The following is a 57,671-nucleotide window of genomic DNA, read 5'->3' on the forward strand; positions in this document are numbered from 1 at the left end:
AAGCCAGCGTATGGGTTAAATCATATAATTCTGTTGATTTTCATTTCTTCTTTTTTCATGATCATTGCCTTTCCTGAAATTCAATTTTTTCTATTATTATAAATAGATTGTTTACTTTCACTTACTTTGTTCCTGTCCGGATGTAATACTTGTCGTCTCAGAGCTAGTTTCAGCTTTTACTGTTCTTGCAGTCTTCGCAGTTCCCCTACTCTTTACGCTTCTGCTTCGCGACACTTTCTCTGCATTTTGGTAAAACACAGCAACCGCATCAAATGCCGGCCGCAGCCCATACGTATTTCCCATATGAACCGCATTGTAGGTGCGTCCGATAACGAAGCGCTCTAATTTCTGCATATATTCATCCGGTGTGATGCTGCCCTCTGCCACATAGGTCAGACCTTTTTCCCAGCTTGCCGTCAGCTCCGGGTTGAGAAGCTGCTTCATGGAGGTGTGTACGACCTCATAAATCAGTTCTCCCAGATAGGTCGGCGTGATGACCTGCGTTTTTTCGTTGAGCGCCATGTATTTGATGTTGAACAACTTTTTCAAGATCTCCGCGCGGGTTGCACTCGTTCCGATGCCGCTGCCCTTGATCTGGGCGCGCAGCTCTTCGTCTTCGATAAGCTGACCGGCATTTTCCATCGCCAGAATCATCGAACCGGAGGAATAACGCTTCGGCGGAGATGTCTCGCCCTCTTTGATCTGCAAATCATCCAGTGACACTTTCATCCCCTTTTTGAGCTGTTCCAGCATCTGGATAAACTCTGGGTGGGACGCGTCAATTACCTTTGGCTGGCTGCTGTCTGTTCCATCTGCTTCTCTTGCCGGATTTTCCGCATCATTTCCATCTATACCTGGTTCAAGGCGGTTCGTTCTGCCGACACTTTCCCCGGCAGTGTCCTTTTTCTTTTTCGGAATTTCCGCCACCTTGAGATATCCCGCTTCTTTCAATACTTTGAAACCGGCAAAGAAATGTTCACCTTTTACCTCAATCTCAACCGCATATTTCTGGTAAACCGCCGCCGGATAAAAGATGCTTAAGAAACGGCGCACAATCACCTGGTAAATCTTGCGGTTCAACTCCGGGAGACTACGCAGCGCACCGAGTCCCTGTCCGGTCGGTATGATTGCGTAGTGATCGGTAATCTGCTTATCATTGACATAACGCGTTTTTGCTATGTTCTTCCACAGCCCTGCCTGCATCGCCTCCGATGCAAATGCCGCCAGCGGCTCATAATGCGTCAGACCGCCGATATTTTTGCTGATCTCCTTCGCCACCGCCGTTGAAAGCACACGCGCGTCCGTTCGCGGATAGGTAACCAGCTTTCGCTCGTACAGCTCCTGCACCACTTTCAGGGTCTGATCCGGGCTGATTTTAAACATTTTAGAACAATCATTCTGGAGCTCCGCCAGGTTATAGAGAAGAGGTGGATTTTTGGTTTCCTTTTTCTTTTCCACTTTTAAAATGGTTCCCTGCGAAGTATTATATACGCCCATTAAACCCGCGTCCACTTTTTCTGCGTCGCTGACCTCTGACTGCATGACTCCCGAATTTTCGCTTCCATTCTCGCGTTCCCACAGCCATGCAATCAGCGCCTCCGCGTCCTTTCGCTCCTTAAAACCATTTTCCTTATACAGACACGGCGTTCCATAGTAACGGCTTCCTTCCACCGCCCGCCATTCGCCGTCAATCGAGATACCTGCCGGTCCAAATGTACCGATCACGCGGTAAAATGGCGTTTTGACAAATTCCCGTATCTCCCGTTCCCGGCGGACTACCATGCCGAGGACACAGGTCATGACGCGTCCGACTGAGATCACGGTCCGGTCAGAACTTCGCATATAGTTAGAAACAGATGGTCCATATTTCAACGTCAGTGCGCGGGAAAAGTTAATTCCCATCAGATAATCTTCTTTTGCCCGCAGATATGCCGAATCCGCCAGATGATCGTATTCGGACAGATCCTTCGCTTCGCGGATGCCGCGCAGAATCTCTTCCTCCGTCTGTGAATCGATCCAGACGCGCTTCTGTTTCTTGCCCTGCACGCCAGCCATCTGCGCGACGAGGCGGTAGATATATTCTCCCTCCCGTCCCGAGTCGGTACAGACGTAGATTGTATCTACATCCGCCCGGTTTAAGAGACCGCTCACGATTCCAAACTGTTTCTTCACGCTGTCGATAACCTGATATTTCCATTCTTTCGGGAGAAATGGAAGTGTCTCCAGACTCCAGCGCTTATATTTCATATCATATACTTCCGGATAGCTCATCGTGACCAGATGTCCAACACACCAGGTCACAACCGCATTTTCCGATTCAATATAGCCATCCGCCGAGCGCCCATTTACCTTGAGTGCATTTGCGAACTCACGCGCCACGCTCGGTTTCTCGGCTATAAATAACGATTTTGCCACGTTGTTCTGCTCCTATCTTACTAATTTCGTCACTGTTCACGCATACGTGCCCAGTAACCTAATTTCCTCTAATTACTTTTCCGCTTCGGCGTCCACTCCGCCAGAATCGCCGCCGCAAACATCAGCGCACAGCCAATTAGCATCCGCAACGTCAGCTCCTCATGCAGCAGCCAGACAGAGAACAGGAGTCCAAACACCGATTCAAACGACAGTAGAATCGAGGATGTGCTGGCGCTCAGATATTTCTGCCCCACTGTCTGAAGCAGAAAACAGAGCATACTGGATGCGAGTCCCAGATACAGCATCGAAACTGCTACTCCCGGCAGTGTAAATACTTCCGGATGGAACGCTCCTTCCGTGAGAAGCCCCAGCACCCACGAACACGCCGCCGCTGTTCCCATCTGCATGACCGTCAGGCGGATCGGAGTGCAGTATGCCGTGAAGCGATCCAGAAAAATCATATGAACCGCAAAGCAGATGCCACACACCAGCGTCAGGAAATCACCAAAATTGACCGACAGATCGCCTTTCAGCGATAAAAGAGCCAATCCCACAACAGCAAATCCCGCTGCGACCAGGTTATTTGCCTTCGGGCGCACATGATTAACCGCCCATGCCAGAAACGGCACGATCACCACATACAACGTCGTAATAAACGCATTTTTACTCGCGGTCGTGTATTTCAGCCCATACGTCTGAAAATAATAACTGACAAATAGAAACAATCCCGCCAGTGCGCCGCATTTAAACTCCTGCATCGACATTCCCCGGATCTGTTTCCAGAAAAGAGCCGCCATTCCAAGCGCCGCGATCGTAAACCGGTACGCCAAAAGGTATGTAGGTGTGATCGCGTCCATCGAATTTTTCATCACAACGAACGCGCTGCCCCAGATAATTGTTACAAATAAAAGGCTGGCAGATGCCAGCACTTTTACTCCCTTGTTGTTTGTCTCACTCATGTCAATCTCTATCCTATGTCAAAATGATCACAAATCAAATACAAATTTAAACCGTCATAAATTTGTAACTGGTCGTTGTATCGTATTTCTCGCCCTTTTTCACGATCGGGGATGCAAATCCCGGCATGTTGACTGCGTTCGGGTAATACTGCGTCTCAAAGCAGTATCCCTGGCGTCTCGCATACTTCACGCCGCCCTTACCCGGAACCTGTCCGTCCAGGAAATTGCCCGTGTAGAACTGAACTCCCGGCAGATCGGTGTATACCTCCATCTTGCGCCCGCTCTCCTCGTCGATCGCAGCCGCCGCCAGACTGAATACGCCTGACTCATGGTTGAGAATCCAGTTATGATCGTAGCCGCCGCCCAGTTTTAACTGATCGTAATCCGCTTCAATATCACGTCCGATCGGCTTGAAATCCGAGAAATCCATCGGAGTCCCCATTACCTTGCGGATCTCACCGGTCGGGATCAGCACCTTGTCTACCGCCGTGATCGCATCACTGTCAATGTAAACCATCTGTGAAAGCGCCGGACCACTCTCATGGCCTGCCAGATTGAAATACGCGTGGTTTGTCATATTAAAAATGGTATCCTGATCGCAGGTCCCCTCGTAATGAATCTTTACTTCATTTTCATCTGTCAGCGTGTAGGTCACACGGATCGAGGCATTTCCCGGATATCCCTGATCGCCGTCCGGGCTTTCCAGTGTAAACGAAACCTGATTAACGCCCGTCTCATATTCTGCCGCCCAGATACGGTTCCGGTAAAAATCCATGCCGCTGTGCAGGTTGTTCGGACCATCATTCGCCGTCAATTCATATTTTTTATCATTTAACGTAAACACCGCGCCGCCAATCCGGTTTGCATTTCGTCCAACAGCCTCGCCCAGATGCCCATCGCTTACCAGGCAGTCTGCTACTGTTTCATGTCCCAGCAGGACATCCGCCATCTCTCCGTTCCGATCCGGCACCAGCATCGTGGACCAGATTGCACCCAGATCTAAAAAGGATGCAGAAACTCCATTCTGATTCGTCAATGTATAACGGCTGACCTCTCTGCCATCTTCCATTGTTCCAAAGATTGTCTTCTCAACCATGCCAAATCCCCCTTAATTTTTAGAATCCGAAAAATATTTTTCGCATTTTTTATGCTTACTTATGTCAGAATAAATCTATTTAACTTTTCAAGTCGAACGTCCGTGAGACTTGGCGCGTGATTCTGGTCAGCGAAGCTGACATATTCCTATCAGAATCACTGTGCATCCTCGCGGAGCGTTTATCTCAGTCGGAGACAAGGCTTCCACTGAGACAAATTTGCTATTACTCACCACCTGAAGAGGTGGGAGTCTTCTCGACTGAGATAAATAGCTGATTTATTAAGTATACAATACTTTTCCCCTCATGCACACCCATTTTTTCCAAATCCCATTATAAAAATTTAAAGATTCGTTACTGTTCACACATGTGTGCCCAGTAACAGGCTTTTGCCGATGCTTCACATTCCAAATCGGCAAAAGCTGCAGCCAGAACTGTATCTTACGGAATTTTCAGTTCAGAAAATTCCCACCTGTGAACAATTACCAAGATTCCATTTCAGATAAAAAAGAATGTTCCTTGACGCATCACGCGGAGCATTTTTTGTGTCTTAAGACGAAGTTTCCTATGGCACAAACAAAAACTGCCGTTCCGGACAGAGTCAGCCATCGTTTTTTAACAGCCTCTCCGCCACTGGGCGGCAGTTCTTACTTTTATCAGTTTTAATTTTCTATTTCACGGATTCTCTGAACAGATTTCTCTATTTCGCCTGGATATATCCCTGTGCGGTCAGAAGCTCTGCACACAGTACCGCACCGCCGGCTGCGCCGCGCAGTGTGTTGTGGGAGAGGCCTACAAACTTCCAATCGTAAACTTTGTCTTCTCTCAGACGGCCAACAGATACGCCCATGCCCTTCTCATAGTTGACATCCAGCTGTACCTGCGGACGATTATCCTCCTCCAGATACTGAATGAACTGCTTCGGTGCGCTCGGAAGCTCCAGTTCCTGCGGAAGTCCCTTGAAATTAACCAGCTTCTCGATCAGCTGCTCTTTGGTTGGTTTCTTTCTGAACTTTACAAATACGGCTGCTGTATGTCCGTCCAGAACCGGTACACGGATGCACTGGCAGGTAATCACCGGCTCGGATGCCTTCACGATCTCGCCGTCCTTGATCTCTCCCCAGAGACGAAGCGGCTCCTGCTCGCTCTTCTCCTCCTCACCGCCGATGTACGGGATGATGTTGCCTTCCATCTCCGGCCAGTCTTTGAACGTCTTGCCAGCTCCGGAGATTGCCTGATACGTCGTAGCTACTACCTCATATGGCTCAAATTCCTTCCATGCAGTCAGAACCGGTGCATAGCTCTGGATGGAGCAGTTCGGTTTTACCGCTACGAAGCCTCTCTTGGTTCCCAGACGTTTTTTCTGGAACTCAATCACCTTAAAGTGCTCCGGATTGATCTCCGGCACTACCATCGGAACATCCGGTGTCCAGCGGTGTGCGCTGTTGTTGGAAACAACCGGTGTTTCTGTCTTTGCATACGCATCTTCAATCGCACGGATCTCTTCTTTTGTCATATCTACGGCGCTGAACACGAAATCAACTTCGGATGCTACCTTCTCGATCTCGTTTACGTTCATAACGGCCATCTTCTTCACACACTCCGGCATCGGGGTCTGCATTTTCCAGCGTCCGCCGACTGCCTCCTCATATGTTTTTCCTGCAGAACGCGGGCTTGCTGCCAGCGCAGTAATCTCATACCACGGATGATTTGCCAGAAGCGTGATGAAACGCTGACCTACCATACCAGTTGCTCCCAGAATGCCTACACGTAATTTCTTTTCCATGTTCATCGTTTTTCTCCTCTTCTGACAGCGGCTTTTTCAGCTTCTCATGGCAGGATGGAGTTTGGATAGGAAGCTCCTGCTCTGCAACACGTTTTCACTCTGCCGCTGTAATTCTTGTCTATCCTATAACAAAACAAACAAAAAATCAACATTTTTCCGCAAGAAAAATACATTTGTACGTCACTCGCGTACATTTGATAAATTTATAACGTCTGTCACGGATTTAACGATGTTTTAACTCAAAATAGGTTCTTCTAAGCTAAGTATTCCGCTGCAGCCTTCTCAATCCCATCCGGGTACTGCGTCCGGTAGCTCTCAAAATCAAGCCCCCTTGCCGCAATCTCTTTTCCAAGTTTGACTAAGAACGACGGATCTCGCTCTCAAACATCGTGCCAAGCTCACGTCCCATCGTCTCTTTTCCCTGTACCTCATTTCCGCCCAGATAAAATACAAATGCCGGCTGTGCCTTGCCATCTGCCATCCGCACGCCGCCGCGGAATCCCATCGGTCCGGTCTGGTGGGTACCGCAGGAAGACGGACATCCGGAAATATGAATCTGCGGAAGTGCGCCGTCCGGGATCTGTGCCTCCCCGACCGCCTTTACACACGCCTGTAACAGAGCCTGCGAATCGCGTGCACCAACCTGACAGATCGACGCACCGATACAGCTTACCGATGTCTCAAACTTTGTCTGAGCCGTCTCCTTCGTCGCCTCCAGAATCTTCTCTGCTTCTGCTCCGGTCAAATTAATGATGTACGCAGTTTCATCCGGTGCCAGGCGAAGCTCTGTGCCGTCAATCGTCTGCATCAGTTCTCCCAGGGCTGCCAGCGTCTCCGGGCGCGGCTGTCCGCCAATCGGATGCCAGATAACCGTATAAAGTCCCGGCTGTTTCTGCTCCAGCACACGTTCTCCCGACGCGCTGCTTCCATCGCCTGTTTTGCTCTGCTTTTCTTTTATTCCTGCCGCTGCCATCACTTCCTCGCGGGAAAGATCCAGCTGCTCCCCGGATGCCAGTACCTCCTGAAGCTTCTCCTGATACGCCTTCCGGTAATTTTCCGCTCCGCCGAGCGCTTCCTGCATATACCGGGTACGCGCTTTTCCGCGGTTTTCGTAATTGCCATATGCCCGGAATGTCAGCCACATCGCCTTAATGTAATAAAGAATCTTCTCCGGCGCAACGCCCTCGGCAACTTTAACGCCAAACTGCGGATTGTTTCCCAGGCCGCCTGCACTGTACACATCAAACGTTCCGTCCGGACAAGCCGCAAATCCCAGATCGCGGTAGGTCGCGTGCGTCACATTCGCCGGTGAATTAGAGAAACAGACCTTGAGCTTGCGCGGCATCTTTTCCGCATTGATAAAGGTCATCAGATATTCTCCCGCCGCCTTCGCCCACGGCATAACGTCGAAATATTCGCCCTCTTCCACGCCGGAAAGCGGAGAACACATCACATTTCGCGGAAAATCCCCGCCGCCGCCCATCGTCACGATCCCGGCATCGAGTGCCTGCTCCATCAATTCACAGACTGATTTCTCATCCAGATTGTGAAACTGCACACTCTCACAAGTCGTAAAATGTACCATATTTACCTGATATGCACGGATTGCCTTTGCGATAAATGCAAACTTCTCCTTCGACACACATCCTGCCGTCATACGCAGACGCAGCATGCTCGCCGCGCCGCCTTTCTGTGCATAACTGCCATAACGTCCTGAAAAGCCCTTATATGAGCCCTTATCCATCTTTCCTGCATAAAAATCCCTCGTTTTTTCACAAAACTCCGGAAGATCTGTTTTCCACTCCTGTGGAGCAATTCCTATCATTGTTCTCTCCTGTTTTCTCTTCAAATTGTAACTGTTCAGCACCTTCACAGTCACGCGCAAAAATCCATTAAAAATTGCCTACGGCAATGGGATTTTTGCCTGCTGGTCCTTGTTTTCGTACGGTCAGCGCAGTAAATGCGCAGACCTACTGAACAGTTACTTCAAATTCTACTTTTACCAGCTTAACTCTTACACCAAATCCAGCGCCACTTCCATCATATTGGTAAACGTCTTCTCGCGTTCTTCTGCCGTCGTCGCCTCTCCGGTCACTGCCGAATCCGATACGGTCAGGATACAGATCGCATTTGCGCCCGCATAGGCAGCGTTGCTGTAAAGTGCCGCCGACTCCATCTCCACTGCCAGCACGCCCATCTGCGCCCAGCTAGTCCCGGTCGGCTCAAGCGGCGGGTTGTAGAACATATCGGAACACAAAATATTACCGACATGATATTTTAAATTTCTCTTTTTCGCAGACTCAACCGCCTTTTCCAGCAGCTCATAGCTGCACACACAGGAATAATCCCCCGGCAGGCGGAACTGTTTTACATAGTTGGATGTCGTACAGGAGCCCATCGCGAAAATAAGCTCGCGCACCTTTACCTCCGGACGCAGCGCACCGGCAGTTCCGATCCGGATCAGATTCCTGCATCCATAAAAATGAATCAGCTCATACGAATAAATTCCCATCGATGGACAGCCCATGCCGGTTCCCATGACAGACACGCGTTTGCCCTGATAATAGCCGGTATAACCGTACATATTTCTCGTTGTATTGAACTGTTTTGCATCCGTCAGAAAATGTTCTGCGATATACTTTGCCCGCAGCGGATCCCCCGGAAGCAGAATCGTCTCTGCAATCTCGCCCTGCTTTGCCCCGATATGAGGGTCGGTGTGTTCTGAAGTTCAGCCATATGAAATACCTCCTTTTTTTTGTAATTGTTCAGTACCTTCACAGTCACGCGCAGACCTACTGAACAGTTACCTTTTTTTCTTTCTGTTTGATTCTAGCTTCTCGCCCGGCTTCCCTTGCCATCGCGGTGCCCTATTTTCAAACGGCTCAAATGAACCGGTTTTTCTTTATACATAACGATCGGATCGTCCTCAGTGCCGTCCAGCAGATGGATTGTCTCCAGCGACTCGGTACGCCCCAGCTTGATGCCGCGCACACCTTTCGCATTCTTCTTCATCTCCGATATCTCCTCGATCGGGAATCGCAGGAAGATACCGCTGGTCGTCTGGATGACCGCCTCTCTCATGCCGTCCGCCGGCTGTACCGAGAGAAGCATATCATTCTCCTGCAGCTTGGTCGCCGCCACTGTCCGGTTATTTGTCTCAAACTCCCCGCCCGGCACGATCTTGATCATCGCATCCTTCGTTGCAAATAATAGCTTCTGTCCCTTTAACTGCGTCACATTCACCACACAGACCGGACGTTCTTTGGTACCATCAAATTTACTCAGGTTATCGATCGGCACACCCTTATCGCGCAGCTTTCCAAAGGGAATCTCAGTCACCTTCACCTGATGGAATGCACCCAGATCTGTAAACAATCCTATCTTATCCGTCGTATGGCACGGCAGTACATACACATTCTCCGTGTCCACTGTCTCCCGGTTCCGCTCGTAGATCGACGGTTCAAGAATCTTACAGTATCCAAACTTGTCCAGCACGAACACACCCGGTCTGGCGCTCTCCGCCGCCTCGTCATATACTGCCTCGCGTCCATCCTCGATCTTCGTCCGGCGTTCCACCGCAAACTCTTCCTTGATTGACTGCAGATCTTCTTTAATCACCTCGTCCATCGCCTCACGGCTGCCGAGAATCTTCTGATATTCTTTGATCTTTCGGAGTGTCTCTTTGTACTCTTTCTGGAGTGCTAAGATCTCCAGGCCGATCAGCTTGTAAAGACGCATTTCCAGAATCGCAGATGCCTGTTTTTCTGTAAAATGAAGCTTCTTGGCATCTTCCTCAAAGCCCGGTGTGCGGAACTGGATTTTGGAAATATCGCCCTCCATCAGGCAGGCTTTTGCATCCTTCAGGTTCTTCGAACCGCGCAGGATCGCGATAATCAGATCGATGCAGTCGCAGGCTGTGATCAGACCTTCCTTGATCTCCTTCTTCTCCTGCTCCTTTTCCAGAAGCACCTGATACTTGCGGGTATTATTTTCATACTGGAAATCCAGGTAATTCTTTAAGATTCCCTTTAAATTCAGCGTCTCCGGGCGTCCATTCGCGATCGCAGCATATTGACACCGAACGTATCCTCCAGTTTTGTCTTTTTATACAAAATATTCTGGATTTTTTCAATATCCGCGTCTTTCTTGAGTTCCAGAACAATCCGGATTCCTTCTTTATTCGATTGGTTGGAAATATCCACCACATCGGCAAGTTTCTTGAACTCAACCAGATCTGCGATATCCGACAGACATTTATTGATGCCAGCGCCGATCATCGTGTATGGAATCTCCGTGATCACCAACTTGTCCCGGTCAGAACGGCGTTTTCCAAGCTCCACCTCCATCCGGGCACGCAGCTTGATGCGCCCCGTTCCTGTCTCATAGATCGCCGGAAGTTCACTCTTATTCGCAATGATGCCGCCGGTCGGGAAATCCGGTCCCTTTAAGACGCTCAGAAGCGCTTCCGTCTCCATCTCCGGCTGATCGATATACGCCATCACCGTATCGATGACCTCGCCCAGATTGTGCGGCGGAATGCTGGTGCTCATGCCGACCGCAATTCCTTCAGCACCGTTGATCAGCAGATTCGGCACGCGGACCGGCAGAACCTCCGGCTCTTTCTCCGTCTCATCGTAGTTCGGCACAAACCGGACGGTCTTGTCCAGATCCTTTAAATACACTTCCTCCGCAAACTTCTGGAGACGCGCCTCCGTGTAACGCATTGCCGCCGCCCCGTCGCCCTCGATGGAACCAAAGTTCCATGTCCGTCTACCAGCGGCATTCCCTTCTTAAAGCTCTGGGAAAGCACGACCAGCGTCTCATAGATCGAGCTGTCGCCGTGCGGGTGGTATTTACCCATCGTATCACCGACGATACGCGCTGATTTCCGGTGCGGCTTGTCATGCCCCAGATGCAGCTCCCCCATATCGTAAAGAACGCGGCGCTGTACCGGTTTCAAACCATCCCTTGCATCCGGGATGCGCGGCCGTGATGACACTCATCGAGTAGTTCATATAGCTGCGCTGCATTTCCTCTGAATATTCTGTCGTAATGATCGTTTCAGCCATTCTATTTTCTATCTCCTAAATTCCTGTCATATACTTTCATAATCGTAACTGTTCAGTGCCTTCACAGTCACTCATAATCTTTCTATTAAGCATCTATCTCCGCCTCATCCGCGTGATCGTAGATAAACTGCCGTCTCGGCGGGACGTCGCTTCCCATCAGCATCTCCGTGATCTCCGACGCCATCCGGGCATCCTCGATCTCCACACGCTTGAGCACACGGTTCTCCGGGTTTAACGTCGTCTCCCAGAGCTGTTCCGCATCCATCTCGCCCAGACCTTTGTAGCGCTGCAGGGTAAATTCCCCTGTGTGGGTTCTGCGGTAGCGCTCCAATGCTTTCTCATCGTATAGATACTCTTCTTTTCCCTTTTTCGGAATCACCTTAAATAACGGCGGCATCGCAATATATACGTGCCCGTTCTGAATCAATTCCGGCATAAAACGGTATAAGAAAGTCAGAAGCAGCGTATCAATATGGCTTCCGTCCACATCGGCATCCGTCATCAGGACGATCTTGTGGTAACGCAGCTTCGCAATATCGAAATCATTGCCATATCCTTCCGAAAAGCCGCAGCCGAACGCATTGATCATCGTCTTGATCTCGGCATTCGCCAACACCTTGTCCATCGAAGCTTTCTCCACATTTAAAATCTTGCCCCGGATCGGCAGGATCGCCTGATAGCGGCGGTTTCGTCCCATCTTGGCTGAACCGCCCGCGGAATCTCCCTCGACAATGAAAATCTCACACTTCTCCGCCTCGCGGCTCTCACAGTTTGCCAGCTTTCCGTTGCTGTCAAAGGAAAAACGGGATTTCGTCAGCATATTGGTCTTGGCGCGTTCCTCTGCCTTCCGGATCTTTGCAGATTTCTCCGCACAGGCGATGATCGCCTTCAACACCTCTAAATTCCGATCAAAATAAAGCTGCAGCTCGTCCCCTGTCACGCTGAACACCGCTTTTGTCGCATCGGCACTCGCCAGCTTTGTCTTAGTCTGCCCCTCAAAGATCGGATCCGGATGCTTGACCGCCACAACCGCTGTCATGCCGTTTCTCGTATCCGGTCCTGTAAATTTTGTATCTTTTTCCTTCAGGATTCCCAGCTCTTTCGCATAGCTGTTGATCATCTGGGTAAAACGCGTCTTAAAGCCCGCCAGATGCGTGCCGCCCTCCTGTGTGAAAATATTGTTGCAGAAGCCGAGTACATTTTCCTCAAATGCATCGACAAACTGGAACGCCACTTCAACCTCGATCTGGTCGCTGACGCCCTTAAAATAAATCGGATCATGAATCGGCGTCTTCGTGCTGTTCAGCTCGCGCACATACGCCACGATGCCGTCCGGCTCCGAATAAGTCACCTTTTCAGCCTCGCCTGCCCGCTTATTCTCATAAAGAATCGTCAGCTTCGGGTTCAGATATGCCGTCTCATGCAGGCGGCTCTTGAGCCAGTCCGCCTTGAACCGCGTTTTCTCAAAAATCTCCGGATCCGGCAGGAAATTGATCTCCGTTCCGGTCTCTCTTGTCTTTCCAACCACCGGCAGAAGACCATCGATCAGTTCAACCGTCGGGATGCCGCGCTCATACGCATCGTGATGGATCTGTCCATTTTTATATACATTGACCTCCAGATGCGCTGAGAGGGCATTGACAACCGATGAACCGACACCGTGCAGACCGCCGCTCGTCTTGTACGCATTGTTGTCAAACTTGCCGCCCGCGTGCAAGGTCGAGAGCACAATCCGCTCCGCTGCCATACCCTTTTTATGCATCTCCACCGGAATACCGCGTCCATTGTCCCGGACGGTGCAGGAGCCGTCCGCCTCCAGTGTCACGCGGATCTGGGAACAGGCACCCGCCAGGTGCTCATCGACCGAGTTGTCCACGATCTCATAGATCAGGTGATTCAGTCCCTTCGTTCCCACACTTCCTATATACATACCAGGACGCTTACGGACAGCCTCCAGCCCCTCCAGGACCGTTATGCTGTCCGCATCATACTGTGTTTTACCCATAGATTCATTCCTCCTGTGCCCGACCTGGGAATAATATTGGCTGCCATTTACACGTGTGATGCAAACGGCAGCTTTTATTTCACAGGTCAAGCTGATTTCTTCCACTTATAATACGTATTTATTTTATGACTTTGAAATCATGCAAATAGAACATTCTAACTCTCTGGCATCACACCCGCCAGCCATTGTTTTATAGACTTTTCATTAGCGAAAAAGTAGTAAACCGTTCTCATTTACTATAAAATATTAGTAACTGTTCAGTACCTTCACAGTCACGCGCAAAAATCCATTAAAAATTGCCTGCGGCAATGGGATTTTTGCCTGCTAGCCCATGTTTTCGTATGGTCAGCGCAGTAAATGCGCGGACCTACTGAACAGCTACAAATATTATTACATAAATTCAAAAATTTTGCAACGCATTTTTCAGAACAAATGTTCGCTTTTCAAGCAGCCAGATTCCATGCCAGCACTGCCAGCTTTCTTTTATCCCAGCGCCACATCCAGAATCATCATCAGCACAAATCCAACCGCAAATCCGATCGTTCCCATATCGGAATGACTGCCCTGCGCCGACTCTGGAATCAGTTCCTCCACAACCACGTAAATCATCGCCCCTGCTGCAAGCGCCAGGAGAACCGGCAGAACCGGTTCCAGATAGCGGTACGCGGCGATCGTCGCAAGCGCCCCGATCGGCTCGACGATACCGGAGAGTGTTCCCATCGCAAATGCCTTTTTCCGGCTCATCCCTGACTCACTCCGAAGTGGCAGGGAAATGATCGCTCCCTCCGGGAAGTTCTGAATCGCGATTCCAAGCGAAAGCGCCAGCGCCGCTGCAAGCGTGATACCGCTCTTTTCTGCTAAGAATCCGGCAAATACCACTCCGACTGCCATGCCCTCCGGGATATTGTGAAGTGTGACCGCCAGAACCAGCATCGTCGTCTTCTTGAGCCCGCACACATGCCCCTCCGGCTCATCACTTCCCAGATGCAGATGCGGGATCACACGATCCAGCAAAAGCAGCATCAGAATACCCACCATAAAACCAATGGATGCCGGCAGAAATGCCAGATGCCCCATCGCTTCGCACATATTCATCGACGGAATTAAAAGTGACCAGACCGACGCCGCCACCATCACCCCCGATGCGAATCCCAGAAGCGTTTTCTGGATGATCGGCTTTAACTCATTTTTCAAAAAAAAGACGCAGGCTGCTCCCGCCGTCGTACCGACAAACGGAATCAAAACCCCAAGAAGCGTATTTTGATCCATATTCATTCCTTTCTTTTTCTTTTTAAATATCTGAACGGTTCTTTTCCCGGAACCTCGTTTTTTTTCTTCTATTTCTCTTTGATGTACCGGGTCGTTCAAAGAAGTCATCTCAAGTTCCTCTGATTGAATATTCCTATTGTAGCATATGCGCCTTTCTTTTGCACGGTTCCTTTTTATCATTAAGCCAGTTTCATCCACCAATCCCGGCTCAAATCCGATTCAAACAACCCTCTGTTTATACATCGGCATTCTTTCATATATTTCTCGTTTGCAAACGTCTTTCCGCAAACAAAAAAAGAGAACCAAAAATCAGGATGTCCCTAATTTCCAGTTCTCTTTTCATTCTTTGAATACAATGATTTATCACTCTTTAATTTATTTCTGCTCAGAATTCTGTTTAATAAACTCATGAACATCGTTTACGCTTAAATTGCTCTCTTCGATCGCATCCAGTAATTCGCTTAATTCAGCTTTACGAATCTCAGCCGCTAATTCCTTTTTCTCTGCTTTCAGAGCTTTAACGGTTTCTTCTAATTTAGCCAGCTTCTCTTCTACCGCTGCCAGCTTCTCTTTGTTTACTTCTAATGCAGAACGTTTCGGTCCTCTCGGCATAATACATACCCCTTTCGTTTTCTTTGAGAATAGCACAAATCTCTTATTTGTGCAATATCGATTCGTTTAAAAACCAAGTTTTTCATCAATCAGAGTAATCTCCATTTCAATAAAACGCATTTTTTGATAATATACTTCCTTTTTGAATCTCTTTTGAATGACTTTCTCTCTGGACAAATTTCTTTTTCCTTATTATAATATCAGATTGTATCCAAACGCAAGAAAAAAGGAGTTTGTATGAGTGCTTCCAATACACAGAACGATTTTTCCAAAGGAAGTATCGTTAAAAATATCATGAATCTCGCGATCCCGATGACGTTGGCGCAGCTTATCAATGTCCTGTACAACATCGTTGACCGCATCTACATCGGACGCATACCCGATCATGCCACCCTATCTTTGACCGGCATCGGGCTTTCGCTGCCGATCATCACGCTCGTCATCGCATTTGCCAACCTGTTTGGCATGGGCGGCGCGCCGCTCTGCTCAATTGAGCGCGGACGCGGGGATATCAAAGAAGCCGAGGCGATCATGGGAAATTCCTTCTCCATGATGGTTATTTCCGGTATGCTTCTGACCGTACTCTGCCTGATATTCCGCAAACCAATGCTGTATCTGTTCGGAGCCAGCGACGCTACTTATCCATATGCGGACGCCTACATTACAATCTATCTGCTCGGCAGCCTGTTCGTGATGGTCGGACTCGGCATGAACTCGTTCATCAATTCACAGGGATTCGGGCGCATCGGCATGATGACCGTCCTTTTGGGCGCTGCCGCCAATATCCTGCTCGACCCGATTTTTATCTTTATGCTTCACATGGGAATCCGCGGCGCGGCGCTCGCCACCATCCTGTCGCAGCTTCTCTCTGCCATCTGGATTCTGCGGTTTTTAACCAGTGACAAAACAATTCTGAAACTGAGACGTTCTTCGATGCGCCTTTCCGCACGGAGGGTCCGGAAAATCGTCGGACTCGGTCTGTCCGGTTTCACGATGGCGATCACCAACTGCACCGTCCAGATCATGTGCAACGCAACCTTACAGGTATACGGCGGCGATCTCTACGTCGGTGTTATGACCGTTATCAACTCCATCCGTGAAATTGCAACTCTTCCGGTAACCGGCGTTACCCACAGCGCTCAGCCGGTGCTCGGTTTCAATTATGGGGCAAAAGAATACGGCCGCGTTAAAAAGGCAATCGTCTTTACCTCTTTTATTGCAATTTTATATACGACCGGTATCTGGCTGATCGTCGATGGTTTCCCAGCATTCTTTATCCGCATTTTTAATCAGGATGCAGAACTCATTGCGGCAGGTATTCCGGCGATCCGCTTATACTTTTTCGGATTCTTTATGATGTCGCTCCAATTCTCCGGACAGTCGATTTTCGTCGGTCTGGGCGAATCCAAAAAAGCGATCTTTTTCTCTATTTTCCGAAAAGTAATTATCGTTGTTCCGCTGACTCTCCTGCTGCCAGGTATGTTTGGAATGGGAACCAACGGCGTATTCGCCGCCGAACCAATTTCCAACTTTATCGGCGGAATTGCCTGCTTTGGAACGATGCTTTTGACGATTTGGAGAGAATTGACGAGATTGCAGAAAGGGAAGAATTCTTAAAAATAGAGAGGTTATTTATTTAAATGAAAGTGGCTAAAAGTTTGTGGGACGGACTTTTAGCCATTGCTGTATATAACGATAGTTTTTACTATGTCAAAAATATACATTAATTTTTTCCATATGCTTCAATTCGACACGTATGTTCCTTACTTACCTTATCGTAATTAATTCCAACCAATAAAATATTTCCCATATAATTTAAAATCGATTCTGGATAGTTCTTTTCTTTAATTTGCTGCAGCGCAGTCTGTGCATTCTGATTCCATTTAAGTTCAATTACCAGCGCCGGATAATCATTCTTGTACTCTGGTTTTGGTATAAATACAAAATCCGCAAATCCACGTCCTGTCGGTAGTTCCCGAACTGGTTTAAAATAATATTGCATCGAACTCAGATAAGCAATCGCGAGAACACTGCTCAAAGAATTTTCATTATGATATTGAATAACAGATACATATTCATCATGAATCTTCCCGATCTGTGATGCTACTACTTTCTCATCCAAATCCAGTGTTGCATCCAACAACCTCTCCGACTCTTGCTGAAACAGAAGCATCTCATTCCAGCGTTTGCTTTCTACCGCCCTGGTCAACTCCTGCCGAATTTCTTCATTCGGAACAAACGCCATCTTTTTCGTCTGATCATAGCCTAAATACCCCAAATGAATCATATATGTCAGCACATCGTCTTTACTCTGAATATTCGAAATATCATTTCCAAATGTTGACGTATCTACCTTCACTTCAACTCCAGACAGCATTTCGATAATTGCCGTTTTCAGTCCGTCATAATCCATATTAATGAGCGGCACAATCGCCTCATAAGACGCGGTTTCCGACCAATAGCTCTTAAATTCACCATCCAGCATGACACTCACAACTGCTTTGGGATTATAAACCTGACAATTTCTTAGAACATATCCATCATACCACGCCTTTACCTTATCAAATTCCACTTGATAGCGTTCTGAAAGTTCTTTCACCTCCGCCTCCGTAAATCCAATATACGGAGACAAGCGACCCGCGCTCAACATCGTAAATTCATCAAAATTGTTCAGTGCCGACTGGGTTTTCTCTTTTTTAATAGGAAGAATGCCCGTCAAATAAGCAAGCTGAATATACTTGGTCGGTTCCGTTCCCTTAAACAATCCCCTCAGGAAACTTATATATTCATCCTGAATTTTCGAATTCGCCGCCATATCACGAATCAGAACATCCCACTCATCAATAATTACAACAAACTTATTCTTCGTTGCATTACAAATAAACGACAGTGCTTCTGGAAGCGAACACGGGTCACTCGGTATTACTTCTGAATAGTATTTTCTTAATTCCTCAATCGTTTTCTCTGTAATATACGATACAACCCTGTCGGCGCCCCCAGCAGCTCCTATACACCACTGGATATCCCAGTGAATCACATCATATCGGTTTAGATGTTCCTTGAAATCCGGGCTCTGACTAATTTCAAGTCCAGAAAACATATTCCCTGAATCGCAGCCCTTACTGTAATACGCTGTCAGCATATCCGCCGTAATCGACTTTCCGAACCTTCTGGGACGGCTATTGCAAATATATCCCTGCAATGTATTCATCACCTTATTGGTATACGTCAACAAACCTGTTTTATCAATATAGATTTCCGAATTCAACGCAACTTGAAACGCTGAATTATCCGAATTCACAAAAATCCCCATATTGACACACTCCTTTCGAAGCTGTTGCTTTGCCTGTTCATAATATTAATCATATTTATATGATTAATATTAACATTTGATAGTTTGAATGGCAAGATCATCATTCAAAACGTTCCTCTACTTCTCAGCCATCCGAATCAGCAACTCCAATATTTTAATTGCCATCTCTTCTTCCCGCATCCAGCCATTATAAACATCCTTCATGTCCTTCAAAATTATGCTTTCATTCGCCATCTCATAAAAGCGTTCATTTACTTTTTTTATGACAGCCTCATCCGTCACATCCTCTTCCATAAAATACATACTCTCTCCATAAATTTCCTTCCTTTTACCACTCACAACATCCCCTAATACCACACTTCCAAAATTTTCCATTCTGCAAGGCGGCAGTTTGAATTCCTCTAAAACAGAATCAAGAATTCTCTTCACTTCATCCGATGCCCGTTTTCGTTTCGTCAAATAACCATCCAGTGCCCCAAATAGGCGCTCCATTTGCCTCTTCAACTCCGTCGGGGTCTGAAGATAGCGGCTGTCCAATTTTATTTTCTGCCACTCAACATACTGTGGATGCGGTTTCATCGTTTGATGCCCCGTCCTGAATTCAATAAGAGATGGATATGGATTTTCTTTCAATATGTTTTTATGGATGTTTACAAGTTCATCATAAAGCGGTCGATAAATTTCCTGCGCTCTTTTCCTATTCAATTCTTCTTTTCGCTGCTGTGTGTTGACCCATATAGACCCAAGCAATGAAAAAACAGCACCGATAACTGCTCCAAGCAATGTTCCGATTATACCTAATAGTGTTTGAGAATCTGCTCGCGTGAAAAGATTCACTTGTCTTAACAATGTCACAAACGTAAACAGGACAAGAATGACTCCACATATATAGATGCAGATTTTGAATTTACTGAAATAATATTTTAGTTTTAAAAATATCATAAATCCTCACTTCTCTTTGCAAAGTTTTTTCTTGTATTGTAGCATTTCAAAAAAGAATTTGCAAAGATTTACCCAATCTATTTTTCAACTTCTTTTCTTCTTGCATCCTCCCCTTACATATACTATTCTATGAAAATAGCAATTCCAGCAAAGCGGTCACTACCGCTGTAAATGAATGTATAGAAGAAAATATCCTAGCCGAATTTCAAGAAACCACAAAGCGAATGCTACAAGCACTTCAATTACTTCAACAAAAGCACAGTCCCGAAGAAGTCGCACACGAAACCGGATTACCTTCTGAAACAGTGCTTGAAATATTATATAAGGAAGGGGCTGTCGGTAAATAACGTTTTTTAGAGCTGACAGCACTAAACAAAAATATCCTGACAGTTACAAGGCTTTCTGGCTCTGCAACTTGTTCAGGATATTTTTATTTTGGTAAATACTTTCTATTTTGGCCGCAAAAAATCCTTGATTGGATTTTTACGGCCACATTTTTTTCTAGGCAGTTTTTCCCTCAAATTTTTTCAGCTTTTCGTATAAAAAACGATGGTATTTATTTATATTTCTGCCAATGGCATACAGCATGAATTCTTTATATATCTTATCTGACGAGCGGTAATTAAAACGCCGGAAGTTCTCATTTTCCTTGATATCTCCAAAATGTCCTTCCGTCTGAATGGAACGTGTCTGGCGTTTCAGGATTCCCCGTTCGCTCTGGATATTGGCATGGGATCTTTCTTTCAGTTCCTCCCATTGTTCATTGATCTTCATGACTTTGTTCTTTTCGGCATCTTTCTCCGCATCATACTTATACAGACAGCGGGCTTTGTGTTCGCATCTGCTGCAGTCTGCGCAGCCATATATCTCAAAGGTCTGTGTATATCCATCCTGATCTTTGGTCTCTGTCCTGAGATGCCGCAGTTCACGTCCGTCATGGCAGATATAGAACTGTTCATCTTCAAAGATCCCCGTCCTCATGTTGTAATATTTACTGATATCTTCTGAATAAGCGCGTGTTTTTCGCTTCTCATGATCCTGCAGCTTTATATGACTGGATATTTCATTCTGTTTTAAATAAAGCAGATTTTTTTCACTGCAGTACCCGCTGTCTGCAGTTACTTCTTCCAGAATACTCCCGAAAGCATTCTTATGTTTTTCAAGGACCGTGATCAGGGTATTATAATTGGTGCGGTCACTGCTTACATATCCATGTACGATAAAATAATTCTCTACCGCAATCTGCGATCATCATGAGATTGTTCTGGAGTTTCCGTATTTCAAGTGGCGAACAGTTATCAATTTCTATAATATGGTTATTGGAGAGTTTTTTATGTTTTACAAGCTTTCGTTTTCTGTTCTTTTCGATCACTTCCCGGACTTTATCCATTCCTTCGATCACAAACATCTGTGCATTTCCCAGCTCATACTTTGTCCCATAATCATTCTTCTGCAAAAAAGCGTTATATTTTTTAAAAAGCTGGTCGATAGAATCCAGAAGGTTTGCAAGATGGTAATTGATGCTTCCGCGCCATACAAAAGTATAACGGTTGGCATTTGCCTCTATCTTTGTACCATCAATAAAAAGTTCTTTTAATGTGACCAGCCCTTCTTTCTGCAGCCGTCGCATAAACTGGTAATTCAGGTCATCCAGGACATCTGATGTCAGCTTTCTGCTCTTAAAGTCATAAAAAGCATCACGTCTCGGTTTTTGTCCGCGCGTCAGCCAGATAAAAGCAAGGTCTCTTTCACACAGATCAACAATACGGTCAACAGAACGTATTCCCCGCATATTTGCATAGGTAACTACAGCATACATCATGATTGGGTTGTACCCGGTTCTTCCCTTATCTGAACAATTGGCTAACAAGCCAGAAAAATCTAATTCCTCCATCACTTTTTTCAGGGTATAGACTGGATCGTCGTCAGGTAAACTCAATTCGAAGAAACTAAAGTTAATTTTCTGTTGCCCTAATTCAAAAAAATCGTTATAATAATTATTGGTTAGCATAGTTACATTATAACATGTAACGGAGAGAAAGATGGTTGTCATTAGCCATCTTTTTTCTTTTTTCTGATAAATTTCAGGGAGGGTATGACTCGTTGTGAGTCATACCTCCCTGCTTTGGAACTATCTATTTCCCGACAGCCCCAATTTTATTGTTTCTCTCAAATCAAAACAGAACACAAGTACGCGCATTTCAGTGTGATACGAATGTTCACTTTATATATTTATTTATATCCTTAAAGACTCATGCATCTGTGCAGATCCTCCTCCGGTGTGCTGATCGGTGCAATGTTATAATTTTCCACCAGATACTGCAGCACATTCGGAGAGATAAATGCCGGAAGGGACGGTCCGAGGAGAATATTTTTGATCCCCAGATGAAGCAGTGTCAGCAGGATACACACTGCTTTCTGCTCATACCAGGAGAGCACCATGGAAAGCGGCAGATCGTTGACACCGCAGTCAAATGCTTCTGCCAGTGCCACCGCAACCTTAATGGCGCTGTAAGCATCGTTGCACTGTCCCATATCCATTATTCTCGGAAGACCGCCAATCGTACCCAGATCCAGATCATTGAACCGGTATTTGCCGCAGGCAAGGGTCAGAACAATGCTGTCTGCCGGTGTCTGCTTTACAAATTCGGTATAATAATTGCGTCCCGGCTTGGCACCGTCACATCCGCCGACCAGAAAGAAATGTTTGATGGCTCCCGATTTAACGGCATCGATGACCGTATCCGCCACTGAAAGAACCGCATGGTGGGAAAATCCAGTCATGACTGTTTTGCCGCCGTTTATGCCTGTAAAATGCATATCCTCAGGATAACCGCTCAGTGAAAGTGCCTTTTCAATAACCGGCGTAAAATCTCTCTCTTTGCCGATGTGTACCATTTCCGGATAGGACACGACTTCCGTCGTAAACACCCGGTCGGCATAGCTCTTTTTCGGAGGCATCAGGCAGTTCGTCGTAAAGAGAACCGGAGCCGGAATATCTGCAAATTCCTTCTGCTGGTTCTGCCATGCCGTGCCGAAATTGCCCTTCAGGTGAGGATACTTTTTCAGTTCCGGATAAGCGTGCGCCGGAAGCATTTCACCGTGAGTGTAGATGTTGATGCCCTTATCTTTCGTCTGCTCAAGGAGCTGTTTTAAATCGTATAAATCATGGCCGCTGATAACGATAAACGGGCCTTTCTCCACGGTCAGAGGCACCTGCGTCGGAACAGGATTTCCATAAGTTTCGGTGTTGGCCCGATCCAGAAGCGCCATGCACTTGAGGTTGATTTCACCCACTTCCAGGACAATCGGAAGCAGCTCGTCCATGCCCCAGTCATCCATGCCGATCGCAAAAAGTGCCTTAAAAAAGAAGCGATTGATCGTGTCATCGGTATATCCCAGAACGGCCGCGTGGTAAGCATACGCCGCAACGCCGCGGATTCCGAACAAAATCAGCGATTTCAGAGAACGGACATCCTCGTCTGCCTCCCAGAGATTATTCATATCATAATTGTTATTTTTGCCGCAAGAGACCGTGCACACGAAACAATCAGGCACCAGGCGTTCTCTCTCTTTTTCAACCCGCCGGATCAATTCAGTGATGGTGTCATTGTTAAAATTCACATTTGTTACCGTGGTAAACAATCCTTCCAATACAAGTCTGCTGGTATCCCCGGTAATCAGGTATTCATTGCCTTCCGTCGCTCTTGCAAGGCCAATCAGCGCACCCGTCAGCTTATCCTGCAGCCTGGCGGTGTCCGCTCTCTTGCCGCACACACCGGCACTGCCGGTACAGGCCGTACAGCCTGCCGTCTGCTCACACTGGTAACAAAACATTTTCCGCTCCATACTTTATAACTCCTTTTCGTTGTTCTGCAATCAACTGCCATTATTTCTAACCTGCGGCACCCTCACGTTCAAGAACACATTCGCGCACTTCCAGGCTTCCGGCTTTTTGTCTTTCTCAGCTTTACAAGCGTATTATAAAAAAATACCGGCAGAAATTCAGTTGTTTTTACAACGAAACAGAAATTTAAGTTCAAAAGAATATTTAGCCGTAAAAATACCGACCTCCAATCGTTAGATTTTTAGGTCTAACATTTGGAAGTCGGTACATAGATGGAATCTTTTCTTTTATTTTTGTCTCGCCTTAAACGCCCGGTCAATCTCCCGCTTTGCGTCCTTTTTCGCCAGATCGTCTCTCTTATCATACAGCTTCTTACCGCGTGCCAGACCAATCTCTACTTTTACGAGACTTCCCTTAAAATACACCTGCAGCGGCACCAGCGTATATCCTTTTTCTTTGATCTTTGACATCAGGCGGCGGATCTCCAGTTTGTGGAGAAGGAGTTTCCGCACACGCAGCGGATCTTTGTTAAAGATATTTCCCTTCTCATATGGCTGATATGCATGCCGAATACATACACCTGACCGTCGCTCTCGATCTTGATAAATGCTTCCTTGATGCTGCATTTACCCATGCGGATCGATTTAACCTCGGTACCGAATAACTCGATCCCGGCTTCGAATTTATCATCGATAAAATAATCATGGTAGGCTTTCTTATTGTTCGCCACCATCTTGATTCCAGCTCCCATTTTAATTCCTCTTTCCCTCTCTACTTTTTACATCTTATTTTACAATCTTCTACTTCCAGTACACCGCCGGCATAAAATCAATCGTCCTCGCATACCGGTCGCACGCAGTCACGCGAACGCGGATAGTCTGACCGAGCTTGTACGTTTTTCTCGTCATCTCTCCGACCAGCTCATAGTGTGCTTCGTCAAATACGAAATAGTCGCCGCGCAGTTCATTGACATGAACTAATCCTTCAACTGTGTTCGGCAGCTCGACATAGAAACCCCAGTTGGTGACACCGGAAATGACTCCCTCGAATTCTTCTCCGATGTAATGTTCCATGTACTGGACTTTCTTCATCTTATCTGTTTCGCGCTCGGCTTCGTCAGCGCGGCGCTCCAGGGCCGAGGTCTGGACTGCCACTTCCGGCAGGATTTTTTCAAAATGGGCGTTTTTTTCGCGCATCCATATTGCCATGCAGGCACTCTTTGATAATCCGGTGGATCTGCAGATCCGGGTAACGGCGGATCGGGGAGGTGAAATGGGTATAATATTTCGCCGCCAATCCAAAATGACCGGAGTTCAAGGTCGAATATTTCGCCTGTTTCATGGAGCGCAGCGTCAAACGGCTGAGCAATGCCTCCTCCGGCGTGCCCTCGATCTTTTCAAGCAGCTTTTGCAGCTCTTTCGGGTGGACTTCGCCGCCTGGCATCCGCAATGTATATCCAAAGTTGTTGATGAACGTGCCTAGTTTCGCCATCTTCTCCTCATCCGGTTTCTCATGGATTCGGTAGAGGAACGGCATTTCCTGCCAATAATAGTCCTCAGCTACCGTCTCATTTGCCATCAGCATGAAATCCTCGATAAGCTTCGTCGCCGCGTTGCGCTCATACGGCTTGATCTCGATCGGGCGTCCTTTGGCGTCGAGTAAAATCTTGCTCTCTGGAAAGTCGAAGTCAATCGCACCGCGCTCCTGGCGCCTCTTGCGGAGAAGCTGCGAAAGTTCTTTCATTTGCAGGAATAAATCCACAAATTCCTTATATTTCTCCTTCGTCTCTGCATCATCATCCGTGATGATCGCATTGACCGCCGTATACGTCATCCGGCGATCGACGCGGATCAATGTCTCTGCTATCTCATGTCCGATCACGACGCCTTTGTCATTGATCTCCATGATACAGCTCAGCGCCAGACGATCCTCTCCCTGATTCAGGGAACAGATACCGTTTGAGAGTTTATGCGGCAGCATCGGAATGACGCGGTCTGTCAGATACACGCTCGTTCCGCGCTTTAATGCCTCGCGGTCAAGCGGGCTGCCCTCGCGGACATAATGGGTCACATCCGCGATGTGTACACCAAGCCGGTAACCCTGCTCCGTCTTCTCCAGCGTGATCGCATCGTCGAGATCCTTCGCTTCCTCACCATCAATCGTGACTGTCGGCAGATCGCGCAAATCCTTGCGTCCCGCCTTGTCCTCCTCGCGGACGGCATCCGGGATCTCTTCAAGCTGCGCCATGACCTCCGGCGGAAATTCTTCCGGCAGACCGTATGCTTTCACGATCGATAAAATATCGACTCCCGGATCGTTCATATGTCCGAGAATGCTGGTGATCACGCCCTCCGGCTTCTTATCCGGGCTGTTTCCGTAATCCTTGATCTTCACGATGACCTTATGACCGGTCACTGCGCCCGCGTCACACCCCTGCGGGATGAAAATGTCGCGTGAAATCCGTGGATTGTCCGGGATCACAAAGCCGAAACCGCCGTTTTTCTCATACAGACCAACCAGCTCCTGATTGGCGTGCTCCAGGATCCGCACGATACTTCCCTCGGCTCTGCGTCCGCCGTCGCTCTCCTGCTCAATCACAACCAGCACCTTATCGCCGTGCATCGCGCCCTTTGTTTTTTCACGCGGAACGAACACATCCTGCTCACGTCCCTCGATTGTCACAAAACCGAAGCCCTTCGGGTGTCCCGAATAAATACCTGCCTCTGAAAATGTCTCCGGACGTCCCAGCTTGCCCTTGCGGGACATGCTGATTTTTCCCTCCTCCAGCAGATGATCGATAACCCGCTGCAGCTCCCGGCGCTGTTCCTTCGGAATATTTAAAAGAAGTGCCAGCTCCTTCAGCTTCATCGGCACGTATGCCGGTTCATTCATGACATCCTGAATCATCTTGCAGCGGCGGGTAAACTCCTCCTCGGAAGCGCCAATATCCTCACACTTCTTCTCGCCGCGCTTTTCGCGCTTCTTATCCATCTCACGCTCAAACTTCCGATCACGGTCTTTCTTTCCCGCTTTATCCTTTTTCCGGCGCACCGATTCCTCTTTCGGACCTTTCGCACGCTCCGGCTTTTTCTTCTTTTTTCCGTACCTCTCTTCCCACTCGCCGATCAACCCATCCCCGTCAATCTGGCGCTGTACGCTGCTCTCCCGGCTTTCTCCGGACATTTTCTCTTCCCGCGCTTCTTCTTTCCGCATCGCAAACCGCTGTTCTGCATTCTTCCGGATCCTCTCCAGCATCTCGTCCGAGAGCTTCATCTCCGTCTGCTGACGTTTTTCAAACGCCTCTCTTTCTCTCCTGCGATTTTCCGGCATTTTCTGTCCTTCCTCTTTCTGTGAAGCTGCCGCACTCTGCATCTGCGCCTGGCGCTTCTGCTGTTTTGCGTATTTCTGAGCCTCGCTTCTCTTTATTTTTCCCATGATTTTATCAAATATGTTCAAATCTATCTCACTTCTCTTTCTTAATTCACATTCTCGCGCCATTTCCTATGAAAAAAAGCTGCCACGTCCAGCGCTCTCTGCCTCTCACCCCTGCATCTGCTCGGAAACCACCGGCAAATATCAGATTCAGGAAACAGATCCCGCTGCCACGCGACAGCCTCTTAAAGGTTCCTTACAGGAATTTCAAATTCAAAACTAATGCAAGGATCAGCCACAGAATTGCAGCATATTTGGTCAGCTTCTCCAGCTTTCCTTCCATAGAACGGCTTTTATTTCTGCCCCAGTAGCTGTCAGCCATACCGCCGATGGAACCGGACAGACCTGCCGATTTGCCCTCCTGCAGTAGGATTACCGCCGACAGGAATACACAGATAATAATAAATATGATCGTAAGGATCGTCTTGATCATCTTCGCACCTCCTGAATAAACATAGTAATCATAGCATATTTTCGGCGGAAGGACAACTGTTTTTTTCCCGACTTCAACCCGGGAATTTGCCGTATTTAAATGCGAAGCCACGGCAAATTCCGTTACCGGGCTTGATTTTATCTCCCGTCGTGCGATACAATAGAGTTCTATCACATTTACAATCAGCGAAATCCTTTTTTTCATGGGAACAGCTATTTTTTATCATAAAACGAGTCAGGAGGGTTCTATTTTGAAAAAATTCACTTCGGCGTTTGGGCGTCTGTTTCTCTCTGCCGTCCTTATTTTTCTGGTGTTCTACACATGATGCCCGCCATCAATCTGCACGATCAGGATTTCATCGTATTCCTGATTATCTGCATTCTGATTGTACTGGCAGTCAACTTTATGGAAAGCATTCTCATATTCCTGAAAACAGTGCAGCAAAACCGCGGCGTCGAGGTCGTGCGCGATCCTGTGACCGGACGGATGGTTCTGCGGCGCAAGTACTCCAACGTCTCCGGCAGTCCGTTTGCCGGTTTTAAGGCGATGGGACGCCCGTGCAAATATGGCATGATCGCGATCGCTGTCCTGATCTTCTTTTCCCTGATCGCCTCGGCGGCGGGCATCCAGCTTTTTAATGCGTCCCGCTACCGCGATCTGATCACCGTTACCGAGGGCGATTTTGCCTCAGATGTCGCAGAGCTTGGCATGTCGCAGATCCCGGTCGTTGATAAGGATACCGCCTCCCGGCTCGGAAGCAAAAAGCTCGGTGAGATGACCGACCTGGTCTCCCAGTTTGAGATTCAGGAAAATTACACACAGATCAACTACAAGGGGACACCGTACCGCGTGACGCCTTTGCGCTATGCCGACCCGATCAAATGGCTTTACAACCAGAAGAAGGGACTTCCGGCATACATTGCTGTCAATATGGTCGATCAGAATACCGATCTCGTCTGGCTGTCCTCCGGCATGAAGTATTCCACCAGTGAATATTTCTTCCGCAATATCAACCGCTACATCCGTTTCTGCTACCCGACACGGATGTTTGAGACGGTCTCCTTCGAGATCGACGACGATGGAAACCCATACTGGGTGGCGCCGACCATCGCCTACCGGATCGGCTGGTGGAACGGCAAGGACATCGACGGCGCGATCCTCGTCAATGCTGAGACCGGCGAATCTAAGTGGTACGCCAAGGCGAATGTCCCGCAGTGGATCGACCAGCTCTATGATTCGAACCTCATCATGGAACAGCTCGACGACAACGGCAGATTCCAGAATGGTTATTTAAACTCTATCTTCGGTCAGCGCGGCGTGCGTCGGACGACCTACGGCTACAACTATCTCGCCATCGACGACGATGTGTGGCTGTACACCGGCATGAGCTCTGTAACCTCAGATGAGTCGAACATTGGCTTCGTCCTCGTCAACCTGCGGACGAAAGAAACGAAATTTTACACCGTTCCGGGCGCCACCGAGCTCGCCGCAATGGATTCCGCGCGCGGACAGGTGCAGCACTTAAATTACAGTGCGACCTTCCCGCTTCTCTTAAATATTTCCGGACGACCGGCATATTTCATTTCCCTGAAAGATGCTGCAGGGCTTGTGAAAATGTATGCGTTCGTCGATGTCGCGCAGTACCAGATCGTCGGCACCGGACAGACGATCGATGAGGCGAAGCGCAATTACCGTGAGACGCTGGGACAGGAGGAAATTGAAGATCCGACTGCCAAGGAACCGGCGGCAAGCGAAACTGTCTCCGGCACGGTCGAGGCGATCGAGAATGTCGTCGTTTCCGGTAACACCTACTACTATTTCACGCTGACCGATGACCGCACCGACAGCGTCTACACCGCTGCGATCACCGTTTCCGAGCGGCTTCCGTTCGTGCAGGCGGGCGACTCCGTTTCCTTTGAGTGCGTCGAGAATGGTTCTACAAAAGAAGTTATACCTGGAGGTAAGATAACATTGAAAAGTGAAGATATGATTTTAAAGGCAGCCATCGTACACATCCTCGATTCTTCGGTGGGAATCCCGGTTCTCTCCGACCAGAGCATGGAGGTCGGACCCGATTTTTCCGACTTCCTGAAAGCGCATATCGAGAAAATAACGGAAAGTGACGATGTCAAGCACTGTACATTTGCAGAAGGATCCGAGGTCAAAGAGCTGCTGCAAAACTGCACCCCGGACAATTTCGTCGAGACGAGCAAACAGCTCGCCGAGCGCCTCTACGACATCATGAATGCGAATATTGACATTCCAGCCGCCGATGTGGCGATGACCGTGTTCGGCTGCAAGGGCAAGGATTATCTGGCATTCTTAAAGATGAACTACAAGACCTCCTACACGCATCAGACCAGGGAAACGGACGGCGGCAACAGCAACGAGATCATTTTACAGCGCGCACTGCTTCCGGGACAGGGACAGCGCCTCTCCGAGGCATTTGTCCTCGATCTCTCCGACGGCTCCCTGATTCTGGCTGAGAAAAAATATGAGGTCAACGGCGAAAAATGCTTCTATTTCTCCGAGCTCTTCCTCGAATGCCGCGCTCCGCTCTCCCAGAAATCCAAGCTCGACATCGTCACCCGCGCCGTCGATCAGGTTGCCAAAAAATATTACGGCGACGAGGATGCACAGAAAAAGATGGAAATCAAAGACATTATCTGTAATGAATTAGAGGAACAGGGCGAAATCAAGGTGTCCGAACTGCGCGAAAAAGTATTTCCCGGCAGCCCGGAGATGCTCGAGGAGCTGGATGAAAAACTCGACCGCTACAACCTCTCCTACGAGACGGTCGCGCCGAAAAATGAACAGACGATCAAGAAATTCCAGAAACAGAAGCTGTACACTGACACCGGCATCGAGATCACGATCCCGATGGAAGAATACAGAAATCCCGACCATGTGGAGTTTATCACCAACATGGACGGGACAATCTCGGTGTTGATTAAAAATATTGGGATGCTGAGCAGTAAATAGCCTCTCACACAAAATTTATTTATCGGCTGATTCAAACGATTGCGATACATAATAACAGAAACATCCATCAGTCATGCCGTTGATCAAACCGTGTATACACCTCACAGAACCGCGCCGCAAACGACGGCTCGCGTCCACCCGCATACAGATGAGAAACATCCCCAAAACGGCTCATGCGGAAGGATGCAACGCCGGAGCGGCGCTCTTCTGTATAGAGCACCGTCACCGACGACGGTGCCGCACAGGTTCCGTGCCAGAGCTGCATCGGAGAGATATTTAAAAGATGGGAAAGCAGGACGCACTCGACGCCAAAATGACAGAATAAAACAATCGTGTCCTCATTCGGTGCCACGGCCCGGTAAAACAATCCATTTCTCACATATCCGTGCCGTCTGAGCAGCCGGTCAAGCTCTCCAGTCACCCAGTCGTACTCTTCTTTTACATGGGCGTTCTGAAAGACTTCTGTTTCATGCCAGTGATCCTTATCAAAATACTTCGGCTCCGCCATCCACGCATCCGGCAGCCAGTCCCAGACACAGTGCCCGGAATCCTTTCCCGGATGTACCGCCTGCGGGGCAAATTCACGCAGCCAGCTGCAGATTTCTGCCGTGCGGCAGGCTTTTTTTAAGGTCAGGGACGCCGTGTCCTTCGCACGCCCCAGCGGCGATACATAATAAGCCGCCACCGGAATCGGCGCCAGACGGTCTGCCAGAAGCTTTGCTTCCTCCCAGCCAGCCGGGGTCAGGGAATCAATTGAGTAATCAGGATCCGCATGGCGGACAATCAGAAGGCGCATAGGAAAACTCCTTTCGTAAAGAAATGGTAACTAGGAATGATCTTGATGACCGGGTATACCTGGAAAGGACACTGGCGCGAGCAAAATTAGAGCATCTTCCGATACTCCTGCTTCCACCCATTTAAAAGTTCTCCCGCACTCTCCATCCGCCGGACCGGATTGCGGTCAAACATCGTTTCGACCATGCGGACATTCCCGCACTTCTCTGCGGTCTGGTTCGCCTCGTCGAGTTCCCGTTTCCAGATCTCCTTCTGTTCCGGCGTCATCGCAGCCGCATGGCGCTCCTTAAGCTCCAGCTTCGGGTCAATCAAGGCAAGCTGGTACAGGTGCTTCAGCATCTCCGGGCTCTTGTCGAAATTGTACGCCATTTCATAAGCGGTAAACGCTTTCTCAAACCAGAAAATCCCGGCATACGCTGCCCCGATATTGTTCCAGATCTTCGCGGTAAATTCGTCAGTCAGCGATTTGACCCGCCAGTCCTCCAGAATCCGGTTGTAGTAATAGATCGCCGTCCCAAACTGCCGCAGGCGGAAATAGTAATCCGCCGTCTCCTTCCGGAACTCCGCCGCATTCATTTTGCGAAATGCCGCCAATTTCTGGCGGTATGCGGCAATCTCCTTTGCCGTATAATAACAGCACTCCTGCAGAATCACGATCGGCAGCTCGTCCTGGCTCTCGCCGCTCCGCTGCCATGCCTCCAGTTTGCCGGCCAGAAACGAAAGTCCCAGCTCCGAACGGATAAACTCAATCAGGCGGTCATCCACAAATCCATCCAGCGCCAGAAGCGGATTCTGATAAATGACATAACACAGCTCCTGCGACGATGCGATATGGACGCCCAGCCGTTCTATGTAAAAAGGATGTCGAACCGGCTCCTGCCGGCAAAGTATCAGACTCATAATGAAACCTCTTGTTTAATCATCCGGTTTGTCGCCGGAAACAATTCTCCAAATCCCAAATCACGTATCATGACGATCATCCTGTCTTCCCCGGTAAATCCAAATGCCATCTCGATCCGGGTCGTCCGGTCCGGGCGTTTCGGGAATCCCTCGAGCGGAATCTTCACCGTCTTCTTTTTGCGCGGTTCCAGCGGCTGGAGTGAAAATTCTACCTCCGGCGTGCCCGACACGATAAATTCCGCCGTCATTTTCGTCTCATACCAGCTGTCCCCGGCGGATGCCAGCACCAGCTGTCCCTCTTTTTCACGCTCCTGAATCTTTAGGGAAACCGTTGTTTTCAGCCGCCCCTCACAGATACAGGTAAAATGGTACGCACTCTGCGCTTCACAGAGATCTTCCGAGCGGATCAGCGCCCCTCGGGTAAATACATCCATCTCCGCAAACACCCGGCGCCGTTTGCAGATCTGCTGCATAAAATCTGCCGCCCAGTCCGTCTGTGCAAATCCCCTGCCGGTCAGGATGATCGCTGAAAACAGGCGCTTCTGCAGCAGCCGTTCCGCACAGGAGGAAAGAATCCGGTCTGCCATCTGGATGCCCGCGTCGCTGTCCAGCACATTTAAGTGGAATGACTCCTCCAGTTCCTCCTGATCCGCGACCACCTGCATCTGGCGCAGCCCGCGCTGCACTCTCAATTCATAATAATGAAGACCATTCTCCGAAAGCTCAAACATTCCCACCTGGTTGCTCCAGACTTCCCGTTTCTGGCTCATCACGTAATATACAAAGCTCTCCGCGTGACTGATCACATGCACCCGGCTCCGGTCGATTTCCAGAAAATCGGCACAGTACATCAGGCAGTCCACCAGCTTTACCTCAAGCTTTGGCACCGTGATCACCAGGTTTTCTATCTCTTCTTTTCCGGACGCCTGTCTGGGAATCGCAAGCACCTGCTTCAGGAACATTTTCAGCAGATATAAGCCCTCGTAGCGAACACCATCGATCGTGGCGGTGCCGTCCTTCATCGCCAGGGAAAGCAGCTTATCTTCCACTACCATGCCCTCTAACGCGCCCCCGGCACTCTCCTCTGCCACCCGCCAGACGTCCGAATCCGGTTCTTTTCCGATCCGGGTCGGAACCGACCAGATCGTCTCCTGACCCTGACAGGATATATGTGTGCATGAATCACACAGATCCATGCCAATTATAAGTCCATTCATCTATCGTTTGTCCGTCTATCCCTTTCCTCAGGCGATCGGGAAAAGTGCGCTTACCGCCGCATCTCTCTTCTGGTACTCCCGCATCTTTTCCCGAAGCGCCGTCTCATTATTTACTTTTAAAGAAAGACTCATCTCATTGAGCGCCGCAAACCGGCTTTCCCGGCTGCGCCCCGGAATCTCCCGGCAGGAAATCTCTCCCTTTTCTTTCGTCTTCCGGACGCCGTCCTCTTCCTCTTCGATCTGATATTCCAGCGTCTCGCCCTCAAAAATCACCTTTTCACGAATGTAAATATCCCGGTAAACGAGACGCATTTCCTCATAGTGGAACTCTTCCTCCTGCGGCAGAATCCGCAGCCGCAGATACGGGCGCACCGCCCGGTTTCCGTGATACTCGATGATTTCTTTATCTAAAATATTGCCCGGGATATGGATAAACCGCGCCAGATCCTTAAAATAGGCAAAAATCATACCCGCATCTAAAAGCACATCCACCACCGACTGGCACAGGCGCCGCTGTTCCTCCGAAAGCTCCGGCAGCGTCGCATAATACTTTGTCAGCGCCAGCAGATAAATATCCGGGATCCGCTCCCGATCAGAGCTTCCCTGCACAGCACCCTCCAAAAATGCGAACACCTTGTCGTCCGTCGGACGGTTTTCCAGAAAATATTCCACGCTCTTGACCGTGAAATACGCGCGCACGATATTTTCCCCTGTTTTCTTGCGTGACGCATAAAGCTCGAACACCCGGTCTAACTTTGCTGTATTGCCGGTAAAGAGCATCTGCGCCACCAGCCGTTCCTCCAGATCGTACGTCTCCACCCGGAGCCGCAGCCCCTGCATCAGGACGCGGTACATCTGATCCACCGTACCGTTGAAATGTTCGCAGAGATAATCGAGAATCACACTGTCCGGCTTCTCGTGTTCAAAGACATACCAGGTCAGATAAAGCAGGTGGTCATCCCGGTCAAAGAGATTTTGAAGCAGCATTCTCCCGCAAAGCCGTAGCAGCAGATTGACCGGCAGACCTTCCAGACCATACCGGCACACCATCTCATACGCCTCGCTGAAATGCCCGCACCGGATCAGCGTCCCGCAGACGCCGTTTCTCTCATCCCGCGTCAGCTGGTCCTTGTCAAGACTCAGAAGGTAGGAAACACTTCCATCCTTTTTCGCATCCTCAATCCCATCCGCCATCCTCTTATAATACCGCACGATCGCTGACAGCACCTTTGCCCTAAACAGCGGGTGCAGCTCCATCTTCTGATCCGCGTGCTCCAAAAGGATCGCATCGTCCCCGGTCAGCACCTCCTTGCGGCAGGCTTTTGCACACGCATTCATAAAGAGGAACGGATGCATTGGATTCATTTCAAAACAGGTCTGTAAAAGTTCCTCCATATCCGTAAATACCGGCTGGATGGCGCAATTTACCCGCGCATACCGCGTCTCATTTTCATCCTGGAATAGAACCAGATCGCGCTCCGAAAACAGCGGCACATACGCCGTGCCCTCGTTCAGCACATACGCGTCCTCCGTCATCTGCTCCTCATGGCGCACCACCACGTATTTCATCGCCGGTTCCCGGCATTCTACCCGGCAGGATTTCAAAATCCCCGGCAGGACACGCGCCATCTGCGTATCGATCAGTTCCGGATAGATCAATTTCCGGTACAGGACCGCCAGGGCACCGTCTATCCGTTCCTTGAAAAGCTGATCCACCGCAAACTCTTCCATCGCCCGCTCGTACATCCGGTAAATATCCGAATCCGGCGTTCCATATGTAAGAAGGTTCGCATAAAGCTTCGCCAGTGACCCCGCATCCAAATTTGCCGAATACGAAAAGTATAAAAATACCTCACGCGACATCAGGCGGTCATAATTCTCCGGCATCGCATATAAATAATATTCATACAGGCGCGTCAGACTCAAATCTGCCTCCAGCGCCCGGCTATACCATTCAAAACAGGCTGTCTCCCGGCAGTCTCCCCGGATCAGCATTGCACAGAGCGCCTCCAGAATCTCCGTCTCCGGATACAGCCCGTAAAGTTCCGTCAAAAGGCGTCTGTAAAACTCCCGGTACGAACGGGACGCACGCATCACCCGGACCGCCGCCAGTGCCAGCTCGCGGCTGATAATTTTCCGGCGTGCCCCATAGTACAAGGCATGAAGCTCAAAATTGCCCGCATTGTCTAAAAGGATCGGATCACTCTCCAGAAGTTTCAGTCCCGCCGCATAGAGGAATGGGCTGTGACAGCCATCCTTAAACTCCTGCTCCATGCTGATCAGCACCGTAACCGGATTTTTCTGCAGTTCCTCATCCAGACGCAGAAGCATCAGATAATAAAACAGGCTGCTGCCCGTCTCCTCCGACGCATACTGCTGCAGCAGGCGGATCAAAGTGTCCTTCTGCTCGGCATTGCCGGTCAGCGTCACGTACAGATAGCGGTACAGGCAGTTAAGCTTCCGGTCGCCCGATATTTTAAGCGCCGCTGAATCCTGCAGCTCCTTTAAAATCGTCTGCGCTTTCTCACGCCGATCAGTCAAAAGGTATAATTCCGCCTGCAAAAGCCGCAGTCCCGCGTCATAGTGCGTCATTTTCATCAGATCCAGCTCCCGCTGCATCTGGTGAACCGCCTCCGGGCCGCCGATCCCATTTTCATACGCCAGACGGGCAGTCAGATAATTTCCAAGCTCTTTCTGGAATGACATATGTGCCCGGTCGCATCCGCCCGCATCGGCAGCCGATGCCTCGATCGGGATCCGCACGGTTTCTCTGGCAGTGTGAATCAGGACGGCACCGAAATTCTTTCCGGCATGCAGCCGTTCCGCCAGAATCCGTACCGGAAGACGGAGCAGACCATCTTCAAAATCCGCCTGCGTCGCACTCTTCTTCGGCAGATGGAGGAACTCGCCGTCTGCCGTCACCTCCAGGTACACACTGCCCCAGTTATCCATCCGGATCTCGATCGTGTCCTCGGCATTCTCAGCCAGCTCGGCATATACGCGCGCCCTGCCCGGAATCGTCAGACCGACCGGCTTTTTCACGCCCAGTCCAACCAGAAATTCTTCCATAAAATTTGCCCGGCTGCCGTGCCCCTTCAGGCCGTCATAGAGTGCGCGCACATGCATATCCTGCATAAACGGCACTTCCACAAAATCCGGGTACTCCAAAAGCCGGAGCGCCGTCTCCATATCATTTTCCGCGATGTGCAGAAAATCTTCCGCCGTTTTCAGATCACCTAAAGTCTTCCCGGCGTCTGCCACCTCGACGTGAAACTCATACGGAATCTCCTCTTCCCCGCAGTTTGTCACCAGATAAAAAGAACCTGTGATCGTGTCGCCTGCCGTCAGGAACGAAGTGTCCACTTCATATACGATCCGGCACCGGAGTCCGCCAAACGAATTGTTATCCCCCGGAATCCGCACCCGCAGGTTTGAGGAATACACAAATCCCTTCACACTTAATCCATTTTCGCTCCCGATCCATAAATTTCTCTGCATCAGGGTATTCATCCGCAGCGTCTCGTCTATCTTTTCAGGCGACCAGGTCATCTTCGGCTGTTCCGAATCGATGATTCCCTTCGCCAGCCGGTTAATTCTCTCTTTCATTCCTATCACCTGCCGTTTCATTATCCTGTCCCGGTAACTGCTTCGTCTTCCCACAGTTCCGTCGGTTCGAAATCTCGTACCTTATATCATACCATATTTTGTCTGCATTTACATCAGGGAATTGGAGAATTTCGCTGATTGCCCATCCGGCATTTTTTTCAAGTCGAACGTCCGTGAGACTTGGCGCGTGATTCTGGTCAGCGAAGCTGACATATTCGTTGCTGTTCACTTATACTGTTCTCAGCAACGGGATTTTGCCGATGCTTCGCATTCCAAATCGGCAAAATCTGCTGCCAGAGCTGTATCGTACGGAATTTTCAGTTCAGAAATTCTATATGCAAGTAAAACACTTATTCTGTGCAGAATCACTGCGCATCCTCGCGGAGCGTTTATCTCAGTCGGAGACCCAACTCCCACTGAGACAAATTTGCTATTACTCACCACCTGAAGAGGTGGGAGTCTTCTCGACTGAGATAAAAACAAGCGCTATCCTGCCTGCCGGGCAAAAATTTGATGGTTCCGCCCGGTATGTAAAATAGCGCCTGTTTCCAGTTTTCAATCGTTTTCTAATTTTTCTTAATTTCCTAATCCCAGTCGCCCACATACAGGCGTGTGCCAGTCTGCCAAACTGTTGGTTCATAGATCGTCCAAATTGGATATGGATATGCTTTTCCTTGCAGAGAATCATCTATTGCGATCGTCTGATCAACGCCATTGGTGCCTGTTTTGGACGACAGGTCAGCGGCACCTGTCCTGGTAATACTGGAATAGCTGTCCTTTACAGAGCTGCTGTCCACATAAGGTGCGCCAATGATTGCGTCGCTTAGCTTTGGCAGATACCAGCATTCTTCCGGGACCGAAAGAATGCCAGCTTCCAGCTGGGCTCCTGGCCCCCACCACCAGGTATTGTTCAACTGACCAATATAGTGTCCAAGGAACATTGAGGTTCCAGCCGCTTTCACACTTCCTGTTGTGTAGCAGTTCGAAAGAACCAGTTTTGCAGAATCATATTTTCCAAATAAACCGCCTGCGATGGCATTATATGTATTCGTTCCACACGCATCCGCTGCACTGAAACTCTGTATTACCGAAATCGGACCATCCATCCACCCCACGAGGCCTCCGGCACACCTGCCGCCTGACACATTCTTTCTATCTGACAGCACTTCCGCACCACTTTCCGTATAACCGTAAGAGCGGTTCCGTCCGCCGACATAACTGTTTTCAATGCTGAATTCTTTCCCGGCAGTTCCGCCATTCTGGTTGTTTTTCAGGTATCCATACAAACCTCCGGCGGTTCCAGTTGTATCCACATACCCAGAGAAGAAGCTGTTTTCCAACTTCATCTGACCAGAGCTCTCGGCAAAGCCGACCAGACCTCCGCTAGCATCGGTTCCCTGTATCCGTGCATTTTTTCCTGAAACATATACGTGATTCATCACTAAATCACTTACTTTTGCTTCCCCGATCAAGCCTCCGGTTTTTCCTCCACTTATTTGCAGCGTCGGTGCATCTACAACTACATGGTCGAGTGTCAGACTGCCACTATTCGTGCTTCCAACCACCGCGCCTGTTGCCAGCGTTCCAGAAATCCGGGATTCTTCTCCATATATATGGATATTTTTAATCGTTAGATAGCTGTCCGCCGAAGTGCCTGCCTGCGCCACCAGCCCTGCTGTATTCTGCCCCTGACAGGAAATGTCCGGATCCTTCAGATTCAAGTTTGATATCGTCAGATGATCCGTCTTCTGAAATAAAGCCGCACCATTCCAGGCAACAGGAGTTATCTTTAAGCCTGCAATCGTATAACATTCACCCAGTTTTGCTTTTTCTTTCTCATCCACCTCCGCATCATAAGAGATAATATCCGGGTTGTTAATCGGCCAGAAACTTCCACCTTCATACTTGGAATTTCCCGGACTGTAGATCGTCATCTTTCCGTATGCATCTTTCACCTCTTTACAATACGCTTCCGTCTGTGAGGTAATCGAATCATCCTCCTGCCAGAGAATATTATCGGTCTGAATGACCCGTGTGATCTTTAAACCACCATAGCCTTCTCCGCAGAAATTCAGATTCTGCAGATGACGCCCATTGGCGACCTTAACCGTATAGGTATCCGTTCCATCACCATTTCGTTCAATTACATCGGCAAAGCAGCTGTTGAACTTGTATGAGAGCTTTGTATTTTCTGTCGGCGGATAGCCATCCTCGCTCAATTTTACGATAACATTTTCTCCATTTATGTAACCGCCCGGCTGATAACCTCCCCAGGTACCCAGACTACAGAAATTTCCACCCTCACGTGATAAATCATCCAGATAGAAACGCAATTTCAACTTTTTCTCTTCCGTTATGCCTATTTCAAAACGATTTACCCTGTTTTCTGCAGCAAAGCTCGTCCAACTGCCATTTGCCTCATTTTCTGCACAGCTGGCAGCTTTCTCTTTCGTATCTACAAAGCAAAATTTCGATCCCGTTCTCAGAGTATTTTCCTGCAAATCACCAGTATTGACTTGGAGAACATACCACATCGTTTTACCGCTCAATTCGCCGGTAATCGAAAATATCAGATGTATTCTCTGATTTTCTTCAAGCGGAGACGGAGAGACATAATCGATATACAGCCTGTTTCCAGTATGCAGCGCCTCTTCGTTCTCTTCCTTGTCCCAGTCCCCGACATGGTTATTCAGAAACCAGGAAAATCCCTTTGAAGCGTTCTGCGCAGCAAGTTTTTCCGCTACTTTCTGGATCGTCGGCATGGGATAAATCGGTATTTCTGCTTTCTTTAATTCCGGATCATAGGGATATGTATTCTCGCTGTCTGCACCCGTTCCCTCAGCACCAAACAGTTCTGAAAGTTCTTCTGCGTATGCAAGCACATACTTCTCATTCACCTTACTGCACACATAGCACCCCGGATAAACTGATTTTTTGTTCGTCCCCGTACCACTCGTCTCCGATGGAAGTATTCCATTCGTTCTACTTGCATAATCATAGAACGCAACAAACGCAGGTGCTTTCATCGCCAGATCCTCTGTTTCATCCGCCGCCGTACCGCTTCCACCTTCCGTTTCATCCGATTTTTCCTCAGCCGTCGGCGAATACACCGACGCCGACACATATGTATTCGCTATCTGACTGTCTGCCGGAAGCTGTGCGGCGAGACCTCCTGCGAATCCGCCGGTATATGCCGCTACATTATAACGTCCGGTAAGATTCTCAAAGGCTGCATTGGCATTTGCCCCATTCCCCGGTTTCTGGGAGGTGTCAAACTTCTTGTTTGCTGTATGACCGCCGACATAACAGCTCTGAATCTGCACCGTGGGACGCTTGCAGCGGCTGCAGTTGATGCTTTCTCAACAGTTCCGACCAGACCGCCGGCGTACATGCCTTCCACATAGAGTGCCGCTGCGCTGTCGGTCAGAGAAATTTCCCCCTTTGCCGTGCCGATCAGGCTGCCCGCCGTTCCCTTTAAAGCGCGGATCCGGTATTTGCTTTCTTCCTCCTGCTTCAGATCTGCCGCTTTTTCTGTGCTGCTTCCCAGCTTATCACGGAAATGATTCTCCGCCAGTGCATCCTGGACGATCAGAGTGACGCCCTCAAATGTGCCCACCAACGCACCGGCAGAAGCGCCGGTCTGCTCTGCCTGTACCTGCGGATATTCAATCTGCACATTTTTAATTTTCACCGTTGCCAGATTCGTAGTTCCCCGGGAATCCGTTCCCGGCGTCACCGCACCAATCAAAGCGCCTGCACTCGCCTTCGTCCGGACCACCGGCTGGCAGATCAGCAGGTTTTTAACACTCATATCCTGTGTTACCGTTCCAAACAGTCCGCCCGTCCCATCTACTGCTGTGATTGAACTTCCCGCCGTTTTTCCTACCTGCAGACCATCGATCCGGTATGTATTTCCCTGATAGTCCAGTGGATACGGCAGACTAAGCGGAAGATAGCTTCCCGCCTCCGTGATATATGCCTGTGCCGTCGGGTTCGTCCGATCTGCATTCGTTTGATCCGTCACCCGGTAGGCAATCGAGATGGTTTCCGCATTCTGATTCAAAAAACTCGAGCCAAATGCCGTATGCAGCTTCGCCACATGTCCGCAGTAACCGCTCTCGTCCGCAATATTTTCTCCCGCTTTCCAGGTCAGATCACTATTCTGCATCGCCGTAACCGTTTTGGATGTAGTCACCGCCCCAGTGTACAGCTGATCCGGATCCCAGCCTGAAACCCGCTCATCCAGATTTTCCAGATGGCGGAAGCTGCCAATCTCCGCGCTTCGGTCCGTACTGATCGATGCAAAGAGGCTGCTGCCGGATTCTATATTGCTCGTTTTAACCTGCGAAAGCGCTTCATTGTTGAAAACCTGCGCGTACACAAAGATATTTTCGCCCGGAATAAAGGAGGCAAAACCTCTTTCATCCTGCTGAAATGTCATATCCGTCTGTGCCGGCTGGTTGAAATCCATAAATTTGAATCCTGTACTTGTGCCCGTGCCGGCTGGCGCCGCTATGTCATCCAGAATGACTGATACGTTCCATCCGAATCGCCCGAAGTTCCGGACACCTTCACCACACGCGCCGAACGGCTGGTTTCCGGGGTATTGATCTCGATGTAGCCGGTTGTACCGCTCTTTTCTCCCTTTACAAACAGACTCAGTGAATGTTCATTTTTATTCGGATCCTCGATTTTTGCATATAAAATATCATCATTCACCAGTTTCACTGTCGGCGCCTCGAATTCCTCCATCGGCAGTTCCGGGACTTCCAGATTTCCTGATGCGTAATATCCGATCGGCAGTTTCTGATCCTTATAATTGGAGTTAGCTCCCGTAAACCGCTCCCGTTTTCCGGCATCAGACGCCGCCGCCAGAAGTGCCTCGCTTCCGATATCCGTCTGCACAAACTGATAACGATCCGAATACCACACCTCGCGGACCAGTCCTGCCTCCGGATCATAGAAAATAAGATAGCTCCCGTCTCCACGGACGGTCTCATCAATCGATCCAAACGGAAGAAGGCGCTGCCGGATCTCCTCGGTCACATTCGCGGACACCAGCGCTGTCTCACCGCCAGACTCTTCTTGTTCCGATTCAGGCTGCCCTGCCTGTTTTTCCGGCACATAGAGAACCGCGTAGATATTTCCCTCTTTCTCCTCCGCCAGCACTGTATTTTCTACCGAAATTCCCAGCTTTGCCTGCTTTTGATCGTCCGAAAATTCCCCCTGTGCCTCCATATGGAGCAGACGCGGAATCGTCCCATTGGAGACTTCCAGTGTCAGATGATTCTGCGCCGCCAGAAAGATCTCCTTCGCTGTCTGATCCATCTCCAGACGGCGGAGCTTTCTCTGGTAACGAATCACCGCAACAAAAGAAAGACTGGCAAGAATACCGACAATCGCAATCACCGTCAAAAATTCCGCCAGTGTAAACGCCGCCCTTCTCTTCTGTTTGTTCTGTCTCTTCTGCTCCATCTGTCCTCGTTCCTCTTTTTATTGTAACTGTTCAGTACCTTCACAGTCACGCGCAGACCTGCTGAACAGTTAGTTTTTATTTTATTTCTGATCCAGGTTGACTGCACGCACGGTCAGGTTAATCGGCTTTACCACCGCTTTCCGGGAAGTTCCCATCGTATCTTTTTTCCGGTAGATCGCCAGATTTTGAACCGTAAAGCATGCTGTCTCCTCCGAATAGGTATAGCCGTCAAATGCCGTATAGTATTCATCCGAAATCGCCGCCTGCGTCAGCAAGGATATCTTATTATACGCATCATCGTAAGTATAATCCCCATACCATTTTTCAATGCCCGTGCCAGACCAGTCTGTCGCACTGAAGTGCAGCCACAGGTGGCTGTTTCCACTCCGCAAAAGAGGTGTTACCAATTCTCCTGTTGCGGAAGTCCCGGCAGAATTTTTCACTTCCAGCGCATTGGCAAATTCATCGGTCATCAGCTGCGCCGTGAGCGACAGCGCCTGCTCTGCATCTGCCTGTTCCCGCGTCCTCTGGTAAACATTTTTTACCATCATCACGCCGCCTCCAAGCACCGTGCCGATCATACCGAGAATCACAATCGCCGCCAGAAGCTCCGTCAGCGTCATACCGTTCTGTGACCGGAGTTTTTTCTGACATACTGAAAAGAGCTTCCGGTGACCCTTGGATGCCGTCTGTTTCTGCTGCCTGCAATGCCTATTTCTGCATCTGCGGCATTCACATCTCTCCTGTCCTCCTCTATCGGTATCTGTAAAGCAGCTCTTGTAAGTTTACCTCTTCCTCTTCTGCATCCGAATCAGCCTGGCTCACATACAGCACGATGGGATACTGTCCCGTCCGGTAATTCGTCTGTGTGCCTGTCCGGTAGGCATTTGACGCCAGGCTTTTCTTCATGCCGCCGGTTCCAGATGCCTCCAGCTCCAGAACATATCTGCCCGACGCCTGTTTCGCTGTCCGGTTGTTCTCCAGCTGATTGCGGCTGTCATAATAGCCCGCCATCTGCTCTTCGCCCTGCCGCAGCATCCTGCCGGACGCCAGAAATGCACTCAGAAACATCGTCATTCCCAGTGCAATCACAAGAACCGATATCAGTACCTCTGTCAGTGTCTCGCCCGTATTGGCACGCAGCTTTCTTCCAGCTGCCCATTTCATTCTACTTATCATTCTGCAGCAGCTCCTTCTCTATTGTTCCGTTCTGCCAGCGGATCGTCGTAATGATGGTCGTCGTCGTGATCGTGTAGGAATCGTCGTCGTCCGATTCGTCGTCATCGCCCCGTACTGTGACCGTCTTATGCTCGGAGCTATGTGCTGCTTCCAGCTCCAGCCGTTTCTCGCACCGCTCTTCCTTCCTGTCATCCGCCGTTACTGTATCTGAGATAACCGCCTTGATTTTATAATCATCCGCCATCCACAGACGTACACTGGTCTTTAACGGGTCAATCGTGTCCCCGCTCGTTCCGTCTTTCTTCACTGACAGGGTAAAATCTTTGTACGCCATTTCTTCCTCCGACGCATCGTCCCCGTCTGCCAGCTTCCGATACTCATTATTTCTATAAATATCCACGATCAGTGAATCGAGAATCGCGCTATTCCCACTCTCTGGGCTTGACAAACCCGAATCCGTTCCATAAAACTTCTGCCACGACGCCTCATTATCCGTGTTTTTCCGGCTGCCGACGTAGTAGCAGTAAAAATCATCCTTATCGTTTTCCTCGTCTTCCCGGCTGTCATGCACGATCACTTCCTTGATCTTGACTATATTTTCCGTCTTCTGCAGTTCATCCCGCAGAAATACCGCCGCCGAGTCCACCGCATACCGCTTCTGATCTTCTCCCGGAAGATTCCGGATCTTACCAGCTGATGCAGAGGCGGACGCCAGAATGATCGACGCGCCCACCCCGCAAAACACAAAAAACAGGAGCGCCGCCATCAAGCTGGCGCCATCCTGATTTTTCATACAGCTGAAAACCCGCTTCCAGATTTCCGGGTGTTTTTCACTGTTCTCTGCTTTTTTCATGCCTTATTCTCCCAGCGCCGCCTCTGCCGCTGTCTCAATGTCCGAACGCTGCAGGTTCGACACATCCGCATTCGCCAGTCCCGACGGTGCCTGTGTCTCCTCCGGTTCCAGATCCAGACCTTCTTCTGATTCCGCATCGTATCGGGTCTCAAAATAGGTCAGCTGAAATGTTACGCTCACCGGATGATTCCGGATATCCATTTCCTCTGTCTCGTCCTCATCATCTTCGATGCTCAGATCTTCAATCAGGCAGCGGTACGGTCCCTCTAACACCTCATGGATCATCGAAACCGCCTTATCAAAGCTCTCTGCCGTGAAAGAAAGATTGATCGCACGCCGGATCTGCATCCCATCCACCTTCGGTTCCGAATACTGGAAGCTGAAATTATACGCATCTGCAAAAATGCGGTTCAGCTCTTCCGTCTCTTCCTTAAAATGATTGTAAGCCGGAACCATCGGCGCATTGGATGCCTTATTTTCCTCTATCTCCTTCTTCATCTGCTGGATCTGCTTCGACTTTACCTGCTCCATCTGGATCTGTGCCTCCAGATCCGTCGTATCCGCCGCCTGGATCCGCCTCTGCACCGGAAGATAGAATCCGGCATAGTAGCCCGCCGCGATCAATATGATTACAAACAGAAGCAGTACAATCTTCTGCATTCTTGATAAGATATATTTCTTTAACGAATTCATTGTTTTTCTCCGTCCTCTTCTGGTACGTTAAAAAATACAGTCATCGACACGCCCACCGGTTTGGAAGCCGCAAGAACCCGCTCCTCCCCCTCTTTCTGAACCGTCTCTTCCAGAGACGCCGTCACATAGCGTGCATCCGGATCCGCCTCCGCATCGCGAACCAGCTCCGGAAAGGAGGAACCATTGGGAATTCTTCCCTCTAATGCCATCTGATCGGAGGTGATCGAAACCGTCGAAACGGCCGTCAGCGGGAAAATCTGTGATTTCAGCGAATCCAACATCTTTCTCCGGTCTGGAAGCTGTCTCTCTTCCTCATTCAGGTACCCATTTCCATAATGTGCGTATTCCGCCTGAACCTCACTGTACACCTCGTTGGACTTCTGAAGCGCCGAAAGCTGCTGCTCAGTCGCCGCATAGACTGCCTCCGCCTGGTCTGCCTTTCTCAGAAGACGCACCACGCCAAACTGCGAAAACCCATAAACTAGTCCCATAAATACGACAAACACACCCAATTCTGCCGCTATCTTTCCTTTTTTAACCTGCTTCTGATACAGATTGATGCGCCGTTTTTTCGGATACTTCGGACCGCCAATCTGCATATTCGCGATTGATTTTAAATCAGCCACCGCTCTTCCTCCTTATGCAAGTAATACACCGTATGCCTGTGGGCTGTCGATCCACTCGTCTTCCTCATCCAAAGAGACCTCCGGCAGAAGCTCCGCCACACTCCGCACCGGCAGATCCAGCGTTTCTTTCAGCGCATCAATCAATTCCCCGTATCGTGCGCCTCCGCCGCAATAATAGAGGCTGTCGATCGTATTATTCACATTGTTGAAGCTATAAAAGTTCAAAACTCGCATGACCTGGACGGCGCGGGTCCGGTACTGCTCCTCCAGCACAGCCGCCATCTTTTCTTTGTCGGTCTCCTCGCGGTTTTCTTCCTCCACCTCAATTCCCAGTTCCTGCATCTTGTTCTTATCTCCCAAACGGATCTGCTCGATCTCCTCACAGCCCGGCTCCATGGTACGGGTAATATCATAGATCCCATGGCGAAAGAAATGGATCCGCAATGCTTGGGTTCCCAGATCGAGAATCGCATAGTCTTTCACAGTTTCCGATTTTTCTGCCCCCTCTGCGTTCTCTTTTTCTTCCTTTTTATGAGGTTCTGCATTCAGCTTTGTCTCCAAAGCCTTCTTCTCATCCGCCATTCTCTCTTCTGCATATTCCAGAATCCATTCCAGTCCCAGCACGGCCGGAACCAGACCGACCAATTTCAAGTGTGCCATCTTGGCCAGTTTTTCAAATTGCTGCGACAGCTCTTTCGTACACGCCGCACCAATCAAATCCATTTTTTCCTGATCCGCATAGATCATCGCATAATCAAAGACGTACTTATCCATCTCGTTTCCGATATAATCATGGAACTCATATGGAAGATTCAGCCGGAGCTGTTCCTCCGTCATCAGCGGCAGCTCAAAGCGCCGCACATACGCATCCTCCTGCCTGATGACAAACACGACGTTCCGGCAGCGGATCGCATACTCCTTCAACAAATCCTTTATTAAATCCGCATATTGACGCATATCGTTCCGGTCGATCCCCTCGACCCGCTCGCTGATAAATTCGCGAAGCTCGCCATTTTCCGCATATGCAATCTTGATACGGTAATGTCCAATCTCAATTCCTAAACAATTCTTCATCTCTGCACTCCCTTTAAAAGAGCCCTGTATACCATTGTGTCCATATATCTCCATACAGCAGCATACAAAAACATGCCGCCGCAATCGCCGGTCCAAACGGAATTTTCTCCCTCCGACCGATGACAGAACCTGCAATTCCCAGCACACAGCTGAGAATCAGGAAAAATAATACCTCCCAGGCGGAACGCATATACAGTCCCGTCACAAAAAAAAGTTTTACATCGCCGCCCCCCAAGCTTTCTTTTCCGGTCAGGCGGTCAAACAGCAGGGAAAGTGCCAGCATACTGACAGCCAGTCCGGCACCGGTCAGAACTCCCCGCAGCATCTGTCTTCCCGGTTCCGGTAAGCCCAGCGCCGTGCCGAAAAAGATCAGGATTCCGGCTATCTGAAGCCGGTCCGGTATGATCCACGCATGCAGATCTGTGAGTGTCAGACATAAAAGCACCATCCAGAGCAGAATTCCCCGCAGTGCCAGCACCGAGACATCGTACCGGTACATAATCAGGCAGCATGCAATTCCTGAAACAAGTTCCGTCCAGAATGCCTCCGCCGGGATCTTCGCTCCGCAATAACGGCACCTGCCCCGCAGGCACAGCCGTGAAAAAAGCGGTACCAAATCCAGTACTCCCAGCACATGACCGCAGGCATCACAGTGGGATCTCCCTTTCAAAACGGACGTTCCGTTTAACATCCGCCCTGCCAGACAGTCTGTAAAACTTCCGAGCGCACAGCCCAGAATAAAAGTAATCATCAAAATGTAAATTGTTAAAAATGTGGTTTGATGCAGCATCAATGGAATATCTCCTGTCCGTACCCATGTTCTGTCTGTTTGTAAATCCCCAATATTTTATATCTTCCAAGATATGTAAAACGCTATCTTTATCTAAAACGCCCAATTTCATTTCTTTTATTTGGCGCCAAATCCCGGCTTTGGACCAAATGGATTCTGGCTGGTTCCCCCAACTTCATTTCCCTCATAGAAAGGAGCGGTCTGAAGCGGAGACGTATTCGCATATGGATTAGCCGCCGGATTTCCGATGTAAACCAGAATATCTGTACACGGTGTCTTGGCTTCCATCGCCGTCTTCCGGTATTCCTGCCCCAGGTCATTTACCTTCTTTGTTCCACTTCCCTGTGCGTACTCAATGTGCGCGTTCTCTCCCTCTGCCTGACAGACAATCTTTCCCTCTTTTACATTGTATCGGTAATAGCGGTATTGCTTCTGCGGCTGGTTCTCGTAGCGTTCCAAGCTTTCCTTGCTTCCATACAGCATTGCCACGGCCGCCGCCTTCGCCGCACGGACATTCGCCTGATTGGCTGCGATGACCGCTTTTTTCCGCTGTGCCGTAAAAATCGGAATACTGATCGCCGCCAGGATCCCTACGATCGCTATCACCACCAGCAGCTCTGCCAGTGTAAAACCGTGTTGGTTCTTTTTCATTTGCTCACCCACTTTTTATCAAAATGACCTGCTGACTTTGTTTTGATTCGTGCGTTGCAGGTCACGCTTATGTATCTGACAATGAATGGATTTTTCAATCCTGAAAAATTTATGATGTGAACATCACTTTCATTCTAAACCTTCATGCGCCTGGCAGTCAGGTGTACCACCACAAATGAAAGCTCTGGCAGGCGCATTTGGCATCCTTGAATTCATGCCGCCTAATCGGCGACAGAACTTTCATAGTAAATTGACTTTATACTGTGTGTTTACTTGTCAGAGAAGCACGTCAGGCGCATTTAGCAAAAATGGATGGGAAACCCCATCCATTTTGCCACGTATGTGGTTTTTACACTATTATTCTGCATATAATGTAATTTCTGCACCGTCTAATGTCTGAGTTGCATTAGCACCACTAGTTTTCGGATCAATTTTAACAGAAATTTTAGTATATTTTACATTACTTGCCGCATTATCAATTGTAACTTCTACTGATGTTACCTGAGTCACACTATTCTCTCCAACCACGTTAACTCCACCTGTTGTCATATCATAGTTATATGTAACATCTTCGGTCGCATCCGATTTTTCGGTCAAATAATCTGCTATTGCCGCCGCTTTCGCCGCTCTTAGGTTCGCCTGATTCGTAGCCTTTCTAGCCTTGCTCAGCTGTGCCGTAAATACCGGAATCGAGATTGCAACCAGGATACCCACGATCGCAACAACCACCAGCAGCTCAGCCAGTGTGAAACCTTTTTTGTTCTCACGAACTTTCTTGATTAAGCCCTTCATAAAATCAATCTCCTTATTGTATAGTATTTTATTAATGAACAGAGAATTTTCTCTGCGCCATCCAGCCTCTGCCGTATCACATTTTACATGTGTGCAGTCAATTTTTACATCAGATCATACATTGTAAAGATAGGCAGATAAATCGACACTACAATGATACCCGCAAAAATCGCAAGCACCACCAGCATCGCCGGTTCCAGAAGCGCCAGAAGCCGCTGGATTCGGTAATCCGCCTCGTTGGTGTAATAATCGGCGACATTGTCCAGTGTCTCCCCGAGTTCACCGGTTTCTTCTCCGACGGAACACATATCGACCATCGTCGGCGGGAAATATTTCTTTCCCTGCAGACATTCCACCAGGCTGCGCCCCTGCTCGATTCCTTCGCGCATGGAGCGGACATCCTCGCTCAGAAGTGCATTGTCCATGATCTTCGCCGTCGTGTCAACCGCCTGGTTGATCGTGATACCCGCTGCCAGAAGCACCGACATCGTATTAGCAAACTGTGCTGCGCCGTTCATCTGGTTGATCACGCCCACAAGTGGAAGGGATAACGCGATCTTTGCTTTCTGAATCCGCCCCTGCGGCGTATTGCCATAGACCTGCGAACCAATCTTCAAAAACACCAGCACCGCCAGCATCAGCAGCCACCACTTCGCGAAGAAATGGGAAGTCGCAATCAGCATCCGCGTCATCAGCGGCAGCGTACCACCCAGATCGGTAAATACATCTGCCAGTGTCGGGATAACCTTCGCCATGACGATAATCAGGACAACCACCGCAATCGCAACGACGAACAAAGGATACGTCATCGCTCCCTTGATCTTCTCCGTCGTCTTGTAAGACTTTTCGTAAAACTTCTGAAGCCGGTCAAAGGATCGTTCCAGTGTACCGGACTGCTCGCCTGCCCGGATCGTCTCGATAAACGTGAGCGGAAAACGGTCGCTATACTTTTCCAGCGCCGACGCAACGGTACTTCCGGCAGCTACTTCCTCTGCCGCAGCCCCCATGATCTTCCGGATCCGCTTGTCCTCATTCTGATCTGCCAGCATACGCATCGCGCGCGCCACGGTCATGCCCGAATGAAGAGTGATCGCAAACTGCGAACACAGGATCGCCAGCTTCTTCGTCTTGATCCGCCTGCTTCCGATCTCCATCTCCAGGAGACTGCCGTCATCAGGTCTTTTCTTCTCTTTCTTCTGACTGATGCTCAGAAGAATCGGATAGTTTTCCCGGATTCTGGAAGCGGCTGCCGCTTCACTCTCAGCCTGGAGCACTCCCCGGACTTCTTTTCCATCCCGTCCCAGCGCTTTATATGAAAAATTCGGCATCTCTCATACCTCCAGACACAGGATTCAGCTGTACGCCATCTGTATGTACATCGCCATCTGCATCCTTTTTATGATTATTTTAACATCTTTGTTTGTTTTTGTAAATATGCCGTCAACCTTTTGGATGTTTTATACAAAAACACACATCTAGATCCACTTGTTTTTTGCTGTTTTCTCTATACGCGCTTTGTTTTTGCCAATCTATTTTTGTATGTATTTTCGCCAACACCTCTGACTTTTCTTCCTTTTCCAGACTATTTCTGCTATATAGATCATCAGGGCGGAAATGGTACGTCCCGCCCTGACACTCCCAAAAGAATAGCTCCCGTTTCTTTTTATCTTCTCTCTTATTTCTCGTTCTTCTTATCCAGCATCTCTTCCATCGTATGCCATCCCAGCACCGCGCATTTGACACGCGCCGGCATATGGGAAACATCGACCAGGGCGCCGGCTTCCTCGAGTTCTTCGATCTCGTTCTCGCCTGCCTCGCCCTTGATCATCCGCAGGAACAGATCCGCCAGATGGCGTGCTTCCTCTTCGGATTTTCCGATGATCAGATCCAGCATGATATCGGCGGACGCCTGGGAGATCGCGCAGCCGCTTCCCTCAAAAGCACCGTCTACCACCTGTCCATCTTCGACCTTCAACTGAAGAATGATGTCATCTCCACAGCTCGGATTGACGCCCTCTAATACCAGATTGGCATCCGGCAGCTTTTCTTTATGTAACGGATGCAGATTGTGATCCGTCAGTATTTCATTGTAAAAGGTTCTATTCTCCATATCCCATTTTCCTCCGGATTTCTTTCAGGTTCTGGACAAAACGGTCGATGTCCTCCTCCGTATTGTAGAACGCAAAGCTGGCACGCGCTGTTGCAAATACACCCAGATGTTTTAAAAGCGGCTGGGCGCAATGGTGCCCTGCGCGCACATTGACATTTGCGGCATCCAGAATCGACGCGATATCGTGCGGATGTACGCCGTCCACGGTAAAGCTGATAATTCCGTTGTGCTCTTCCGGCCTATCGCTTCCCTGGATATGAACGCCCGGAATCTGCTGCATCGCCGTCATTGCCCGTGTTGTCAGCAGCTCCTCACGCTTCCGCACCTCGTCAAATCCGACGTTCATCAGATAATCGATCGCTGCCTGTAAGCCGACCGCACCGCCGCCATTGACGGTACCGGCTTCGAATTTGTGCGGCAGTTCGGCAAAGACTGCAGATTCCCGGCTGACCGAATCGATCATCTCGCCGCCCGTCAGGAACGGAGGCATCGCATCCAGAAGGGTCTCTTTTCCGTACAGGACGCCGATTCCCATCGGTGCCATCAGCTTGTGACCGGAAAATACAAGGAAATCTGCATCCAGTGCCTGCACATCCACCGGAATATGCGGGGCGCTCTGTGCCGCATCGATGACGATGACACCGCCTTTTTCATGCACCAGTTTCGTCAGTTTCTCTACCGGATTTCTGCGGCCAAGGACATTGGAAATCTGCGGCATCGCTGCGATCTTTGTCTTTTCTGTCACCAGGGCTTCCATATCCTCATCCCGGTAGGAACCATCCGGCTGACATTCCAGATAAACGAGCTTCGCGCCTGTCTGTCTGGATACCATCTGCCACGGCAGGATATTGCTGTGGTGGTTATCAATGCTGATTAAGATCTCATCGCCTGCTTTCAGACTGGTTAAACCATAGCTGTACGCGATCAAATTCAGGCTCTCGGTGCTGTTGCGTGTAAACACGACCTCGCTCGTCTTTCCAGCATTGATAAATTCCCGCACGCGCTCTCTTGCCGCTTCATATGCCTCCGTCGCCTCGATTCCCAGCTCATAGAGCCCGCGGAGCGGATTGGCATTTTTCTTTGTATAGAAATCTTCCACTGCCTTTAATACCGCCTCAGGGCGCTGTGCCGTCGCCGCATTGTCCAGATATGCGATATCCGAACCCGCAAGCAGGGGAAAATCTTTCTTGTAATCTGTCATGTTCTGTTCCTTCTTATATATTTGTTTGTATACTTGCTGCAAAAACAAACCGCAGCCAACTTACAGTTTTTTCATTTTATTATCGCTTCTGGTTCATGAATTCCTGAACCTGCTTCTGTACTGCCTCGTCTGCTACCAGCTCATTCAGCGCGTCGATTCTCGCCCGCGCTACCATGCGCTCAGCTCCTCTCTCGACAGTCCGCGGGAGCACAGATAAAACAGCGTTGCATCGTCCAAATCGCCCATCGAAGCGCCGTGATTTCCTTCGACATCTTCTTCTGCACACAGAATCAGCGGAATTGTCTGATTTACGATGTCATCGCCGAGCAGCAGCACATCCTCGCGCTCAGTTCCCTTTGCCCCGGCGCATCCCGGCACGAAATCGATCGTTCCACGGAACAGCTTGGAGGAACCGTCCTGCAAAACGCCAGAGACTTCCATCATACTCTCTGTCTTTTTGCCGCGGTGGCGTACTGTATAGTTCATATCCAGCTTCTGGTTTACACTGGTGTAATAGCCGATCTTCGCGTCAAATGCGCTCTTTTTTCCTTCCAGCTCGGTCAGGCAGCCCGCGTAGACCTTGCCTGCGCCCAGCTCCAGTTTCAAAAGCTCAAATGTGGCATTTTCCCCGCAGGACACACCGATATCACTCAGGCAGGTATATCCGGCGCCGAGAAGCTGCACTTCCTGAAGCTGTACCTTTGCATTCTTTTCCGCATGGACCTTTACCTGGAACGAGGATGTTCCCTGTGCGTCCTCCCCGGAGCGGAATACGATCAGCACGTTTAAGCGGCTGTTTTCCTTTGCATCCAGGCAGAGGCGGTTCTGGTAACTGCCGTTTTTGTAATCGACGCAGAGAACCGTCCATTCTGTATTTTCATTCTGCAGCACAGCTGCCGCTTCCGCTGTCAGCCGGTAGATACTTCCCGCACCGGCATTTTCTTCTGTAACAGCCGTTCCATTTACAGTGTCCGTTCTATTTGCGCCAGCCGTTCCGCATTCTGCCGCCATCGCATCGTACTCGCGTCCCATGCCGGTCTGGATCTCGTCCCACTCTTTTCCGGAGATTTCTTTTTCCCAGGTCACACCTGCTGCCAGGCGCTCCGGTTTTATCAAAACACTTTCCTCCGGCCACTCAATCTGTATCTGGCTTTCGTTCATTCCCAGCCGGTTCCAGGTTCGGGTCGGAAGAATGTTTACTGTCATTTCTTTCTGTCCCATTGTTTCCTCCTGTCGTTACCATTCATGCACTTGCATGCCCCGCAGCAGAATCTGTTATTTCAAAATCCCCGCTGCAAACAGTAACCATCTATTATCCGATACTGCCTTTCATCTCAAGCTGAATCAGGTTGTTCATCTCAACCGCGTACTCAAGCGGCAGCTCCTTCGATACATCATCCGCAAATCCGCTGACGATCATTGCGCGCGCGTCCTCCTCGCTGATGCCGCGTGACATCAGATAGAAAACAGCCTCGTCGCTGATCCGTCCGATCTTTGCCTCATGGCCGACGTTCGCGTCGCGGGTCCGGATATCCATCGCCGGGACCGTATCGGAACGTGAAATATCATCCAGCATCAGGGACTGGCAGGAAACCGATGCCTTAGAACCGGATGCCTGTTTTCCAATCTGCACGCTGCTTCGGAACGTACTGATACCGCCGTCCTTGGAAATAGATTTCGTATTAATATAGGAAGAAGTCCGTTTGCCCGTGTGGACTACCTTCGCACCGGTATCGAGGTTCTGACCTTCTCCTGCAAAAGTAATGCCGGTAAATTCCATTCTTGAATCATCGCCCTTTAAGATACTCATCGGGTACAGATACGATACATGGGAACCAAAGGAACCCGATACCCACTCGATCGTGCCGCCCTCTTCCACAATCGCGCGCTTGGTGTTCAAATTGTACATATTTTTCGACCAGTTCTCGATCGTCGAATAGCGGAGTTTCGCATTTTTGCCGACGTACAGCTCGACACAACCCGCATGCAGGTTTGCTACGTTATATTTCGGCGCAGAACAGCCCTCGATGAAATGCAGATATGCCCCCTCATCAACGATGATCAGAGTATGTTCAAACTGTCCGGCTCCCGGTGCATTGAGACGAAAATAGGACTGAAGCGGGATCGTAACCGACACGCCCTTTGGCACGTACACAAAAGATCCGCCGGACCAGACCGCCCCGTGCAGCGCTGCAAATTTATGTTCCTGCGGTTTGACCAGATGCATAAAATGCGTCCGGATCATTTCCGCATATTCGCCGTGCATTGCGCTCTCCAGATCGGTGTAGACAACGCCCTGCGCCGCTACCTCCGCGCGCACGTTATGATATACTAACTCCGAGTCATACTGGGCGCCCACGCCTGCCAGTGATTTCTGCTCCGCCTGCGGGATTCCCAGACGCTCAAAGGTATCTTTGATGTCCTTCGGAACCTCCGACCATTTGGCGCTCATCTTGGATTTCGGGCGGACATAGGTTACGATGTTATCCATGTCCAGATCCTCGATATCCGGTCCCCAGTTCGGAACCTGCAGGGAATTGTAAATCTGTAAGGACTGCAGACGGAACTGCTGCATCCATGCCGGGTCATTTTTCTCCTTAGAAATCTTCTCAACGATCTCCGGGGTCAGACCCGCTTTTACTTTATATGCGTCATTTTCTTTGTCTTTTATATCGTAGACGCTGCGATCAATGTCATCTACATACGTTTTTTCTTTCATGTTTGATGCCTCCATATTACCCGTGCTGATTCGTTATTACTGTCGCGTTATCCTGCAGCACTTTCGATTCCAAAAATGCCTGCCTGCGAACAGTAACGATTAGTTCCGGGCGTCTGCCACACCCGCCTCACGGATAAAGGATTCGTAGCCTTCCTGGTTGATCTTATCAACCAGGGAGCCGTCACCGGTTGCCACGATCTTTCCATCTACATGATGTGCGTATAGTCAACATGCAGTGCATCGAGAATCCGGGTGCTGTGCGTGATAATAAGAAGCGCGCCGTTCTGGTTCTTCTGGTACTCTTCCACACCCTTAGAAACCAGACGGACTGCATCAACATCCAGACCAGAGTCTGTCTCATCGAGGATTGCCAGGCTCGGATTTAAGAGCATCAGCTGTAAAATCTCAGATTTTTTCTTCTCACCGCCGGAAAAGCCCACGTTTAAGCTTCTCTGTGCATACGATTCATCCATCTGGAGAATGTCCATCGCCTTTTTGAGCTGTTTATGAAATTCCCAGATCTTTAAGTTCTTGCCAGTCTGCTGGCGCATCGCGCTCCGCAGGAAGCTTTCCAGCGAAAGTCCCGGTACCTCCAGCGGCTCCTGGAAGGACAGGAACATACCGGCTTTGGAACGCTTGTCCGTGGACTCATGTGTGATATCCTCACCCTTAAATAAGATCTGACCGCCCGTGATCTGATATCGCGGGTTTCCCATCAGGACGTTTCCGAGCGTCGATTTGCCCGCGCCGTTCGGTCCCATCAGGACATGTACCTCTCCTGCGCCGACGCTCAAATCAACGCCGTGCAGGATCTCTTTTTCTTCTATATTTGCTTTTATCTGATTTACTTCTAACACTTTTTCTGCCATAAAGCACTCCATTTCCGGGACCGGCTGAGACATTCATGCTCGGTCTGTCTGATCTGTGACAGCCGCCTCGTCACGAAAGCGGTTATCCCTCTTAGCAAACGTCCATCTCTCTGGTTCCTTTTTTCTATATTCAAGTCGAACGTCCGTGAGACTTGGCGCGTGATTCTGGTCAGCAAAGCTGACATATTCCTATCAGAATCACTGTGCATCCTCGCGGAGCGTTTATCTCAGTCGGAGACCCAACTCCCACTGAGACAAATTTGCCATTACTCACCACCTGAAGAGGTGGGAGTCTTCTCGACTGAGATAAATCTGATTGTTCAGACAGCCAGATTACCCTATGGCTATTATAGGTATTTATTTCCGGATTGTAAACCCTCATTTTTCACAAAACAAGAAAGATTCTTATTATATTATTGAGACTTTTTTTCGTTTATTATTGAGTCAGCATCATCCACCCCCAATACACAACCCCTAATCCCCACGAACTCAGAATCCCATACAGGATCACCGGACCCGCGATTGTAAATATTTTGCATCCGACACCAAATACCTGCCCTTCCGCCTTGTATTCCAGCGCCGGGGATGCAACTGAATTGGCGAATCCGGTGATCGGAACCAACACACCAGCCCCAAAAACACGCGCCAGCTTCTGGAATACATTTGCCCCTGTCAGGATAACGCTGAGCAGAATCAGTCCCAGCATCGTCCAGAGCGCCGCTGTTTTCTCCTCCATGCCTGTCTGAACCAGACAATTTGTGCTGATCTGCGCCGCCAGGCAGATCAGCCCGCCGGAAATGCCCGCCATCAACACATTTTTCCATGTACTGTGGACGGGCGTAACCGATTTGACATATGCTTCATATTGATCTTTTCTGGCTTCCATGGTTTCTCCTCTCTTCTACTGTCTTCCAATTCCATATAAGAAATAATACAGCGAACCCGCACATTTCCCCGCCGCAATCGAAAGAAGGAGATATGGCAGCCCCACTGCCAGACGCAGGCGGCGGCTCAGCACCGGCAGGGCTTTCAATGTCTCTGCCAGCGACATGACGAGGCAGCCTACAAAAATACCACAGGAAAGTCCCGCAGCCGCTAGAAGCAGCTGTCCGGAGACATTTCCAAGCATCACCAGAAATCCAGCACCAGCTCCCGTTCTGCCACCGCCTTCTGCTGCCTTCTGCCACAACTCTGCCTCCGGCATTGCCGCTGGCCACGCTATTCTCAGAAAACTCCCGGTCAGCTGTTTCACTTTCTCTGTAAATAAATCCACCACATTTCCAAACAATCCTCCCAGCGCGATAATCGTCTCATACAAGAAAATTTTCCCCTTCGACGCCGTCGCCGTCTTTCCAATCAGGCGCGGATAAACGCCGATGACCACCAGAAAGGCGTAGACTCCTGCTGCCACCGTGCTTCCCGCCGCCAGCCCCGCCAGCAAAAGCAGCGCTTCTTTAAGAAACATCGATGTCATCCTCCTTCCGCTCCTCGTTCTGAATCAGCGTTTTATTGACATTTTCCTCATACAGGCGCATTTCTACCTCCAGCGGCGTCGGATCGAGACTGAATTTCCACGAAGTAAAATGGTTAAAAAACAGCAAAATCCCCACCGGAAGCCCGATCGAATAACCGACCTCCAACAGCGTTGTTCCGTCCGACGCCTGCCCCGTCGTGATCTCATATATTTTCCTGAATACATCCAGCACGTTTGCATCATTGTTGAATGTCATGATCGCAAATGCCGCCCCGAAAAAGCAAATCAAGCAGACGAACAGCGTCTTGCACCACTGCCAGACAAGCGCCTGACGGCGCGGCGGCTGATAATGAATGACATAGTCCGTCTCCCCCAGATTCTGCACCGATGTCCCCGGAATTTCCCGTTCAATCTGCTGGATAATCTCCATGACGTTTCCAACCAGACGGCTTTCGCGCTGTTTCCCGCCGCCGCGGATCCTCTTCACG

Annotated in this window: 39 protein-coding genes and 5 pseudogenes (1 of these 44 running past the window's edge); 2 read left to right on the forward strand and 42 right to left on the reverse strand. The window is 49.4% G+C overall.

Going from position 1 to position 57,671, the window contains the following annotated elements; genetic code table 11:
* Window positions 1-117: 117 nt before the first annotated feature.
* The 10 genes and pseudogenes from DWX76_RS07390 to DWX76_RS07435 form a co-directional block, all read right to left on the reverse strand.
* Window positions 118-2,415 carry a DNA topoisomerase gene (locus DWX76_RS07390; RefSeq protein WP_118570412.1) on the reverse strand — a complete coding sequence of 766 codons (2,298 nt, stop codon included), beginning with the start codon at window positions 2,413-2,415 and terminating at the stop codon, window positions 118-120.
* A 68-nt stretch (window positions 2,416-2,483) separates the two neighbouring features.
* A complete protein-coding gene (locus DWX76_RS07395; protein WP_118570413.1) occupies window positions 2,484-3,374 on the reverse strand; it encodes a DMT family transporter in 891 nt (296 codons plus the stop codon).
* 46 nt (window positions 3,375-3,420) lie between these two features.
* On the reverse strand, window positions 3,421-4,470 hold the full coding sequence (locus tag DWX76_RS07400; protein ID WP_118570414.1) for an aldose epimerase family protein: 1,050 nt from the start codon (window positions 4,468-4,470) through the stop codon (window positions 3,421-3,423).
* Between the two features lie 698 nt (window positions 4,471-5,168).
* Window positions 5,169-6,254 (reverse strand): aspartate-semialdehyde dehydrogenase, encoded by a 1,086-nt coding sequence (asd, locus tag DWX76_RS07405; protein ID WP_118468829.1) that lies wholly within the window; start codon window positions 6,252-6,254, stop codon window positions 5,169-5,171.
* A 358-nt stretch (window positions 6,255-6,612) separates the two neighbouring features.
* Window positions 6,613-8,079, reverse strand: a complete 1,467-nt coding sequence (locus tag DWX76_RS07410; RefSeq protein ID WP_243022487.1) for a nitrite/sulfite reductase — start codon at window positions 8,077-8,079, stop codon at window positions 6,613-6,615.
* 189 nt (window positions 8,080-8,268) lie between these two features.
* Entirely contained in the window at window positions 8,269-8,958 is a 690-nt protein-coding gene (gene deoD / locus DWX76_RS07415; RefSeq protein WP_118570415.1) for a purine-nucleoside phosphorylase, read from the reverse strand.
* A gap of 125 nt (window positions 8,959-9,083) precedes the next feature.
* Window positions 9,084-11,323: pseudogene (locus tag DWX76_RS07420) on the reverse strand (DNA topoisomerase (ATP-hydrolyzing)).
* 85 nt (window positions 11,324-11,408) lie between these two features.
* Window positions 11,409-13,328 carry a DNA gyrase/topoisomerase IV subunit B gene (locus DWX76_RS07425; RefSeq protein ID WP_118468750.1) on the reverse strand — a complete coding sequence of 640 codons (1,920 nt, stop codon included), beginning with the start codon at window positions 13,326-13,328 and terminating at the stop codon, window positions 11,409-11,411.
* A gap of 483 nt (window positions 13,329-13,811) precedes the next feature.
* Complete coding sequence (locus tag DWX76_RS07430) at window positions 13,812-14,597, reverse strand: ZIP family metal transporter (RefSeq protein WP_117795818.1); 786 nt, start codon at window positions 14,595-14,597, stop codon at window positions 13,812-13,814.
* Between the two features lie 375 nt (window positions 14,598-14,972).
* Entirely contained in the window at window positions 14,973-15,209 is a 237-nt protein-coding gene (locus tag DWX76_RS07435) for a hypothetical protein (RefSeq protein ID WP_022360338.1), read from the reverse strand.
* A 237-nt stretch (window positions 15,210-15,446) separates the two neighbouring features.
* On the opposite strand from DWX76_RS07435, the gene DWX76_RS07440 reads away from it, so the two are divergent.
* Window positions 15,447-16,826 carry an MATE family efflux transporter gene (locus tag DWX76_RS07440; RefSeq protein ID WP_118570416.1) on the forward strand — a complete coding sequence of 460 codons (1,380 nt, stop codon included), beginning with the start codon at window positions 15,447-15,449 and terminating at the stop codon, window positions 16,824-16,826.
* A 106-nt stretch (window positions 16,827-16,932) separates the two neighbouring features.
* Here DWX76_RS07440 and DWX76_RS07445 read toward each other — a convergent pair whose 3' ends face one another.
* The 8 genes and pseudogenes from DWX76_RS07445 to secG form a co-directional block, all read right to left on the reverse strand.
* Window positions 16,933-18,522, reverse strand: a complete 1,590-nt coding sequence (locus DWX76_RS07445) for an AAA family ATPase (RefSeq protein WP_118570417.1) — start codon at window positions 18,520-18,522, stop codon at window positions 16,933-16,935.
* A gap of 117 nt (window positions 18,523-18,639) precedes the next feature.
* Complete coding sequence (locus DWX76_RS07450) at window positions 18,640-19,464, reverse strand: hypothetical protein (protein WP_118570418.1); 825 nt, start codon at window positions 19,462-19,464, stop codon at window positions 18,640-18,642.
* Window positions 19,465-19,965: 501 nt separating this feature from the next.
* Entirely contained in the window at window positions 19,966-20,445 is a 480-nt protein-coding gene (locus DWX76_RS15035) for a transposase (protein WP_333490928.1), read from the reverse strand.
* A gap of 214 nt (window positions 20,446-20,659) precedes the next feature.
* Window positions 20,660-21,517 carry a transposase gene (locus DWX76_RS15040; RefSeq protein WP_333490927.1) on the reverse strand — a complete coding sequence of 286 codons (858 nt, stop codon included), beginning with the start codon at window positions 21,515-21,517 and terminating at the stop codon, window positions 20,660-20,662.
* A 191-nt stretch (window positions 21,518-21,708) separates the two neighbouring features.
* Window positions 21,709-23,313 carry a hydroxylamine reductase gene (hcp, locus tag DWX76_RS07460; RefSeq protein ID WP_182429752.1) on the reverse strand — a complete coding sequence of 535 codons (1,605 nt, stop codon included), beginning with the start codon at window positions 23,311-23,313 and terminating at the stop codon, window positions 21,709-21,711.
* Between the two features lie 285 nt (window positions 23,314-23,598).
* A pseudogene (smpB, locus tag DWX76_RS07465) lies at window positions 23,599-24,062 on the reverse strand (SsrA-binding protein SmpB).
* Window positions 24,063-24,111: 49 nt separating this feature from the next.
* A pseudogene (gene rnr / locus DWX76_RS07470) lies at window positions 24,112-26,218 on the reverse strand (ribonuclease R).
* A 721-nt stretch (window positions 26,219-26,939) separates the two neighbouring features.
* Window positions 26,940-27,176 (reverse strand): preprotein translocase subunit SecG, encoded by a 237-nt coding sequence (secG, locus tag DWX76_RS07475; RefSeq protein WP_107000428.1) that lies wholly within the window; start codon window positions 27,174-27,176, stop codon window positions 26,940-26,942.
* Between the two features lie 321 nt (window positions 27,177-27,497).
* Between secG and DWX76_RS14360 the strand changes: the two genes are divergently transcribed.
* Window positions 27,498-30,158 carry a nucleoid-associated protein gene (locus tag DWX76_RS14360; protein ID WP_243022488.1) on the forward strand — a complete coding sequence of 887 codons (2,661 nt, stop codon included), beginning with the start codon at window positions 27,498-27,500 and terminating at the stop codon, window positions 30,156-30,158.
* 67 nt (window positions 30,159-30,225) lie between these two features.
* On the opposite strand, the gene DWX76_RS07490 is transcribed toward DWX76_RS14360, so the two are convergent.
* The 24 genes and pseudogenes from DWX76_RS07490 to DWX76_RS07615 form a co-directional block, all read right to left on the reverse strand.
* The gene (locus tag DWX76_RS07490; protein WP_118570419.1) at window positions 30,226-30,954 is read right to left on the reverse strand and encodes a histidine phosphatase family protein; all 729 of its coding nucleotides are present in this window, start codon (window positions 30,952-30,954) and stop codon (window positions 30,226-30,228) included.
* An 86-nt stretch (window positions 30,955-31,040) separates the two neighbouring features.
* Window positions 31,041-31,853 (reverse strand): hypothetical protein, encoded by an 813-nt coding sequence (locus DWX76_RS07495; RefSeq protein ID WP_118293230.1) that lies wholly within the window; start codon window positions 31,851-31,853, stop codon window positions 31,041-31,043.
* Complete coding sequence (locus DWX76_RS07500; protein ID WP_118570420.1) at window positions 31,850-33,070, reverse strand: DUF5716 family protein; 1,221 nt, start codon at window positions 33,068-33,070, stop codon at window positions 31,850-31,852. Before DWX76_RS07500 ends, DWX76_RS07495 begins: the two co-directional genes overlap by 4 nt.
* A gap of 27 nt (window positions 33,071-33,097) precedes the next feature.
* On the reverse strand, window positions 33,098-36,676 hold the full coding sequence (locus DWX76_RS07505; protein ID WP_118570421.1) for a DUF5717 family protein: 3,579 nt from the start codon (window positions 36,674-36,676) through the stop codon (window positions 33,098-33,100).
* A gap of 584 nt (window positions 36,677-37,260) precedes the next feature.
* On the reverse strand, window positions 37,261-39,999 hold the full coding sequence (locus DWX76_RS07515) for a hypothetical protein (protein ID WP_118570422.1): 2,739 nt from the start codon (window positions 39,997-39,999) through the stop codon (window positions 37,261-37,263).
* Window positions 40,000-41,188: 1,189 nt separating this feature from the next.
* A complete protein-coding gene (locus tag DWX76_RS07520; RefSeq protein WP_118570423.1) occupies window positions 41,189-42,151 on the reverse strand; it encodes a type II secretion system protein in 963 nt (320 codons plus the stop codon).
* A gap of 81 nt (window positions 42,152-42,232) precedes the next feature.
* Window positions 42,233-42,778: pseudogene (locus DWX76_RS07525) on the reverse strand (type II secretion system protein); the annotation flags it as partial.
* Window positions 42,779-42,905: 127 nt separating this feature from the next.
* Window positions 42,906-43,331 (reverse strand): hypothetical protein, encoded by a 426-nt coding sequence (locus DWX76_RS07530; RefSeq protein ID WP_147353844.1) that lies wholly within the window; start codon window positions 43,329-43,331, stop codon window positions 42,906-42,908.
* Window positions 43,321-44,184 (reverse strand): hypothetical protein, encoded by an 864-nt coding sequence (locus tag DWX76_RS07535; RefSeq protein WP_118570426.1) that lies wholly within the window; start codon window positions 44,182-44,184, stop codon window positions 43,321-43,323. Before DWX76_RS07535 ends, DWX76_RS07530 begins: the two co-directional genes overlap by 11 nt.
* Window positions 44,185-44,187: 3 nt before the next feature.
* Window positions 44,188-44,877 (reverse strand): hypothetical protein, encoded by a 690-nt coding sequence (locus DWX76_RS07540; protein ID WP_118570427.1) that lies wholly within the window; start codon window positions 44,875-44,877, stop codon window positions 44,188-44,190.
* Entirely contained in the window at window positions 44,874-45,503 is a 630-nt protein-coding gene (locus DWX76_RS07545; RefSeq protein ID WP_118490628.1) for a hypothetical protein, read from the reverse strand. Before DWX76_RS07545 ends, DWX76_RS07540 begins: the two co-directional genes overlap by 4 nt.
* A 12-nt stretch (window positions 45,504-45,515) precedes the next feature.
* Window positions 45,516-46,577: a pilus assembly protein PilM gene (locus DWX76_RS07550; RefSeq protein WP_182426654.1), complete on the reverse strand. Its 1,062-nt coding sequence runs from the start codon at window positions 46,575-46,577 to the stop codon at window positions 45,516-45,518.
* Window positions 46,578-46,590: 13 nt separating this feature from the next.
* Window positions 46,591-47,367: a prepilin peptidase gene (locus DWX76_RS07555; protein ID WP_107000047.1), complete on the reverse strand. Its 777-nt coding sequence runs from the start codon at window positions 47,365-47,367 to the stop codon at window positions 46,591-46,593.
* A 117-nt stretch (window positions 47,368-47,484) separates the two neighbouring features.
* Window positions 47,485-48,018, reverse strand: coding sequence for a pilin (locus DWX76_RS07560; RefSeq protein WP_107000048.1), 534 nt, complete (start codon window positions 48,016-48,018; stop codon window positions 47,485-47,487).
* Window positions 48,019-48,375: 357 nt separating this feature from the next.
* Window positions 48,376-48,810 (reverse strand): type IV pilin protein, encoded by a 435-nt coding sequence (locus DWX76_RS07565; RefSeq protein ID WP_118570428.1) that lies wholly within the window; start codon window positions 48,808-48,810, stop codon window positions 48,376-48,378.
* A gap of 104 nt (window positions 48,811-48,914) precedes the next feature.
* Complete coding sequence (locus DWX76_RS07570; protein WP_118570429.1) at window positions 48,915-50,138, reverse strand: type II secretion system F family protein; 1,224 nt, start codon at window positions 50,136-50,138, stop codon at window positions 48,915-48,917.
* Window positions 50,139-50,485: 347 nt separating this feature from the next.
* A complete protein-coding gene (gene sufU, locus DWX76_RS07575) occupies window positions 50,486-50,920 on the reverse strand; it encodes a Fe-S cluster assembly sulfur transfer protein SufU (RefSeq protein WP_118472860.1) in 435 nt (144 codons plus the stop codon).
* Window positions 50,910-52,121, reverse strand: a complete 1,212-nt coding sequence (locus DWX76_RS07580; RefSeq protein ID WP_118570430.1) for a SufS family cysteine desulfurase — start codon at window positions 52,119-52,121, stop codon at window positions 50,910-50,912. Before DWX76_RS07580 ends, sufU begins: the two co-directional genes overlap by 11 nt.
* A gap of 168 nt (window positions 52,122-52,289) precedes the next feature.
* The gene (locus DWX76_RS07585; protein ID WP_118570431.1) at window positions 52,290-53,342 is read right to left on the reverse strand and encodes a SufB/SufD family protein; all 1,053 of its coding nucleotides are present in this window, start codon (window positions 53,340-53,342) and stop codon (window positions 52,290-52,292) included.
* 91 nt (window positions 53,343-53,433) lie between these two features.
* Window positions 53,434-54,840 carry a Fe-S cluster assembly protein SufB gene (sufB, locus tag DWX76_RS07590; protein WP_022358944.1) on the reverse strand — a complete coding sequence of 469 codons (1,407 nt, stop codon included), beginning with the start codon at window positions 54,838-54,840 and terminating at the stop codon, window positions 53,434-53,436.
* A gap of 99 nt (window positions 54,841-54,939) precedes the next feature.
* A pseudogene (gene sufC, locus DWX76_RS07595) lies at window positions 54,940-55,709 on the reverse strand (Fe-S cluster assembly ATPase SufC).
* A 436-nt stretch (window positions 55,710-56,145) separates the two neighbouring features.
* Window positions 56,146-56,595: a SpoVA/SpoVAEb family sporulation membrane protein gene (locus DWX76_RS07600; RefSeq protein WP_117795708.1), complete on the reverse strand. Its 450-nt coding sequence runs from the start codon at window positions 56,593-56,595 to the stop codon at window positions 56,146-56,148.
* Window positions 56,596-56,610: 15 nt separating this feature from the next.
* Window positions 56,611-57,174, reverse strand: coding sequence for a stage V sporulation protein AB (locus tag DWX76_RS14365; RefSeq protein WP_243022489.1), 564 nt, complete (start codon window positions 57,172-57,174; stop codon window positions 56,611-56,613).
* Window positions 57,164-57,671: the 3' portion of a stage V sporulation protein AA gene (locus tag DWX76_RS07615; RefSeq protein WP_118570432.1), read on the reverse strand. The gene runs 128 nt beyond the window's last position; only the last 508 of its 636 coding nucleotides appear in the window; its start codon lies beyond the right edge, outside the window; it ends in the stop codon at window positions 57,164-57,166. The genes DWX76_RS14365 and DWX76_RS07615 overlap by 11 nt, the downstream gene beginning before the upstream one ends.

Origin of the sequence: Clostridium sp. AF21-20LB (genome assembly GCF_003478795.1) — a bacterium.
Taxonomy (GTDB): domain Bacteria; phylum Bacillota; class Clostridia; order Lachnospirales; family Lachnospiraceae; genus Otoolea; species Otoolea fessa.

Excerpts from the sequence above, each read along its gene's own strand:
- DWX76_RS07410 (WP_243022487.1), bottom strand. The coding sequence starts at position 8,079 with ATGATAGGAATTGCTCCACAGGAGTGGAAAACAGATCTTCCGGAGTTT.
- DWX76_RS07530 (WP_147353844.1), bottom strand. The coding sequence starts at position 43,331 with ATGATAAGTAGAATGAAATGGGCAGCTGGAAGAAAGCTGCGTGCCAAT.
- DWX76_RS07440 (WP_118570416.1), top strand. The coding sequence starts at position 15,447 with ATGAGTGCTTCCAATACACAGAACGATTTTTCCAAAGGAAGTATCGTT.
- DWX76_RS07430 (WP_117795818.1), bottom strand. The coding sequence starts at position 14,597 with ATGGATCAAAATACGCTTCTTGGGGTTTTGATTCCGTTTGTCGGTACG.
- DWX76_RS07450 (WP_118570418.1), bottom strand. The coding sequence starts at position 19,464 with ATGATATTTTTAAAACTAAAATATTATTTCAGTAAATTCAAAATCTGC.
- sufU (WP_118472860.1), bottom strand. The coding sequence starts at position 50,920 with ATGGAGAATAGAACCTTTTACAATGAAATACTGACGGATCACAATCTG.
- DWX76_RS14365 (WP_243022489.1), bottom strand. The coding sequence starts at position 57,174 with ATGTTTCTTAAAGAAGCGCTGCTTTTGCTGGCGGGGCTGGCGGCGGGA.
- DWX76_RS07580 (WP_118570430.1), bottom strand. The coding sequence starts at position 52,121 with ATGACAGATTACAAGAAAGATTTTCCCCTGCTTGCGGGTTCGGATATC.
- DWX76_RS07600 (WP_117795708.1), bottom strand. The coding sequence starts at position 56,595 with ATGGAAGCCAGAAAAGATCAATATGAAGCATATGTCAAATCGGTTACG.
- DWX76_RS07520 (WP_118570423.1), bottom strand. The coding sequence starts at position 42,151 with ATGGAGCAGAAGAGACAGAACAAACAGAAGAGAAGGGCGGCGTTTACA.
- DWX76_RS07560 (WP_107000048.1), bottom strand. The coding sequence starts at position 48,018 with ATGAAAAAGAACCAACACGGTTTTACACTGGCAGAGCTGCTGGTGGTG.
- hcp (WP_182429752.1), bottom strand. The coding sequence starts at position 23,313 with ATGGAGCGGAAAATGTTTTGTTACCAGTGTGAGCAGACGGCAGGCTGT.
- DWX76_RS07570 (WP_118570429.1), bottom strand. The coding sequence starts at position 50,138 with ATGCCGAATTTTTCATATAAAGCGCTGGGACGGGATGGAAAAGAAGTC.
- sufB (WP_022358944.1), bottom strand. The coding sequence starts at position 54,840 with ATGAAAGAAAAAACGTATGTAGATGACATTGATCGCAGCGTCTACGAT.
- DWX76_RS07395 (WP_118570413.1), bottom strand. The coding sequence starts at position 3,374 with ATGAGTGAGACAAACAACAAGGGAGTAAAAGTGCTGGCATCTGCCAGC.
- DWX76_RS07550 (WP_182426654.1), bottom strand. The coding sequence starts at position 46,577 with ATGAAGAATTGTTTAGGAATTGAGATTGGACATTACCGTATCAAGATT.
- DWX76_RS07565 (WP_118570428.1), bottom strand. The coding sequence starts at position 48,810 with ATGAAGGGCTTAATCAAGAAAGTTCGTGAGAACAAAAAAGGTTTCACA.
- DWX76_RS07435 (WP_022360338.1), bottom strand. The coding sequence starts at position 15,209 with ATGCCGAGAGGACCGAAACGTTCTGCATTAGAAGTAAACAAAGAGAAG.
- DWX76_RS07540 (WP_118570427.1), bottom strand. The coding sequence starts at position 44,877 with ATGAATTCGTTAAAGAAATATATCTTATCAAGAATGCAGAAGATTGTA.
- DWX76_RS07535 (WP_118570426.1), bottom strand. The coding sequence starts at position 44,184 with ATGAAAAAAGCAGAGAACAGTGAAAAACACCCGGAAATCTGGAAGCGG.
- DWX76_RS07400 (WP_118570414.1), bottom strand. The coding sequence starts at position 4,470 with ATGGTTGAGAAGACAATCTTTGGAACAATGGAAGATGGCAGAGAGGTC.
- DWX76_RS07500 (WP_118570420.1), bottom strand. The coding sequence starts at position 33,070 with ATGAATGGACTTATAATTGGCATGGATCTGTGTGATTCATGCACACAT.
- DWX76_RS15040 (WP_333490927.1), bottom strand. The coding sequence starts at position 21,517 with ATGACAACCATCTTTCTCTCCGTTACATGTTATAATGTAACTATGCTA.
- asd (WP_118468829.1), bottom strand. The coding sequence starts at position 6,254 with ATGGAAAAGAAATTACGTGTAGGCATTCTGGGAGCAACTGGTATGGTA.
- DWX76_RS07555 (WP_107000047.1), bottom strand. The coding sequence starts at position 47,367 with ATGCTGCATCAAACCACATTTTTAACAATTTACATTTTGATGATTACT.
- DWX76_RS07445 (WP_118570417.1), bottom strand. The coding sequence starts at position 18,522 with ATGGGGATTTTTGTGAATTCGGATAATTCAGCGTTTCAAGTTGCGTTG.
- DWX76_RS07425 (WP_118468750.1), bottom strand. The coding sequence starts at position 13,328 with ATGGGTAAAACACAGTATGATGCGGACAGCATAACGGTCCTGGAGGGG.
- DWX76_RS07585 (WP_118570431.1), bottom strand. The coding sequence starts at position 53,342 with ATGGGACAGAAAGAAATGACAGTAAACATTCTTCCGACCCGAACCTGG.
- DWX76_RS07495 (WP_118293230.1), bottom strand. The coding sequence starts at position 31,853 with ATGAGTCTGATACTTTGCCGGCAGGAGCCGGTTCGACATCCTTTTTAC.
- DWX76_RS07490 (WP_118570419.1), bottom strand. The coding sequence starts at position 30,954 with ATGCGCCTTCTGATTGTCCGCCATGCGGATCCTGATTACTCAATTGAT.
- DWX76_RS07505 (WP_118570421.1), bottom strand. The coding sequence starts at position 36,676 with ATGAAAGAGAGAATTAACCGGCTGGCGAAGGGAATCATCGATTCGGAA.
- DWX76_RS15035 (WP_333490928.1), bottom strand. The coding sequence starts at position 20,445 with ATGAGGACGGGGATCTTTGAAGATGAACAGTTCTATATCTGCCATGAC.
- DWX76_RS14360 (WP_243022488.1), top strand. The coding sequence starts at position 27,498 with ATGATGCCCGCCATCAATCTGCACGATCAGGATTTCATCGTATTCCTG.
- secG (WP_107000428.1), bottom strand. The coding sequence starts at position 27,176 with ATGATCAAGACGATCCTTACGATCATATTTATTATTATCTGTGTATTC.